47 protein-coding genes (2 of these 47 only partly in view) are annotated in these 57,671 nt (G+C 64.5%); 40 read left to right on the top strand and 7 right to left on the bottom strand.

The window, feature by feature from the left end; translation table 11 throughout:
• From ppc to SKZ59_RS09140, 12 genes are all read left to right on the top strand, one after another.
• Positions 1-2,065, top strand: partial view of a phosphoenolpyruvate carboxylase gene (gene ppc / locus SKZ59_RS09085; RefSeq protein WP_319991466.1) — the 3' portion only. Its footprint begins 689 nt before the window's first position; the window shows 2,065 of its 2,754 coding nt (coding positions 690-2,754); the start codon falls outside the window, past its left edge; its stop codon occupies positions 2,063-2,065.
• 110 nt (positions 2,066-2,175) lie between these two features.
• Complete coding sequence (gap, locus tag SKZ59_RS09090) at positions 2,176-3,186, top strand: type I glyceraldehyde-3-phosphate dehydrogenase (RefSeq protein WP_034755750.1); 1,011 nt, start codon at positions 2,176-2,178, stop codon at positions 3,184-3,186.
• Between the two features lie 86 nt (positions 3,187-3,272).
• Positions 3,273-4,733 (top strand): pyruvate kinase, encoded by a 1,461-nt coding sequence (gene pyk, locus SKZ59_RS09095; RefSeq protein ID WP_080698726.1) that lies wholly within the window; start codon positions 3,273-3,275, stop codon positions 4,731-4,733.
• Between the two features lie 112 nt (positions 4,734-4,845).
• Complete coding sequence (locus tag SKZ59_RS09100) at positions 4,846-5,016, top strand: hypothetical protein (protein ID WP_319991467.1); 171 nt, start codon at positions 4,846-4,848, stop codon at positions 5,014-5,016.
• A gap of 60 nt (positions 5,017-5,076) precedes the next feature.
• Positions 5,077-5,559 carry a DUF3617 domain-containing protein gene (locus tag SKZ59_RS09105; protein ID WP_319991468.1) on the top strand — a complete coding sequence of 161 codons (483 nt, stop codon included), beginning with the start codon at positions 5,077-5,079 and terminating at the stop codon, positions 5,557-5,559.
• Between the two features lie 68 nt (positions 5,560-5,627).
• Complete coding sequence (locus SKZ59_RS09110) at positions 5,628-6,200, top strand: sigma-70 family RNA polymerase sigma factor (protein WP_083292641.1); 573 nt, start codon at positions 5,628-5,630, stop codon at positions 6,198-6,200.
• Positions 6,197-7,174, top strand: coding sequence for a FecR domain-containing protein (locus SKZ59_RS09115; RefSeq protein ID WP_319991469.1), 978 nt, complete (start codon positions 6,197-6,199; stop codon positions 7,172-7,174). The genes SKZ59_RS09110 and SKZ59_RS09115 overlap by 4 nt, the downstream gene beginning before the upstream one ends.
• A gap of 365 nt (positions 7,175-7,539) precedes the next feature.
• Positions 7,540-9,999 carry a TonB-dependent siderophore receptor gene (locus SKZ59_RS09120; protein WP_319991470.1) on the top strand — a complete coding sequence of 820 codons (2,460 nt, stop codon included), beginning with the start codon at positions 7,540-7,542 and terminating at the stop codon, positions 9,997-9,999.
• A gap of 74 nt (positions 10,000-10,073) precedes the next feature.
• Entirely contained in the window at positions 10,074-10,442 is a 369-nt protein-coding gene (locus SKZ59_RS09125) for a hypothetical protein (protein ID WP_070302650.1), read from the top strand.
• A 16-nt stretch (positions 10,443-10,458) separates the two neighbouring features.
• A complete protein-coding gene (locus SKZ59_RS09130) occupies positions 10,459-10,917 on the top strand; it encodes a GNAT family N-acetyltransferase (RefSeq protein ID WP_319991471.1) in 459 nt (152 codons plus the stop codon).
• 346 nt (positions 10,918-11,263) lie between these two features.
• Positions 11,264-14,971, top strand: coding sequence for a PAS domain S-box protein (locus SKZ59_RS09135; RefSeq protein ID WP_319991472.1), 3,708 nt, complete (start codon positions 11,264-11,266; stop codon positions 14,969-14,971).
• Positions 14,972-14,984: 13 nt separating this feature from the next.
• The gene (locus tag SKZ59_RS09140; RefSeq protein WP_319991473.1) at positions 14,985-15,980 is read left to right on the top strand and encodes an HD domain-containing phosphohydrolase; all 996 of its coding nucleotides are present in this window, start codon (positions 14,985-14,987) and stop codon (positions 15,978-15,980) included.
• A 717-nt stretch (positions 15,981-16,697) separates the two neighbouring features.
• Here the strand turns inward: SKZ59_RS09140 and SKZ59_RS09145 are convergent.
• The gene (locus tag SKZ59_RS09145) at positions 16,698-18,572 is read right to left on the bottom strand and encodes an esterase/lipase family protein (RefSeq protein WP_319991474.1); all 1,875 of its coding nucleotides are present in this window, start codon (positions 18,570-18,572) and stop codon (positions 16,698-16,700) included.
• A 1-nt stretch (position 18,573) separates the two neighbouring features.
• Positions 18,574-19,350, bottom strand: a complete 777-nt coding sequence (locus SKZ59_RS09150) for a DUF481 domain-containing protein (RefSeq protein ID WP_319991475.1) — start codon at positions 19,348-19,350, stop codon at positions 18,574-18,576.
• 245 nt (positions 19,351-19,595) lie between these two features.
• Here SKZ59_RS09150 and SKZ59_RS09155 point away from each other — a divergent pair, with 245 nt between their 5' ends.
• The 16 genes from SKZ59_RS09155 to SKZ59_RS09230 all read left to right on the top strand — a co-directional run bounded on the left by SKZ59_RS09155 (position 19,596) and on the right by SKZ59_RS09230 (position 39,213).
• The gene (locus tag SKZ59_RS09155; protein ID WP_034755791.1) at positions 19,596-20,282 is read left to right on the top strand and encodes a winged helix-turn-helix domain-containing protein; all 687 of its coding nucleotides are present in this window, start codon (positions 19,596-19,598) and stop codon (positions 20,280-20,282) included.
• Entirely contained in the window at positions 20,275-21,639 is a 1,365-nt protein-coding gene (locus tag SKZ59_RS09160; RefSeq protein ID WP_413774537.1) for a sensor histidine kinase, read from the top strand. Before SKZ59_RS09155 ends, SKZ59_RS09160 begins: the two co-directional genes overlap by 8 nt.
• A 217-nt stretch (positions 21,640-21,856) precedes the next feature.
• Entirely contained in the window at positions 21,857-22,942 is a 1,086-nt protein-coding gene (locus SKZ59_RS09165) for an acyltransferase family protein (RefSeq protein WP_219328717.1), read from the top strand.
• A gap of 179 nt (positions 22,943-23,121) precedes the next feature.
• On the top strand, positions 23,122-24,024 hold the full coding sequence (locus SKZ59_RS09170) for a VirK/YbjX family protein (protein ID WP_319991477.1): 903 nt from the start codon (positions 23,122-23,124) through the stop codon (positions 24,022-24,024).
• A 111-nt stretch (positions 24,025-24,135) separates the two neighbouring features.
• The gene (hemB, locus tag SKZ59_RS09175; protein WP_035819309.1) at positions 24,136-25,110 is read left to right on the top strand and encodes a porphobilinogen synthase; all 975 of its coding nucleotides are present in this window, start codon (positions 24,136-24,138) and stop codon (positions 25,108-25,110) included.
• 108 nt (positions 25,111-25,218) lie between these two features.
• Positions 25,219-26,562 (top strand): MBL fold metallo-hydrolase, encoded by a 1,344-nt coding sequence (locus SKZ59_RS09180; RefSeq protein ID WP_319991478.1) that lies wholly within the window; start codon positions 25,219-25,221, stop codon positions 26,560-26,562.
• A 56-nt stretch (positions 26,563-26,618) separates the two neighbouring features.
• Positions 26,619-27,140, top strand: a complete 522-nt coding sequence (msrA, locus tag SKZ59_RS09185; RefSeq protein WP_319991479.1) for a peptide-methionine (S)-S-oxide reductase MsrA — start codon at positions 26,619-26,621, stop codon at positions 27,138-27,140.
• Positions 27,141-27,150: 10 nt separating this feature from the next.
• On the top strand, positions 27,151-27,966 hold the full coding sequence (locus SKZ59_RS09190) for a helix-turn-helix transcriptional regulator (protein ID WP_319991480.1): 816 nt from the start codon (positions 27,151-27,153) through the stop codon (positions 27,964-27,966).
• A 175-nt stretch (positions 27,967-28,141) separates the two neighbouring features.
• Positions 28,142-29,482, top strand: a complete 1,341-nt coding sequence (locus SKZ59_RS09195; protein ID WP_319991481.1) for an MFS transporter — start codon at positions 28,142-28,144, stop codon at positions 29,480-29,482.
• A gap of 16 nt (positions 29,483-29,498) precedes the next feature.
• Positions 29,499-31,271: an FAD-dependent oxidoreductase gene (locus SKZ59_RS09200; protein ID WP_083292639.1), complete on the top strand. Its 1,773-nt coding sequence runs from the start codon at positions 29,499-29,501 to the stop codon at positions 31,269-31,271.
• Positions 31,268-31,453: a hypothetical protein gene (locus SKZ59_RS09205; RefSeq protein ID WP_219328709.1), complete on the top strand. Its 186-nt coding sequence runs from the start codon at positions 31,268-31,270 to the stop codon at positions 31,451-31,453. Before SKZ59_RS09200 ends, SKZ59_RS09205 begins: the two co-directional genes overlap by 4 nt.
• The gene (gene hmgA / locus SKZ59_RS09210; RefSeq protein WP_319991482.1) at positions 31,450-32,754 is read left to right on the top strand and encodes a homogentisate 1,2-dioxygenase; all 1,305 of its coding nucleotides are present in this window, start codon (positions 31,450-31,452) and stop codon (positions 32,752-32,754) included. The genes SKZ59_RS09205 and hmgA overlap by 4 nt, the downstream gene beginning before the upstream one ends.
• 174 nt (positions 32,755-32,928) lie before the next feature.
• Complete coding sequence (locus SKZ59_RS09215; RefSeq protein ID WP_413774538.1) at positions 32,929-34,122, top strand: sigma-54 interaction domain-containing protein; 1,194 nt, start codon at positions 32,929-32,931, stop codon at positions 34,120-34,122.
• A 234-nt stretch (positions 34,123-34,356) separates the two neighbouring features.
• Entirely contained in the window at positions 34,357-35,436 is a 1,080-nt protein-coding gene (locus SKZ59_RS09220) for an LLM class flavin-dependent oxidoreductase (protein WP_319991483.1), read from the top strand.
• Between the two features lie 28 nt (positions 35,437-35,464).
• A complete protein-coding gene (locus tag SKZ59_RS09225; protein WP_319991484.1) occupies positions 35,465-36,619 on the top strand; it encodes an LLM class flavin-dependent oxidoreductase in 1,155 nt (384 codons plus the stop codon).
• A gap of 221 nt (positions 36,620-36,840) precedes the next feature.
• On the top strand, positions 36,841-39,213 hold the full coding sequence (locus SKZ59_RS09230; RefSeq protein WP_319991485.1) for a TonB-dependent receptor: 2,373 nt from the start codon (positions 36,841-36,843) through the stop codon (positions 39,211-39,213).
• A 120-nt stretch (positions 39,214-39,333) separates the two neighbouring features.
• Here SKZ59_RS09230 and SKZ59_RS09235 read toward each other — a convergent pair whose 3' ends face one another.
• Positions 39,334-40,386, bottom strand: coding sequence for an ABC transporter substrate-binding protein (locus SKZ59_RS09235; protein ID WP_319991486.1), 1,053 nt, complete (start codon positions 40,384-40,386; stop codon positions 39,334-39,336).
• 225 nt (positions 40,387-40,611) lie between these two features.
• Here SKZ59_RS09235 and SKZ59_RS09240 point away from each other — a divergent pair, with 225 nt between their 5' ends.
• From SKZ59_RS09240 to SKZ59_RS09275, 8 genes are read left to right on the top strand one after another with little or no spacing between them, the layout of a single operon-like run.
• Positions 40,612-41,361, top strand: a complete 750-nt coding sequence (locus SKZ59_RS09240) for a class II aldolase/adducin family protein (RefSeq protein ID WP_319991487.1) — start codon at positions 40,612-40,614, stop codon at positions 41,359-41,361.
• Between the two features lie 22 nt (positions 41,362-41,383).
• Positions 41,384-42,457 carry an ABC transporter substrate-binding protein gene (locus SKZ59_RS09245; protein ID WP_319991488.1) on the top strand — a complete coding sequence of 358 codons (1,074 nt, stop codon included), beginning with the start codon at positions 41,384-41,386 and terminating at the stop codon, positions 42,455-42,457.
• Positions 42,454-43,290, top strand: a complete 837-nt coding sequence (locus tag SKZ59_RS09250) for an ABC transporter permease (protein ID WP_319991489.1) — start codon at positions 42,454-42,456, stop codon at positions 43,288-43,290. Before SKZ59_RS09245 ends, SKZ59_RS09250 begins: the two co-directional genes overlap by 4 nt.
• The gene (locus tag SKZ59_RS09255; RefSeq protein ID WP_319991490.1) at positions 43,287-44,051 is read left to right on the top strand and encodes an ABC transporter permease; all 765 of its coding nucleotides are present in this window, start codon (positions 43,287-43,289) and stop codon (positions 44,049-44,051) included. The genes SKZ59_RS09250 and SKZ59_RS09255 overlap by 4 nt, the downstream gene beginning before the upstream one ends.
• On the top strand, positions 44,044-45,309 hold the full coding sequence (locus tag SKZ59_RS09260; protein WP_319991491.1) for an MFS transporter: 1,266 nt from the start codon (positions 44,044-44,046) through the stop codon (positions 45,307-45,309). The genes SKZ59_RS09255 and SKZ59_RS09260 overlap by 8 nt, the downstream gene beginning before the upstream one ends.
• Positions 45,306-46,187, top strand: coding sequence for an ABC transporter ATP-binding protein (locus SKZ59_RS09265; protein ID WP_319991492.1), 882 nt, complete (start codon positions 45,306-45,308; stop codon positions 46,185-46,187). The genes SKZ59_RS09260 and SKZ59_RS09265 overlap by 4 nt, the downstream gene beginning before the upstream one ends.
• A gap of 39 nt (positions 46,188-46,226) precedes the next feature.
• Positions 46,227-47,282 carry an ABC transporter substrate-binding protein gene (locus tag SKZ59_RS09270; protein WP_319991493.1) on the top strand — a complete coding sequence of 352 codons (1,056 nt, stop codon included), beginning with the start codon at positions 46,227-46,229 and terminating at the stop codon, positions 47,280-47,282.
• 48 nt (positions 47,283-47,330) lie between these two features.
• Positions 47,331-48,413: an ABC transporter substrate-binding protein gene (locus tag SKZ59_RS09275; RefSeq protein WP_319991494.1), complete on the top strand. Its 1,083-nt coding sequence runs from the start codon at positions 47,331-47,333 to the stop codon at positions 48,411-48,413.
• A gap of 19 nt (positions 48,414-48,432) precedes the next feature.
• Here SKZ59_RS09275 and SKZ59_RS09280 read toward each other — a convergent pair whose 3' ends face one another.
• On the bottom strand, positions 48,433-48,555 hold the full coding sequence (locus SKZ59_RS09280) for a hypothetical protein (RefSeq protein ID WP_256267169.1): 123 nt from the start codon (positions 48,553-48,555) through the stop codon (positions 48,433-48,435).
• 161 nt (positions 48,556-48,716) lie between these two features.
• On the opposite strand from SKZ59_RS09280, the gene SKZ59_RS09285 reads away from it, so the two are divergent.
• Together SKZ59_RS09285 and SKZ59_RS09290 are read left to right on the top strand one after the other, a co-directional pair.
• Positions 48,717-51,410: a polysaccharide deacetylase family protein gene (locus tag SKZ59_RS09285; RefSeq protein ID WP_319991495.1), complete on the top strand. Its 2,694-nt coding sequence runs from the start codon at positions 48,717-48,719 to the stop codon at positions 51,408-51,410.
• Positions 51,411-51,791 carry an immunity 22 family protein gene (locus SKZ59_RS09290; RefSeq protein WP_319991496.1) on the top strand — a complete coding sequence of 127 codons (381 nt, stop codon included), beginning with the start codon at positions 51,411-51,413 and terminating at the stop codon, positions 51,789-51,791.
• On the opposite strand, the gene SKZ59_RS09295 is transcribed toward SKZ59_RS09290, so the two are convergent.
• Positions 51,776-52,999: a response regulator gene (locus SKZ59_RS09295; protein WP_319991497.1), complete on the bottom strand. Its 1,224-nt coding sequence runs from the start codon at positions 52,997-52,999 to the stop codon at positions 51,776-51,778. The genes SKZ59_RS09290 and SKZ59_RS09295 overlap by 16 nt on opposite strands.
• Before the next feature lie 110 nt (positions 53,000-53,109).
• Here SKZ59_RS09295 and SKZ59_RS09300 point away from each other — a divergent pair, with 110 nt between their 5' ends.
• Positions 53,110-55,188: a TonB-dependent receptor gene (locus tag SKZ59_RS09300; RefSeq protein WP_319991498.1), complete on the top strand. Its 2,079-nt coding sequence runs from the start codon at positions 53,110-53,112 to the stop codon at positions 55,186-55,188.
• Positions 55,189-55,206: 18 nt separating this feature from the next.
• Positions 55,207-55,752 (top strand): RNA 2'-phosphotransferase, encoded by a 546-nt coding sequence (locus SKZ59_RS09305; protein ID WP_319991499.1) that lies wholly within the window; start codon positions 55,207-55,209, stop codon positions 55,750-55,752.
• Here the strand turns inward: SKZ59_RS09305 and SKZ59_RS09310 are convergent, their stop codons facing one another.
• Together SKZ59_RS09310 and SKZ59_RS09315 are read right to left on the bottom strand one after the other, a co-directional pair.
• Positions 55,753-56,967, bottom strand: coding sequence for a PepSY-associated TM helix domain-containing protein (locus tag SKZ59_RS09310; RefSeq protein WP_319991500.1), 1,215 nt, complete (start codon positions 56,965-56,967; stop codon positions 55,753-55,755).
• On the bottom strand, positions 56,967-57,671 hold the 3' end of the coding sequence (locus tag SKZ59_RS09315) for a TonB-dependent siderophore receptor (protein ID WP_319991501.1). 1,758 nt of this gene lie beyond the right edge of the window; only the last 705 of its 2,463 coding nucleotides appear in the window; its start codon lies off the right edge, out of view; the stop codon is at positions 56,967-56,969. Before SKZ59_RS09315 ends, SKZ59_RS09310 begins: the two co-directional genes overlap by 1 nt.

A 57,671-nucleotide genomic window follows, 5' to 3' on the forward strand; every position in this document is an offset into this window, starting at 1 on the left:
GCTGGAAACGATGCTGGCCCAGCGCGATGCCCGTTGGGAAGATGCAGAATTGCCGAATTTCATGAAGGTCGGCAGCTGGATAGGCGGCGACCGCGACGGCAACCCCTTCGTCACGGCCGACATCCTGCGCAGCACCCTGCAAACGCAGGCCGACAAGGTGCTCGACTTTTACCTCGGCGAATTGCGCAAGCTCGCTTCGCAACTGTCCCTGGCGCAAATATTGAACGCCTGCAGCGAGCCTCTGCGCGCGCTGGCCGAACGCTCGGCCGATGCCTCGCCGCACCGCGTCGACGAACCATACCGCCGTGCCCTGCATGGCATCCATGCGCGTCTGGAAAACACGCGCGTCGTGCTTTCCGGCAAGGGCAAGCAAGCCGACGGCGTGCAGCCTTACGCCGCGGCTGTTGAACTACTGGCCGACCTGGACGTGGTCCAGCATTCGCTTGTCAGTAATGGCTTGCGCGCGCTGGCACGCGGCCGCTTGCGCCAGCTGCGCCGCGCGGTCAAGGTCTTCGGTTTTTCGCTGGCGCCGCTGGACTTGCGCCAGAATTCCGACGTGCATGAGCGTGTCGTGGGCGAACTGTTCGCGGGCGCCCAGCCGGGTCTCGTCTACCTGGACCTGGACGAAGAGCAGCGCATCAGCCTGCTGCTGGCCGAACTGGAATCGCCACGCCTGCTGACGTCGCCATATGCGCAGTACTCGGAAGAAACGACTTCCGAACTCGACATCTTCCGCGCCGTGCGCGAAGCCCACGTCAAATACGGCAAGGAGTCGGTGCCGAACTGCATCATCTCGAAGGCGGCCAGCGTGTCGGACTTGCTGGAAGTGGCCTTGCTGCTGAAAGAAGTGGGCTTGCTGCGCCAGGACAGCCGCGAAGCGGACGTCAACATCATTCCCCTGTTTGAAACTATCGACGACTTGCGCGCCGGGCCCGCCATCATGGCGCGCGCGTTCGGCTTGCCGTTCTACCGCGGCTTGCTTGCCTCGCGCGCGGACCAGCAGGAAGTCATGCTTGGCTATTCGGACAGCAACAAGGACGGCGGCTTTTTGACGTCCGGCTGGGAACTCTACAAGGCCGAGATCGAGCTGGTGACCGTCTTCAAGGAATATCAGATCAAGCTGCGCCTGTTCCACGGCCGCGGTGGTTCCGTGGGACGCGGCGGTGGACCCAGCTATGAAGCCATCCTGGCCCAGCCTGCCGGCGCCGTGCAGGGACAGATCCGGCTGACGGAGCAGGGCGAAGTCATCACAGCCAAGTATGCGAACCCGGAAGTGGGGCGCCGCAACCTGGAAGTGCTGGTGGCCGCCACCATCCAGTCGACTCTGCTGCCGCAGGCCCAGCTGCAACCGAAGGCTTCGGCCGGCGCGGGCCACCTGGCTGCGATGGAAGAGCTGTCCGGCACGGCCCTGAACGCCTACCGCGACCTCGTCTACGGCACGGATGGATTTGAACAGTATTTCTGGGAATCGACGGTGATTGCCGAGATTGCCGCACTGAACATCGGCAGCCGTCCCGCTTCGCGCAAGAAATCCACGTCCATCGAGGATTTGCGCGCCATTCCGTGGGTCTTGAGCTGGGCGCAATGCCGTTTGATGCTGCCGGGCTGGTTCGGTTTCGGTTCCGCCGTGCAAGCCTACCTGGCCGCCCATCCCGCCGATGGCGCGGACGTGCTGCGCGGCATGTACACGGACTGGCCATTCTTCACGTCCTTGCTGTCGAACATGGATATGGTCCTGGCCAAGAGCGACATCGCCATTGCCGGCAAGTATGCGGAACTGGTCAAGGACAAGGCCTTGCGCGACGCCATCTTCACGCGCATACGCGCCGAGTACGCGGCCACCCTGGACGCCTTGAAACTGATCACGGGCCAGGAAGAGTTACAGCAAGCCAATCCGCTGATGCAGCGTTCGATACGCAACCGTTTCCCCTATATCGACCCGCTCAATCACGTGCAGGTGGAGCTGCTGCAGCGTTTCCGTGAGGGCAAGCAGGATGCTGCGGCGCGCACGGGCATCCATTTGTCGATCAATGGGATTGCGGCGGGCTTGCGTAACAGCGGTTAATTTTTAGGGCAGAGCCGCCGAAAATCCGGGGTCAGACCCGCCGGGTCTGACCCCAGCAGTTGCACTTTGGGTGGCTTTACGAACTCAGAAGAAAACATCAAGGAGACAGCATGACCATCAAAGTTGCCATCAATGGCTATGGCCGCATCGGCCGCAACGTCTTGCGCGCGTTTTATGAAGGCGGCAAGCAGCAGGATATCGAGATCGTCGCCATCAACGACCTGGGCGATGCCAAGTCGAATGCGCATTTGACGCGCTACGACACGGTGCACGGCAAGTTTCCCGGCGTCGTCACCATCGACGGCGACAATATGCTCGTCAATGGCGACCGCATCCGCGTCTTCGCGCAGCGCGACCCAGCCCTGATTCCGTGGGGCGAGCTCGGCGTCGACGTGGTACTCGAATGCACGGGTTTCTTCACGACCAAGGAAAAAGCGTCGGCCCACCTGAAGGGCGGGGCGAAAAAAGTCATCATTTCCGCGCCGGGCGGCAAGGATGTGGACGCGACCATCGTGTTCGGCGTCAACCAGCAGGTGCTGAAAGCCACGGATACGGTCATCTCGAATGCCTCGTGCACGACGAATTGCCTGGCGCCGCTGGTAAAGCCACTGAACGACGCCATCGGCATCGAATCGGGCCTGATGACCACCGTGCACGCCTACACGAACGACCAGGTGCTGTCCGACGTGATGCATGAAGACTTGCGCCGCGCCCGCTCGGCCACGCATTCGATGATTCCCACCAAGACGGGCGCCGCTGCCGCCGTCGGCCTGGTCTTGCCGGAACTCAATGGCAAGCTCGATGGTTTCGCCATCCGCGTGCCGACGATTAACGTCTCGCTGGTCGACCTGTCGTTCATCGCCAAGCGCGATACGACGGTGGAAGAGGTGAATGCCCTGCTGAAAACGGCGTCGGAAGGCGCGCTGAAGGGCATCCTGACGTACCAGACGGAACCGCTTGTTTCCATCGATTTCAACCATAACCCGGCCTCGTCGAATTTCGATTCGACCTTGACCAAGGTTTCGGGCCGCCTCGTGAAAGTGTCGTCGTGGTACGACAACGAGTGGGGCTTCTCGAACCGCATGCTCGACACGACGGTCGCCCTGATGGCGGCCAAGTAAGAACGTAGTACCGCTGATCCAGCGCACCAGGACGGCCGGCCCACAAGGCTGGCCCTTGTAGCAACTTATTTTAGAAAGCAGCAACCATGACCATGCAAGTACAGCAACGCGCCACCAAGATCGTTTCCACCATCGGCCCCGCTTCGAACGATATCGATACCCTGGTCCGCATGTTCAAGGCCGGCGTCGACGTCGTGCGCCTGAACTTTTCGCATGGCAAGGCGCAAGACCATATCGACCGCGCCCGCATGGTGCGCGAAGCGGCAGCCCTGTGCGGCCGCGAAGTGGCCATCATGGCCGACTTGCAAGGCCCGAAAATTCGCGTCGGCAAGTTTGAAGAAGGCAAGATTTTCCTGGAAAACGGCGCCAAGTTCATCCTCGACGCGAAATGGGGCGAGAACGGCGAACTGGGCAACATCGAGCGCTGTGGCCTCGATTACAAGGAATTGCCGCGTGACTTGCGCACGGCCGACGTGCTGCTGCTCAACGATGGCCTCATCGTACTGACGGTCGACAAAGTCGTCGGCAGCGAAATCCATACGACCGTCAAGATCGGCGGGGAGTTGTCGAACAACAAGGGCATCAACCGCCAGGGCGGCGGCTTGTCGGCACCGGCCCTGACGGCGAAAGACATGGAAGACGTGAAAACGGCGATGAGCTTCCAGGCCGATTACGTGGCCGTGTCTTTCCCGAAAAACGCCACCGACATGGTCATGGCGCGCCAGCTGGCCAATATCGCCGGCGAAGCGTGGGATCACAAGCCGATGATGATCGCCAAGATCGAGCGCGCGGAAGCCATTCCTGCCTTGCAAGAAATTCTCGACGCGTCCGACGGTATCATGGTGGCGCGTGGCGACCTGGCCGTGGAAGTGGGCAATGCGGCCGTGCCGGCCTTGCAAAAGCGCATGATCAAGATGGCGCGCGCGTCGAACAAGCTGGCCATCACGGCCACACAGATGATGGAATCGATGATCGTCAACGCCGTGCCGACCCGCGCGGAAGTGTCCGACGTGGCGAATGCCGTGCTTGACGGCACGGACGCCGTCATGACGTCGGCGGAAACGGCCTCGGGCCGCTACCCGATCGAGACGGTGGAAGCGATGGCCGCCATCTGCCTGGATGCGGAAAAGTGGGACACCTGCAAGCTGGATGCCGATTTCCTCAACGCCACGTTCTCGCGCATCGACCAGTCGATCGCTTATGGCGCCCTGTTTACGGCCCACCATCTGCGCGTAAAGGCCATCGCTACCCTGACGGAATCGGGCTCCACGGCACTGTGGATGAGCCGCTGCAACATCGACATCCCCATCGTGGCGCTGACCCCGAGCGTGGGCACGCGCCGCAAGCTGGCCCTGTACCGCAACGTCAGTACCCTGGAACTGACGTCCGGCACGGACCGCGACAAGGTCTTGCAGCAGGCGGAAGATTTGCTGGTCGAACATAAAGTCGTGGCCAAAGGCGATACCGTCGTGCTGACCTGGGGCGAGCCGATGGGCAAGGTCGGCGGCACGAACGCGCTGAAAATCATGAAGATCGGCCAGCACTGATCGTATTACGACCCTATCCACCGCAAGGCAGATGCCCAATCTGCCATTGCGGTGGCCGCATTTCCGTGTCAGCATGGTTTTCCTGCCTTCCAGGGCGCCTCCGGAGTTCATGATGACCGAGTACCTGCCTGCCTTGATCTGGTCGCTGTCTGCCTTCGCCTGCCTCTTCATTGCCAAACGCCGCGCCTTACGAATAACGGCCATCCGTGCCATCCTGGTGACTTTCCTGGGTCCGTTTGCCATTCCCTTCGCGCTGGCGGCAAAGCCCGAGATGTACGGCTAAGCGTGTGGCCTGCGCGCATTCCTCTTTGCTATATTCAAACTTTTAGCTAGAGGAATGCCCATGAAGCGCAGCGCCACCTTGCTCCTGATGACTATTTTCCCCCTGTGCGCGGCCACGTTCGCTTCGGCGGCCGAGCCTGCGCAGCGCTTGCAGCGCGCCACGGGGCTGTGGAAGGTGACGCCTGCCACCTCGCCATTTTCCTGGGAAATCTGCGTTGACCACGCGCGCGACCGCCTGATCGACGACGACCTGTGGTCCGGCTTCGAGCAGGAATGCAAGATCGAGTCGCAAAGCCGTCAGGGCGACAGCTACCAATTCGCGTCCAGCTGCCCGGACGCCAGGTTGGCCGGCACCTTCAAGGGAGGCCTGGCCAAGGCATATACCCTGAGCGCCGACACCACCGTGCAAGTCAATGGCAAGAGCGAGGTGCAGCGCACGGAATTGGCTGCCGTGTTCCAGGGCGCTTGTCCGGCGGGGCTGGCGGCGGGCGCGAAGAAAATGCGCGGCGGCATGGTGATGAAGAGCTTGTATACCGACCGCTAGAAGAGCGCAGCCACGCTGAAACAACAGTTTCCAGGGATAGGCGGGCGCCGGCATTGACGCCGGAGGCAATGATTTGTGATAATGAGAATTATTATCAATTAGCCGCGCCTTGCCTTGCGCGCATCGGAGTCCCAGTGAACATTGCGCAGTCCAGCGAGTCGATAGCCGGCATCTACAGCAGCCACCACGGCTGGCTGATGCGCTGGCTGCGCGCCAAGCTGCAGTGCGCCGACCATGCGGCCGACCTGGCGCACGATACCTTCGTGCGCCTGCTGATGGCGCCGCCGGAGAACCGGCAAAGTTTGCGCGAACCGCGCGCCTACCTGACCACCGTGGCGCAGCGCCTGCTGATCGACCATTACCGGCGCCTGTCGCTGGAGCAGGCGTGGCTGGAAACCCTGGCGCAGCAACCTGAATTGCTGATGCAATCGCCGGAAGAGCGGCTGCTCGTGCGTGAAGCTCTGCAGCGCATTGATGCCATGCTCGACGGCTTGCCGCCGCTCGTGCGCAGCGCCTTCCTGCTGGCCCATGTCGACGGCCTCGGCTACGGAGAAATCGCCAGGCGCCTGGCCGTGAGCGAGCGCAGCATCAAGCGCTATATGGTGCAGGCCTTCGAGCGCTGCATCCTGCTGATCCTGTGAGCGCCAGCACGACCGCCATCGATCCCCGCGCGGCGCGGACGGCGGCGCAATGGCTGGTGCGCCTGCACGGGGGCGCCTTGACGCCAAGCGAGCAACTGGCGTTCCAGGCCTGGCGCGCCAGCGATCCCGCGCATGAAACGGCGTGGCAGCGGGCCGAGCTGGTGTGCAGCACCCTGGCCAGCGTGCCGCCCGCATTACGCCAGACGGCGGACGCGGCGCCGCAGTCGCCGCAGCGGCGCGCCGTGCTTTACGGCCTGGCCGGGCTGATCGCGGCCGGACCTGTCCTGTGGCTGACCAGCCAGTCGGCGCCGTGGCAAGCGTGGCGCGCCACCATCCGCACGGCCAGGGGTGAAATCCGCCACATGACATTACCCGATGGCACGCAACTGGTGCTCAATACGGACACGGCCATCGACGTGCGTTTTGACGGCGCGGCGCGGCTGGTGGACTTGCATGCCGGGGAAATCCACGTCGCCACGGCGCACGACGCAGCCGTGCCCGCGCGCCCCTTCCTCGTGCGCAGCAGCAATGGCGCCGTGCGCGCGCTGGGCACGCACTTCAGCGTACGCCACCTTGGCAGCGTGCTGGCGCCACGCACGCAGGTCAGCGTCAGCGAGGGTGCCGTCGAGATCGCGCCATCGCAAGCGCCCGACGCCTCGCGCAGGATCGATGCGGGCCGGCAGGGCAGTTTCGATGACCGTGCCGTTTCTGCCTTGACGCCGCTGGCGCCGCACGCTGCCGGCTGGCTGCAAGGCGTGCTGATCGCCGAACGCATGCCGCTGGGCGAACTGCTGGAACAGGTGGCGCGTTACCGTTACGGCGTGCTGCGTTGCGATCCCGCGCTGGCGGCCATGCCCGTGGACGGCATCTTCCAGTTGAGCGACCCCGACAACATCCTGCTGTTGCTGCAGCGCTCCTTGCCGATCCGGCTGGCGTACCGCACGCGCTACTGGATCATTGTCGAGGCGGTTTGAGCTAGCCCGCAGGACTTAAGCCGACAGGCAATACCGGCTGGCCTTGTCGGCTTACGCGCGGCTGCGCCCCGCTAAGCCGACCTACGGTTTGTGCGGATATGGGCAGCTTGGCGTGCTTGTGTAGGTCGGCTTAGCCCGCAGGGCGTAAGCCGGCAGGCAATGTCGACCGGCCTTGTCGGCTTACGCGCGGCTGCGCCCCGCTAAGCCGACCTACGATGTTCCGCCAATCCGACGCGCGCCGCTTATTTGCATTTCTCTTGTCCCTTTTTCCGGATTGCTTCGTCATACAAGGTAGAGAACGAACAATCCGAACCATCGAAAGGGTCCACATGGCTTTGCAGTACCGTAACTTTACCGCAGCACGCATGACGCTCCATCCCACCACCGGCGCCGTGCGCGCCGCGCTGGTCCTGTTGCTTGCCGTGGGCGCGGCCGGCGCCGTCTTGCCGCACATGGCGGTGGCGGCCGAGTCCAGCCCAGCCGCCACCGTGCGCGAGTACAGCGTTCCCGCCGGCAGCCTGCGCGATGCGTTACCCGCGTTTGCCATCGCCGCGGGGATCAACCTGTCCACCCAGGGCGTGGCGCTCGACGGGCTGGCCACGTCGGGTTTGCAAGGCCGCCATGTGGTTACGGCCGGCCTGCAAAAACTGCTGCAGGGCAGCGGCCTGGAAGCGATAGACGGTGGCAATGGCAATTACCTGCTGCGCAAGATCAATATCACTACGGCCGATGGCGGCTTGGCCAGCATGCCCGCCGTTGTCGTCAGCGCCGAGGCGGACCGTGCCACGGAAGGCACGGGTTTATATACGTCGAGGAATATGTCGACGGCCACGGGGCTGAATTTGTCGCAGCGCCACACGCCGCAAACGGTCAGCGTCATTTCGCGCCAGCAAATGGAAGATTTCGATCTGACCACCTTGCAGGACGTGGCGCGTGCCACGCCCGGCATCTATGGCAAGACGCAAGGCGTGTCCGACCAGGAAACCACGTATTTCGCGCGCGGCTTTGCCTTGAGCCACGTCAACGTCGATGGCTTGCCGCTGGACGTCACGGGTTTTAACGAGCGCAACGTCTCGGCCGACATGCTGATGTACGACAGGGTGGAAGTGGTGCGCGGCGCCACGGGCTTGATGGAAGGGGCGGGCGCGCCGTCGGGCAGCATCAACATGATACGCAAGCGCCCCACGGCCACGCCCTTGCTGAACGCTTCCGTTCACCTGGGCAGCTGGAAGGACAAGCAATTGACGACGGACGCCAGCAATGCGCTGAATGCGTCGGGCAGCGTGCGCGGCAGGGTGGCGGCCAGCTGGCGCGACAGCGACAGTTTTGTCGATGTGGTCAACAACAAGAACAGCACCGTGTATGCGATCGTCGAGGCGGACCTGACGCCGTCGACCACGGCCGGTATCGGCTTTTCGCGCCAGCACAGCCGCACGGACGGCGTGTTTGTCGGCTTGCCGACCTTGCTTGACGGCCGTCACATGGATTTGCCCCGGTCGACCTTCCTGAACAATGCCGACTCGTTCCAGAAACGCGACAATAACGTCGTCTTCGCCGACCTGGAAACGCGGCTCGACAAGGGCTGGCGCAGCCGCTTCGCCATCACGCGCATCGACGCCTCGTCCAGCACGCGCAATACCACCAACAGCCGCATCGATGGCGAAATATACAAGCTGAGCCAGTCGGAAACGGGCTGGAAGTACAACACGGAGCAAGTGGTGGCCGACTGGCGCCTGAGCGGCCCCGTCACCTGGTTCGGCCGCAAGCACGACGTGATCGTCGGCGCCAGCTACCGCCACGACGATTCGGACGCGGGCCAGAGCTGGGAAGGCGCTGCCACGCGCGTGATCGATATCCGCCAGTGGAATCCCTACGCCTACCCGATGCGCGGCGCGGCGTTCGAGCCCTACAACTGGGGCCGCAAGACGGACGAGAAGGGCATTTATGCGGCCGGCAACTTCAGCCTGGCCGATCCGCTGCGCCTGGTGCTGGGCGGGCGCTTCGGCTGGTATGCGCAGGATGTGACTGGCTGGTATGCCACCAATCCCGCCTGGCGCCGCGGCCTGACGGAAAACGCGAAATTCACGCCGTACGCAGGCCTCGTCTACGACCTGGACCGGCATCACTCCGTGTATGCGAGCGGCACGCAGATTTTCGAGCCGCAAAGTTCGCTGGACGTGCGCGGCAACACCTTGCCGCCGTTGAGCGGCACCAACCTGGAGGTGGGTGTCAAGGGCGAGTATTTCGGCGGCAGGCTCAATGCCAGCGGCGCGCTGTTCCGTATCAAGCAGAATAATCGCGCCATGGCCGATGAGCTCAATTGCCCCACGGGCGGCGCCATCTACTGCGCCCGCGCGGCCGGGCAGGTGCGGAGCGAAGGCGTCGATCTGCAATTGTCGGGCTCGCCATTGCCGGGCTGGCAGATATCTGGCGGCTACACCTATGTGCTGGCCAAGTACACCAAGGACAGCGAGGCGGCGAATATCGGCCAGCGCATCGCCACGGACGAACCGAAGCAGCTGTTCAAGTTGATGACGAACGTCCAGCTGGGCGGCAGTCTGGCGCAATGGAATGTGGGCGCCTCCGTCTACGCGCAAGACAAGATTGAGCGCCGTGACGCGGCTTACCTTACGCGGCAGGGCGGCTACGCCATCGTCGGGCTGACGGCCGGTTACCGCATCAGCGAGCAGCTGCAGCTGCGCCTGAATATCGACAACGTGCTGGACCGCCGCTATTACCAGGCGCTTGGCTATGCGTGGTCGGGCGGGCTGGAGCGTTACGGCGCGCCGCGCAGCGTGCTGCTGTCCTTGCACTACAAGATGTAGCCGTTGCGCCAGCAGAGCGCGTCCCTTGCGGCGCCTCTGCTACACTGCCGCCGTCTTTATCTTTTCACTTTGCCATGACCGCTACTCCTGTCCTCACACCCCTGAAAAGCGCTTTCCAGCAATCGCGCACCGAGAATAACATCGAGCTGATCCTGCCCGAACTGCTGGCCGCGCAATTGCACGTCGTTATCGGCGGGCAGAGCGAGCAGATCGACCTGTTCCTCGTGCCGTCGCCCAATCCCGAACGCCAGTGCGTGACGGTAGCGGAAGACCTGGCCTTCCTGGCCGGCATCGCGTTTCCGAAGATTCCCGTGACGGGCGCGCAATTGGTCGCCTCGATTCCCGCCGAGATCGAAATCGTCATCCTGCACGGCGATGGCGCCAATTACCTGACGCGCGAGCAACTGGCATGGTTCCGCCGCATGCTGGGGCAGAACGCCTGAGCGCAATGAAAATAGCATGACCGGCATCGCTGCCTTGATTCTGCGTCCCGTATGCGCGGCCAACGCCGAGGCCGTCATCGGGCTGCCGCTGCATGCGGCGCAACGCGATTTTATTGCCAGCAATGCCGAGTCGCTGGCGCTGGCCGCCAGCCACGCCAACATGCACCCGCGCGCCATCTATGCCGGCGACGAACTGATCGGCTTTGCCATGTATGCGCTGCCGGGCAGTGCGGGGCGGCAGGATACGCACGTGCTGTACCGCCTGATGATCGCGGCGCCGTGGCAGGGGCAGGGATTTGCCCGCGCCGCCCTGGCCCTGCTGCTGGCCGAGATGCGCGCGCGCGGCGCGGGCAGGGTGGTGCTCTACTACGTGCCCGCCAACGTGCGCGCCCGGCAACTGTATGCGCAGGCCGGTTTCGTCGAGATGGGACTCGACGGCGATGGCGAGATGATGGCCGAGCGCCTGCTTTCCTGAGCCTGTCGCATCGCGGCCGCAGAATAGTTTTCTTTTGGCAACTATATTGCTGAAGTCCTATGAATATTTTCGCAAAGCAACTATACTCATGGCTCTTTAAAAAATCATCGTCACGCTGGCGGCCAGACATCCGCGCCAGAGTTCGTACGCATTTCGCCTGTTCTCTCTGAACGGGCACCTTTCCCCCGCGCGGCAGGCGCGGGCGTGATGACCGAGCCTTGCCCTGGTCGACTGCTACCGTTGTCATTTCCGCTGTATTGCCGCTTTAGTAAAAAGCCTGGCGACGGCGCGCGGTCTGCCGTCATGTTTTGCGACGTTAGGTTTCACTCTCTTATGCCACGACAGTATGTTTAGTTCCATCTTTGCCGTATCGACCGATACCATGCAGTACATCTATGGCACGCACAATGCGTGGCTGGTGCTGTTTTCCATCGGTATCGCCATCTTTGCCTCGTTCATGGCCTTGCAGATCGCCGGCATGGCGCGCAGCAGCGAGCGCGGCTTTCAGCGCCAGACGGCCATCATTACGGGCGCCATCGCGCTGGGCGGCGGCATCTGGTCGATGCACTTCATCGGCATGCTGGCCTTCGACATCTGCACGCGGGTGTCCTTCGACCCTGGCCTGACCCTGCTGTCGATGCTGCCCGGCATGGCCGCTTCGTGGGTGGCGCTGCACTTGCTGGCGCGTCCGAGCATCAACTGGCGGCAACTGGTGGTGGGTGGCGTGCTCGTCGGCGTGGGCATCGGCTCCATGCATTACAGCGGCATGGCCGCCATGCAGACGTCGCTGGCCCTGCGCTACGAACCCTGGCTGTTCGCCCTGTCGCTGCTGGTGGCCGTCACCTTGGCCATGCTGGCGCTGTGGGTACGCTTCGGCCTGAGCGCCATGCGCCAGCGCCTTAGCCCCTTGACCTCCTTGCTGCTCAGCAGCGTGGTGATGGGCCTGGCCATTTCCGGCATGCACTACACAGGCATGCTGGCCGCGCGTTTTTCCGGCACGCCCACGGCAGGCGAGAACACGATTACGGTGCAAGCTTCGTTCGTGGCCCTGGCCGTGGCCCTGATCACCGTCACCCTGACCGTCTTCGTGGCGGCCGCGAACGGCTTGCTGCGCTACCGCCAGCTGTTGCGCCACGCCAGTGTCAGCGAATCGCGCCTGCGCGCCATCGTCGATACGGCGGCCGATGGCTTGATCACCATCGATGGCCAAGGCAAGGTGCGCTCCTTCAATCCCGCCGCAGAAAGCCTGTTCGGCTGGCGCGAAGCGGAAATCGTGGGGCGCGACGCCAGCGTGCTGCTGCAGCCGGCCGACGCGGCCGAATACGAAGGCTATCTGCGCGACTACCTGGAAACGGGCGCCTCGCGCATCCTCGACAGCGGACGCGAACTCGATGGCCGCCACAAGGATGGCGCCGTGCTGCCCATGCGCGTGGCGATCGGCAAGATCGATACGCCGGGCCAGCCCCTGTTCGTGGCGTTTGTCACGGACATGCGCTCGTCGCGCAGCATGGAGCAGGCGCTCAAGGACAGCGAGCGCCAGTACCGCACCCTGATCCGCAATATCCCAGGCGTGTCCTTCCACTGCAGCTTCGCGCCCGAATGGAAGATGATCTTCATCAGCGACGCCGTCTTCAACCTGACGGGCTGGCTGCCGCAGGACTTCGCCGAAGGGCGGGTCAGGCTGTTCGACCTCGTGCATCCAGACGACCGCCAGCGCGTCAACGACACCTGCGTGCAGGCGGCCGGCGAACGGCGCGATTTCGAGAACGTCTACCGCATGATCCACCGCGACGGGCGCGAGCGCTGGGTGCGCGAAAGCAGCGGCCCCGTGCTCGATAACGACGGCGTGGTGCGCTGGATCGACGGCGTCATCCTCGATATCACGGAAAGCGAATTGCGCAACGCGGAATACGAGGGCAAGGTGACGGCGATCTCGCGTGCGACGGCCGTCGCGGAGTTCGACCTGCAGGGACGCATCCTGGCGGCCAACCAGAACTTCCTCGACCTGGTCGGCTACCAGCTCGACGACGTGCTGGGCCTGCACCACAGCATCTTCTGCGAGCCGGGCTATGTGATCTCGCCCGACTACAGCGCGTTCTGGCAGCAACTGGCGCAGGGTGAATTCAATACGGGCGAGTACAAGCGCATCGGCAAGCATGGCAAGGAAGTGTGGATACAGGCTTCGTACAACCCGATCTTCAACACGGACGGCAAGCCGTTCAAGGTGGTCAAGCTGGCCACCGACGTGAGCGAGCGGCGCGCCATGCAGGAAAACCTGCGCGCGGCGAAAGACCGCGCCGAGCTGGCCGCCGAATCGAAGACCAGTTTCCTGGCCAACATGAGCCATGAAATCCGCACGCCGATGAACGCCATCATCGGCTTTACGGAAGTGCTGCTGGGGACCGCCCTGGACAGCCTGCAGCGCCGCCACCTGGGCACGGTGCGCCAGTCGGCCCGTTCGCTGCTCGAACTGCTGAACGACATCCTCGACATGGCCAAGCTGGAAAAGGGCGCGACCGAGCTGGAACTGGTGGACTTTTCGCTGCCGGACCTCGTCGACCACGTGGCAGCGTCCCTGCGCATCACGGCGCATGCGCGCGACCTCGTGCTGCATGTCGATGTCGATCCCGGCATGGGCCAGTTCTTCCTGGGCGACGCGCGCCGGGTGCAGCAGGTGCTGACGAATTTGATCGGCAACGCCGTCAAGTTCACGGAAGTGGGCCATGTGCGCGTGGCCGTCGGCATGCAGGGCGAGCAGGTGCATATCGCCGTGCACGACACGGGCATCGGCATCCCGGCCGACCGCCTGGACAAGATCTTCGCGCCCTTTACGCAAGCCGATTCCTCGATGAGCCGCCGCTTTGGCGGCACGGGCCTGGGCACGACGATTTCGCTGCAGCTGGTCGAGCTGATGGGGGGCACCATCACGGTGGAAAGCACCCTGGGCGTGGGCAGCGTGTTCCACGTGCTGCTGCCGCTGGCGCCGGGCAAGGCCGTGTCGCGCCGCAGCGAGCAGCCCGTGGTGGCCTTGCCGCCGCTGCGCATCCTGGCGGCCGACGACGTGCCGCAGAACGTCGAGCTGCTCCTGATCAGCCTGGGCGCGGCCGGCCACCAGGTGATCGCCGCCAGCGATGGCGAGAGCGCCGTGCGCGAGTTCAGCAAGGGCAGCTTCGATGTCGTCCTGATGGACGTGCAGATGCCGCGCATGGATGGCCTGGAAGCGACGCGTCTGATCCGTGTGTACGAGCGCGAGCAGGGTTTGAAGGCGACGCCCATCATCGCCCTGACGGCCAGCGTGCTGGAACAGGACCGGCGCGCGGCGCAGACGGCAGGCATGAACGGTTTTGCTTCGAAGCCGCTGGAAATGCACAAGCTGACGGCGGAAATCGCCCGCCTGCTCGATATCGCCGTGTCCATGCCGCCGCCGGCGGCCGGCGCGGCGGCGCGTGCGGCCGCCGGCCAGGTCGACTGGCAGCGCGGCATCGCCCTGTGGGGCGGCCGCGAAGCTTTGCAGCGGGCGATTGGCCGCTTCGTGCAGGCCAATGGCGACTGCGCCGCCATGCTGGCGGCCGAACTGGAACGCGGCGGCAGCAGCGTGGCCGGCCATTTGCTGCACCGTATCAAGGGCGCTGCGGGCAACCTGTGCCTGGTGCAGGTCGAAAGCCTGCTGGGCCGCATCGAACAGGCGATCGCGCGCCAGCTGCCGGCGACCGAATTGCTGGTGCAGCTGGCCGCCTCCTTCATGGCGCTGGCCGGCGAACTGGAAGAATCGGGCATGCCGGCCGTGGCAGTGGGTACGCCGGCTGCCGGCGCGCCACTCGATGCCGACGCCGCTGGCGCCTTGCTGCGGCAAGCCATCGCCAGCCTGGAAGGCGGGCAGCTCGACGACGCCCTGATGGCGCAGATCGCGGCCATGCTGGCGCCGCACGGCCAGCAGCAGCGACTGCAGGCGCTGGCCAGCGCCATCGACGACTTTGAATTTGCGCGCGCCGCGGGCGTGCTGCGCCAACTGCTGGCGTGGCTGGAAACGCCTATGCTTGCCGACCTTTCCTGATATTGGGCTTACGATGACCTTACACGAAGACAAACCGATCCTGCTGCTGGTCGACGATGAAGCGACGAATCTGCAGGTGCTGCGCCAGATCCTGCAGGACGATTACCGCCTGCTGTACGCCAAGGATGGCGAGAAGGCGCTGGAGCTGGCGCAGAACAACCCCGTCGAACTGATCCTGCTCGACATCATGATGCCCGCGATGACAGGCTATGAAGTGTGCCGCCAATTGAAAGCCATGCCGGCGACGGCGCCCATTCCCGTCATCTTCGTCACCGCCCTGTGCGACGTGAAGGATGAGGCGGACGGTTTTGACGCGGGCGCCGTCGATTACATCACCAAGCCGGTCAGCCCGCCCATCGTGCGCGCCCGCGTGCGCACGCACCTGTCGCTGGTGGACGCCGAGGAATTGCGCCGCTCGCGCCTGCAGGTGATCCAGACCCTGGGCCAGGCCGCCGAATACAAGGATAACGAGACGGGCATGCACGTCATCCGCATGAGCTATTACGCGCGCCAGCTGGCGCTCGCGGCCGGCTACAGCGCGGGCAGGGCGGAAGACCTATTGAATGCGGCGCCCATGCACGACGTGGGCAAGATCGGCATCCCCGACGCCATCCTGCAAAAGCCGGGCAAGCTCGATGCGGACGAATGGCAAGTCATGCGCCGCCACGCGGAAATCGGCGCGGCCATCATCGGCGAGCACGCGAGCGGTTTGCTGAAAATGGCGCGCACCATCGCCCTGACGCACCACGAAAAATGGGATGGCAGCGGTTATCCGCAAGGCTTGAAGGGCGTGGAAATCCCGCACGAAGGCCGCATCGTCGCCATCGCCGACGTCTTCGACGCCCTCACCAGCGAACGCCCGTACAAGCGGGCCTGGACGATCGACGAAGCCATCGCCACCATGCAGCGCGACAGCGGCACGCACTTCGACCCGGAGCTGCTGGCGCTGTTTGTTGAACACTTGCCAGCCATGCTGGAGATTAAGGACAAGTGGCGCGAGCCGGTGTGATGCCGGGAGCGCGCCAGCCTGGCAGGTCGGATTAGCGGGGCAAAGCCCCGCGTAATCCGACAACGCTGTTGGCGCTGCCCAAAGTGAAGCTAACAACGTTGTCGGATTACGGCTTCGCCTAATCCGACCTACGGTTGCCAGCCCAGCCATGGGCACCAGTCGGGTAGGTCGCCTTAGCGCGGAGCGCGTAATCCGACATCACCATGGGCGTGGCCAATAATGTTGTCGGATTACCGCCTGCGGCCTCGGCCATGCTGGAGATCAAGGACAAGTGGCGCGAGCCGGTGTGATGCTGGCAGCACGGCAGGCTGGCAGGTCGGATTAGCGGTGCAAAGCCCCGCGTAATCCGACAACGCTGTTGGCGCTGCCCAAAGTGAAGCTGACAATGTTGTCGGATTACGGCTTCGCCTAATCCGACCTACGGTTGCCAGCCCAGCCATTGGCACCAGTCGGGTAGGTCGGCTTAGCGCGGAGCGCGTAAGCCGACATCACCATGGGCGTGGCCAATAATGTTGTCGGATTACCGCTTGCGGCCTCGGCCATGCTGGAGATCAAGGACAAGTGGCGCGAGCCGGTGTGATGCTGGCAGCACGGCAGGCTGGCAGGTCGGATTAGCGGGGCAAAGCCCCGCGTAATCCGACAACGCTGTTGGCGCTGCCCAAAGTGAAGCTGACAATGTTGTCGGATTACGGCTTCGCCTAATCCGACCTACGGTTGTTAATCCGCCAGCCGCAAAATCCGCCGTATCTCCAGAATCGCCTGCGGGCTTTCCTGCACGCTGTGCCACGAGGGGATGACTTTTTCCGACAGGGCGCCGTCGAGGTGGGCGCTGGCGTAGGGCACGACGCCGTCGCTCGATTCCGCCAGCGGCAGGTCTGGCGTGTCGTTGCCCATGATGGAGTAGTAGCGTACGTTCGGGCTGATGGGCAGGTCGGCCACCAGGCGCACGAACGGGTCCTTGTCGCTGAGGTTATCGATGCTGTTGGGGATGCGCAGCGGCTCGCTGCTGCCTGTGTCGAGCTGCGCCAGGCTGCCGGCCGCGTCGGACAACTGGTCGAGCATGGTGATGGGCAGCGTGACGAGGTTGGCGATCCAGCGCGCCACCTTGTGGTTGGCGAACGAAGTGCCGCGGTGCGGCGCGGCGATGAAGATGGCGCGGTTTACCTGCGGCATGGCCGTGAAATTCAGATAGGGGGCCAGTCCCGCACGGACTTTTTCCGCCTTCTTGCCCTTCAAATTGTATTCTTCGGTGATGGCGTCGAGCAGGGTGTTGCTGGCGTCGGAGACCATCAAACGCGCCAGCACGCCACCCATGCTGTGGCCGATCAAGACCATGTCGTTGGCCGCGTCGGCCTTGGCGGCAGGGTCGAATTGCGCCAGGGTCGCGTTCAGCGCCTTGCGGATGGCGGCGTTGTTGGCGGCCAGCGGCGCATTGCTCGGGTAGTACACCTGCCAGATCTGGTAGCGGCGGCGCAGTTGTTCGTCGCCCATCAGTTCATTCGCCACGTTGATCCACGCTTCCGGGCTGCTGGCCAGGCCGTGCAGCATGACGATGGTGCGCTTGTTCGGATCGTAGGGCTGCATCAGGTGCACCTGCGGGCGCGAGATGCCGTCGGCGCTGCCGAACAGGGTGCGCAACGCCTGCACGCCGAAGCCGGAGCGGGCCAGCCACAGGCCATAGCCGGCCGTGAAGTTGGCCGCCACGGGCAGTTCCTGTTCCGCCATGCGCGTCGATTCGCTGCGCGTCGGATCGACCAGCATCACCAGCAGCTGTTGCGTGGCCAATACCTCCTGCAGGCTGTTGCCGTCGAAGCGGATCAGCGCCGTGACGACGGGGAAACGCGTCTCCTGGTATGGCACATACTCGCCTTTCGGCGCCCGGGGCTTGGGCATGACGGCCACCAGGTCGGCGCCGAAGCCGTCGCGCCGGTACACATTGCGCAGGCCGGAAAACGACAGCGAGGTGGCCGGCAGCAGTTCGTCGGGCAGGGTGCCGTCATCGGGAAGGCGCAGGGCAGACAGTTCGCTGTCGATCTGCCAGCCGGCGACGCGGATCACATTGCCGTCGGGGCGGTATTCGCCACGGTGGCGGAACAGATTGCTGACGGCCTTTTGCACGGCATAGTTGTAGTAGTCGCGGATTTGCGTCTGGCGTTCCTCGAAGGCGCGCTGGCCCGGCGTGCGGGTTGTGTAGAACAGATAGGCATACGCGTAGCGGGCCGATTCGAGCCATGCGGCCAGCGTTTCGGCACTCGGGTGGCCGCCCTGTTTTTCTTCCGCCAGCGCGCTTTCCAGCCACAATTCGGACAGGGTCGCCAGGCGCTGTTCGTCGCTGAGCAGTTCGGAGCGGGCCAGGTCGGCGCGGCAGCTGCCCGTATTGGCTTCGCAGGCGGCGATGTCGCTGCCGATGATGCGCAGCACCTCGCTGGCCGAGGCGCTCAGTTTGCCCGTGGTGAGGATGTCGCCGCGCCGCTGCTGCAGATAGTCGGCCGGTGAAATAGAGCTGACGGTGACGGCGGCGCAGCCGCTCAGCAGCGCCGCCGCGCACAGCAGGGCGCCCAGGCGCAGGCGCCGCATCAGCGTGGCCCGCATGTCAGAACGAGTAGACCAGGGTCAGCGAGGTTTGCGTATCCGTGTTCTTCTTGTCGTCCGGCACGCGCGTGTCGTTGCGGGCGCTGAAGGCGGCCTTCATCTGCATGGTGCCGTTGATTTTCGTGCTGAGGGCTGTTTCGGCGATCGAGTGGGTGTTCGAGGTGCCCCGTTCCACGCTGACCGTCTGCGTGAACATGGCCGACTGGCTGATCTTCCACTTCATGGCGGCCGCGCCGCGCACCGTCAGGCCGTGTTCCGATTCGCCCGCGTCGTTGGTGCCGCTGAAATAGCCAGGACCGAATTCCACGTCGACGCTTTTGTCTGTCGACTGGTACCAGCGCGAGCCATGACCGACGGCCAGGGTCGAGTACTTGGTGTAGGCGCCGAACTTGTCGTTCACGTGCGAGGCCAGCATGAACAGTTTTTCATGGTCGGCCATCAGCTTGTAGGCCGCCTTGGCGGAGGCGGAAAAGCGTTCGGCCGAGCGTTCGCGCACTTTCTCGCCATCGTCATTCGTCGTTTCGTCTTCCTTGAAATAGCCGCTGAAGATGTACTGGTTGCTCCAGTCATCGAGTTCCTGGCGCGCGTCGATCTTGCCCGTGACGGAAGTGCCGACCGTGTTTCCCGAGGTAGTGATGGCGCCCAGTTCGGCGGAAGTGCTCCAGCTGCCGATGGGGATTTCATCGAACAGCATGCTTTGTTTGGTATCTGCTGCGGCGGCGCTGCCGCAAGTGATGGCCATGGCCAGCGCCAGTGCGAGAGAGTGGGTCGATTTCATGGCTGTATCGGTTTGTGGCGCGCGCCAGGCGCGCCTGATGTTCGTTAGTGGCAGTGATGGTTTGCAGGCCGCGGCAAGCCGGGAGGCGCCGATAAAAAATGCGCGCGTGGGCGCGGCCAAACATTGTCGAGGCTGTATTGTACCCGACCCTGTGATCGCGCGTCGCACGCGGCGGGGCTGGCAAGTGGCGCGCGCCTGGCGTATGCTGCGCCTATTTGCTGCCTGATCTTTACAAGGAATTCCCCGTGCGCTGCCTGGTCATTGAAGACGAAGCCGAAACTTCCCGCTATATCTGTGCCGGCCTGCGCGAGGCGGGTCACGACGTCACCGCCTGCGACAATGGCATCGACGGCATGCGCCTGGCCTGCGGCGAAGACTGGGACGCGCTGGTGCTCGACCGCCTGCTGCCCGGCGAGATCGATGGCCTGGCCATCGTCGCGCGCCTGCGCGGCATGGGCCGCAACACGCCCGTGCTGGTGCTGTCGGCCCTGTCGAGCGTCGACGAGCGCGTGCGTGGCCTGCGCAGCGGCGGCGACGATTACCTGTCGAAACCGTTCGCCATCGACGAACTGCTGGCGCGTATCGAGGCGCTGCTGCGCCGCGCCGCGCCCGTGCCCGAATCGACGCAGCTGCAGGTGGCCGACCTGGTACTCGACATGCGCACCATGCGCGTGACGCGTGCCAACCGGCAGATCGCCCTGCAGCCGCGCGAATTCCGTTTGCTCGAATACCTGATGCGCCACCAGGGCCAGTCCGTCACGCGCGCCATGCTGCTCGAAGCCGTGTGGGACTACCATTTCGACCCGCAGACGAACGTCATCGACGTGCAGGTGAGCCGCTTGCGCACCAAGGTGGACAAGGAATTTTCGCCGCCGCTGATCCACACGGTGCGCGGCGTCGGCTACACGCTGGGCGTGATCGACAGTGCGTAACTTGCACCGTTCGATCGCGGCCCGCCTGGCGCTCGGCTATGGCGTGCTGGTGGTCGTGTCGATCAGCATCGTCTGCGCCGTGTTCTATTTCGGCACCATCGGCGTGCTCGATCGCAGCGTGGACCGCAAGCTGGCCCTGCTCTCGGAGCGCCTCGCGGCGCTGTACGAACAGGGCGGCAGCAGCCGCACGACGGCGGAAATCGCCCATTTGCTGACCGACCGCACCGACAGCGACACGGAGATTTTTTTGCTGGTGGATGCCGATGGCCGCCGCGTGGCGGGCAATCTGACGTCCTGGCCCGACGTGGGCAGCCCCGTGGGCCACCTGCTGCACCGCGACGTCACGCGCGAAGGGCGCAGGGTGCCCGCGCGCATGCTGATCCGCGATCTCGATGGCGGCGCGCGCCTGTTCGTCGGGCGCGACATGGAGGAGGGCAGGTCGATCCGCGCCCTCGTGCTGCGCTCGCTGGCCTATGGCGGCGGGGCGGCCATCTTGCTCGTGGTGGCGGGAGCGTGGCTGTTCCGCCGCCAGCTCGAGGCGCGCATCGGGCAGATCCGCCGCACGGCGGGCGAAATCGAGGCGGGTGACCTGAGCCGGCGCATTCCCGTCTTCAGCGAAGATGAATTCGGCTTGCTGAGCCGCGACATCAACCGCATGCTCGACCGCATCGAACACCTGATGGAAGGCGTGCGCCACGTGTCGAACGCCATCGCGCACGACCTGCGCACGCCGCTGGGCCGCATCCGCAACAAGCTCGATGGCGCCTTGCGCCAGCAGCAGGGCGTGGCAGGCTACGAGAGCGCGGCGCAGGCGGCCATCGACGACATCGACGACCTCACGCGCGTGTTCGACAAGCTGCTGCAGATCGCCGCAGCCGAATCGGGCATGCGTCCCGAGAATTTCGACGATATCGACCTGCACCAGATCGGCGCCGATATCGTGGAAATGTACGAGGCCACGGCCGACGAGCAGGAGGTGCTGCTGGTGCAGATGTATGGCGAGGGCGTACCGGCGCGCGGCGACCGCAACCTGCTGGGCAGCGCGCTGGCCAGCCTGGTCGACAACGCCATCAAATATGCGGGGCCGGGCGCCACGGTGGAAGTGTCGGCCGGCAGCGATGAGCGCGGCTGCTGGCTGGCCGTGCGCGACAACGGCCCCGGCGTACCAAAGGAAGAACTGCCAAAACTGACGCAGCGCTTCTATCGCCTGGACAAGAGCCGCCACCTGCCTGGCAATGGCCTGGGCCTGTCCATCGTCGCGGCCATCGCGGCGCTGCACGGGGGCAGCCTGGAGATCGAGGATGCGGCGCCGGGCTTGCGGCTGCGATTCAGGCTCGCCGGACTTGCGGCCCGCTAAACCTGCTTTACCAGCTGCCAGCTTATTGAAGGCGTAATATTGTCTTATTTGCTTCTTAATAAAACATCATGATATAATTTTTACACTTTTTGTGGCAAGCCCATACGCGGCAGCTCGTGCCCGTTGCCGGCTGGTCGCATCGAGTGATCGCCATATCTGCCTGGTTCTCATTGCTGGCGCGGTGCGTCAGTTCGACAGACCGATACCCGGAGTAAATATGGCTGGTGCTGGCATGAAGAGTGGTCATTTCAGTGGCCGTATTGTTTCCCTCGATGGTTTGCGTGGCGTGGCCGCGATGCTGGTCGCCGTTTATCATCTGCCGGCCATATTCGGTTTCAAGATCACGCACGCCTACCTGGCGGTCGACTTTTTTTTCATCCTTTCCGGCTGGGTCATGGCGTATAGTTACGAAGAGCGCATCCGGCTTGGCATGCCATTCAGGGAATTTCTGCACAACCGTTTTGCCAGGCTGTATCCGCTATACGCCGTAGCGCTGTTGCTGGCTCTTGGCGCCACCCTGATCAAGAGCCGCATTGGTACCACGTCGGCAAACATCGCGTGCTTCTTGCCCAATGCACTGATGCTGCCCTGCTTGCAGGATGAGGGCCCTTCCTTCCCATTGAATGGACCAAGCTGGTCTATTTTCGTAGAGGTAGCCATCAACCTGATCTGGTTCTTCGCCGTTCGCGTGGGCATGCACACTTTGCGCTGGAAGCTCGCGCTGCACTTTTTCTCAGCGCTGATGCTTTGGGGATTCGCCGTATGGGTGAACCGCTACCTGACCGGGCATGAGTCCGATGATGTACATGAAGGATTGCTGCGTGGTCTGCTGGGATTTGCAGGTGGTTTGCTGTTGTTCCAATGCCGGATGCATGCCTGGATATTGGCCTATTTTGCGGTCCTGGCGCTTGGCGTGTTGGCATCCTTTGTCGCTGGTGGTGATACCGCAGATGTCATACCGCTGGGTCTCTTCGTGATGGGCGTAATGCCGGCGACGGTATGGCTTGCCGCCAAGCTGCGGCCTGCGATGCTCGAAGGCCGTACAGCGGCCTTTCTGGGTGACTGTTCGTATGCCATCTACCTGCTGCACGTGCCGCTGGCCATGATGCTGCAAAAGCCGCTGCGCCTGATGTTTCCGGGAACGGGCATATCGGCTTACATGATGAAGGCAGTGATTTTCACCACCATTCTGCTCTTTGTCAGCAGCATGAGTTATCGCTTGCTGGAAGTACCGGCACGGCGCTGGCTGCTGAAACGGCTCAAACGCGACGTCATGGGGCCCGCAGCGGGCTCGATCCGGTGAGGTAATTGCGCGCGAGGCGCCGAGCTGACATTACCAACTTGTAACCCCCTTCATTTTCACCTCCCCCTATCATCCGCTCTACCCGGCGTGGAGCGGCTGCCAGCGTGCAGCCGCCTGTTCCGGGCTGCCTGCGGCCGTCGCCGTGTCCCGTTCATCAGACCCGTCATAGAGCCGTTCGCATGCGTACTTTTATCGCCACCGGCGACAACGCCGCGCCACAGCAGGCGCCACTGCGCCAGCATGGCCACCGCATCAAGGCCGCGCTGGGGGCCATCGTCTTTCCCCGGCAGCGCGCGCGCTGGCAAGCGTTCATCGCCGCGACGCCGGGACTGCCGGCGCTGGCGCAAGCCCATCCCAGCCTGCTGTACAAGATCTATCGCCCCTACGCCAACCGCCATTTCGGCTGCGCGGCGCGGGTGGACCTGCTGCGCGGCCATTACCGCTTCCTGTGGCAGGCGGGCGCGCGGCCGCTGGTGGAATACGCGGCGCGGCGCGCGCTGGTACTGGCCGCCATCGAGGGCAAGGATGGCGCCACTTACCGCCTGAAATTGACGGCCATCCGCGACAGCCACCGCGAAGGGGAACTGTGCCTGCGCCTGACGCGCGACGGCGTGCCGCTGTACCTGGCCAGTTTCCTGTTCCGCCCCCAGCCTGGCGGCGCCGTCATCCAGCTGGGCGCCTTGCAGGGCTTGCGTTCCCCCGCTGGCGCGCAGGCGGTGAAAGAGGCCACGCGGGCGCTGCATGGCTGCCGGCCGAAAAACCTGATGGTGGCCGCCTTGCGCGACTTCGGTGATTTCTTCGGCTGCGGCCACCTGGAACTGGTCAGCAACGCCAACCGCATCGCGCTGAACTGGCGCCGGCGCCGCCATATCTCGTGCGACTACGACCTGGCGTGGCGTGAACTGCATGCGCAGCCCGCCAGCGACGGCAATTTCCGCCTGCCATGCGGGCCCTGCCGGATGCCGGACCTGGCCCTGGTGCCGTCGAAAAAGCGGGCGGATGCGCGCCGGCGCGGCGCCATGCTGGTGCAACTGGCGGCCGACATGCGCTGGCAAGTGGCGGCCCTGCTGCACGCGCAATGAAGGCGCGGGGCGGGTTTTTTGACCTGTGCGGGTTTTTTGCCGGGCGGTCCGGCGCAAGCGGCGCGATCGGCGTATACTTATCGGCGTTGTTAACCTGAAGCCAGTCACCCCATGCCAGCACAATTCCCCACTTCGCGCATGCGCCGCCTGCGCGCGACCCCGCAACTGCGCGAGCTGTTCCGCGAAACCGAGATCAATCCGCGCGACCTGGTCCTGCCGATCTTCGTCGACGAAGGCAGCAGCGATTTCATCGATATCAAGTCCATGCCCGGCGTGCGCCGCATTCCCGAAGCAAAGCTGGCGCAGGAAGTGGAGCGCTACGCGCGCGCCGGCCTGCGCTCCGTCATGACCTTCGGCATTTCGCACCACAAGGATAGCCACGGCACGGACACCCTGAACCCGGACGGCCTGGTGGCGCGTATGTCGCGCATCATCAAGGACGCCGTGCCGGAAATGGTGGTCATGTCCGACACCTGCTTCTGCGAATACACGGACCACGGCCATTGCGGCATCCTGCATGGCGACACGGTCGACAATGACAGCACGGTGCTGAACCTGGGCAAGCAAGCCGTCATCGCGGCCCAGGCGGGCGCCGACATCATCGCGCCATCGGCCGCCATGGATGGCCAGGTGGCGGCGATCCGCAGTGCGCTCGACGCGGCCGGTTTCCACGACACGCCCGTGATGGCGTATTCGACCAAGTTCGCCTCGGGCCTGTACGGCCCGTTCCGCGACGCGGCCGGCAGCACCCTGAAGGGCGACCGCAAGACCTACCAGATGGACCCGATGAACCGCCGCGAAGCCGTGCGCGAGTCCCTGATCGACGAAGCCGAAGGCGCCGATGCGCTGATGGTCAAACCGGCAGGCGCCTACCTGGACATCATCCGCGACCTGCGCGAAGTGACGCGCTTGCCGATCGGCGCCTACCAGGTCAGCGGAGAATACGCGATGATCAAGTTCGCCGCGCAAGCCGGTGCCATCGACGAGCGCCGCGTGGTGCAGGAAACCCTGGGCGCCATCAAGCGCGCGGGCGCGGACATGATCTTTACGTATTTTGCGATGGATGTGCTGAATAATCCGTACTGAGCATTCCCGGCGTTTTTCTCACCCCGAAAGCAAATTCCGGGGTCAGACCCGGCGGGTCTGACCCCAGCATTTACGCTGTTGGGGTTCTTTCTGCATTCCCCGCCTCCCATGCCCCTGAAAATCTCCCGCATCCTGCACGCCGGCTATGTCTTCGAATGTGAAGGCACGGCCATCGCCTTCGATCCCATCGTCGAAAATCCGTTCAGCCGCAACTGCCACGCGTTTCCGCCCGTGCGCTTCGACCTCGATGCCGTGCGCCGGCTGCGCTGGGATGCCGTCTTCATCTCGCACTTCCACGACGACCATTGCTCGCTCGACAGCCTCGATGTGCTCGACCGCGCGACGCCCATTTACCTGTACTGCGTCTTCGACGAACTGTTCGCCATGATCCGCGCGCTGGGGTTTACGCAGGTGCGGCGCCTGCACGTCGACGTGCCGGTGCGGGTGGGTGCCATCGAGGTGATCCCGCGTCGAGCGCTGGACGACGATGTCGACTCGCTGTTCCAGGTGCGCGCGGAAGGGCTGAACGTGCTCAATGTCGTCGATTCCTGGATCGGCCCCGAGACTTTGGCACAGTTGGCCGCCTTTGCGCCGTGGGACATGGTGCTGTGGCCATTCCAGACCATGCGCGAAATCGCCGTCATCGCGCCATCGCAGGCGCAGCCTGGCCCCGTCGAACTTCCCGACGACTGGGTGCCGCAGCTGCGCGCGCTGGCGCCCCGGTACATCGTGCCCAGCTCTTGCCAGTTCGTGCAGGAAGACTGGTCCTGGTACAACCATGCGATGTTCCCGATTACCTATCGCCGCTTTGCCGATGAAATCGGCGCCGCGCTGCCCGAGGCGCACATCTTCCGCCTTGATCCGTCCACCTCGGTGCTGCTCGACGCGCACGGCGTGACGCCAGCCACGCCGCTGCCCTGGGTCATCCCCGCGGGGCCGCAAGACGTGGATTTCGACTACCGCCCCGAGGCGCCGCCGCCCGCCACGGCGGACATCGCGCGCCGTTTCGCGCCCTTGAGCGATGCCGACGCAGCGCTGGTATTCGATTTCTGCCGCCACGGTTTGCTTGAACGCTACCGTGACATGGAACTGCCCGAGGACAGCTACTTCCAGCAACCGCGTTTGTGGCGATTGTCGCTGTACGGCCATAACGGTGCGGCCACCGTCCTGCATTACCGCACGCACGGCGACTTGATTGACCTCGTGCCGGACACGGGCGAGGCCCCCGGCTGGACGACCGAGGTGCCGCTGGTGAAATGCCATGCGGCGCTGGTACTCGGTGAATCGCTGACGTCGATGTACATGCGCATCAACGATGGTCCTTTCGATGCCGAGGCGCGGGCGGAGCTGGACGAGGCCGACATCGTCGACGACCCGCTGATCCGCTGCCTGTTCAACGACGCCATCGGCGCCTACCAGGCGGCGCAGCTCAAGCGCTTGCTGGCCCGCTGAAGAAAGTTGCGCGACAGGGTAAGATAGCTGCTTCTGACTAGAACGGGAAAGACACCATGGCACAAGACAATGCACAAGGCAATGAAACGGCAATCCTGGCCGGCGGCTGCTTCTGGGGCGTGCAAGACTTGCTGCGCCGTTATCCGGGCGTGATCGCCACGCGCGTGGGCTACAGCGGCGGCGACGTGGCCAACGCCACTTACCGCAACCATGGAACGCATGCGGAAGCGATCGAGATCATCTTCGACCCGGCCACCATCAGCTACCGCAAGATCCTGGAATTCTTCTTCCAGATCCACGACCCCAGCACGGAAAACCGCCAGGGCAACGACCGCGGCACGAGTTACCGTTCAGCCATCTATTACACGAACGACGAGCAGAAAAAGGTAGCCGAAGACACCATCCGCGACGTCGACGCCTCCGGCCTGTGGCCCGGCAAGGTGGTGACGGAAGTGGCGCCGGCCGGCCCGTTCTGGGAGGCGGAACCCGAGCACCAGGATTATCTGCAGCGCTTGCCGCACGGCTACACCTGCCATTACATCCGGCCGGACTGGGTGTTGCCGCAGCGCGGGCAGTAAGGAAGCAGATATGCGTTACTGGCGCGTCGAGCGGCGGCAGGCGGAAGGGCAGCTGGACTTCGGGCGTACCCTGGAGCTGATGGCTGCCCTCGGCCATGCCGACGTGAATGCCGTCGCCGGGGCCATCCTGAAAACGGTCAGCACGGTCGCGCCGATTGCCCAGTGCACGATCTTTGCCTATGAATTCGGCAACCGGCCACGCACTGTCGCCGTGGCCGACCGGCGCGGCGGACGGTTCCTGCAAGATATTGCCGACAGCTACGCGCGCCATTACTACGCGCTCGATGGAAACCAGCGCGTGATCGCGCCGGCGCCGGGGCGGAAAATCGATCCCGCCATCGTGCTGCACCAGCAGGCCAGCGACGAGATCGACCATCCCGGCTACCGCTCCGCCTGCTATCAAAAACCGAATGTCTCGGATCGCTTATCCCTGCTGGTGCAGCCGGCCGGCGATATCTGGCTATCCGTCAATTTCTACCGCGACAGCAGCCAGGGCCAGTTCCAGCCCGGTGAAGTGGCGGGCATCGAAATCCTGTCACCGCTGTTTGCCCATGCCGTCAAGCATCACTACAGCCTGAACGGCCAGAATACGCAAGGCGTCGCGCCCATGATGCTGGCAAGGCTGCGCCAGCATTGTCCCGCCTTGAGCAAGCGCGAACTGGATGTGCTGCGCTGCGTGCTCGAAGGCCTCACGGCCGTGGAAATCGCCGAGATCATGGGCGTGCAGCCGTCCAGCGTGACGACTTACCAGAAGCGCGCCTATAAACGCCTGGGCATTTCCAGCCAGCGCCAGTTGTTCGCCCTGTGCATGGCGCCAGCGCCTTAGTACTTTTGGCGTAGCAATGGCTCCGCCTTTCTGACTGTTTTAGCCGCAAAATGTCCCCAAAATGGGGACAGCCGCCGGCATCGCCGTCTGCATACTGTGTTTCAAGCCGGGATCACCCGGCCGCTCTCACCCAAGAACAATAACAAGGGGAGGGCGACACCTTATGGAGACAAGCATGACCATCGCCAAAGCGGCCACCCCCGCCACTGCGCCCGTCCCTGACGCGGCCGCCGTCCAACTGGAACAGCAGGTGATGCGCAAGGTATCGCGCCACCTGCTGGGATTTCTGTTCCTGCTGTTCGTGTTTTCCTTTCTTGACCGCATCAATATCGGCTTTGCCGGCCTGACCATGATGCAGGACCTGGGCCTGTCCGGCACCCAGTTCGGCTTTGCCACCACCCTGTTTTACATCGCCTATATCGCGTGCAGCATCCCCAGCAACATCGTGCTGGCGCGCATCGGCGCGCGTAAATGGATAGGCAGCATGATGATCGCGTGGGGGCTGGCCTCGACGGCGACCCTGTTCGCCAGCGGCCCGGCCAGCCTGTATGCGCTGCGCTTTTTAGTGGGCGTGACGGAGGCGGGCTTTCTGCCCGGCATGCTGCTGTACCTGACGTACTGGTTTCCCAGTGCCTACCGGGCGCGCGCCAATGCCCTGTTCATGATCGCCATGCCCGTGACGGCCGCCATCGGTTCGGCCTTGTCGGGCCTGATCCTGGGCCTCGATGGGCACTGGGGCTTGAAGGGCTGGCAATGGCTGTTCTTGCTCGAAGGCATGCCATCCGTGTTCCTGGGGCTGGCCGTGTATGGTTACCTCGACGACTCGCCCAACAAGGCAAACTGGCTGAGCAAGCTGGAACAGCAGGTGCTGGCGCGCATGCTGGCGGCCGAGCACAAGCCGGTGGCGTCCCAGCAGAAGACTTCGGTTCTGACCGAAATGCTGTCGCCCACGGTATTGAAATTCGGCGTCGCCTATTTTTGCCTGGTGAATACTCTGGCGATGGTGGCCGTGTGGACGCCGCTGATCGTGAAAAGTTTTAACAGCAATGCCAGCAACACGCAGATCGGTCTGCTGGCCGCCATTCCGCAAGTATGCACCGTCATCGGCATGATTGCCTGGGGCCGCCGCTCGGACCGCTTGCAGGAACGCCGCTGGCACATCGTCTGGCCCATGCTGCTGTCGGCCGCCGGCTGGCTCTTCACCGCGTATTCGGCCAATCCCATCGTGCAGCTGCTGGGCGTATGCATGGCATCGACGGGCGCGTACACGGCCATGTCTGTCTTCTGGACCACGCCGGACCGTGCCCTGAGCCTGGGTGCGCGCGCCATCGGCATCGCCGTCATCAATGCCACGGGCAATATCGGCTCGGCCCTGAACCCCGTCGTCGTGGGCTGGCTGAAGGATTTCACGCACAGCTTTGCCACGGGCTTGCTGTACGCCAGCGTGCTGCTGGTGGCGGGTGCTGCCATCGTGCTGACCCTGCCCATCGCGCGTGGCGGCAAAGAACAATCTTGATTGAAGAGGACCTATCATGAGCGACACGTTCCACCCTTATCCCCATGTGCCGAAGGTGTACCCACCCGGCAAACCGGCCGGTGCCGCCACGCAGCACGTCCCGGTGCTGATCGTCGGCGGCGGCCCCGTGGGCCTGGCCACGGCCCTGGGCCTGGCCCGCCACGGCGTACGCAGCGTGCTGATCGAAGCGGACGATGGCGTCTGCACGGGCAGCCGCGCCATCTGCATCTCGCGGCGCAGCCTGGAAATCATCGAACGCCTGGGCGCGCTCGACGGCTTTATCAGCAAAGGATTGCCGTGGGCCGGTGGGCGCAGTTTTTACCGCGACGAGGAAGTGCTGCACTTCACGATGCCGCAAGACGCGAACCAGAAGCTGCCGCCCATGGTCAACCTGGCGCAATACCATATCGAGCAATTCCTGCTCGATGCGGCCGAACGCCAGCCGGAGCTGATCGACATCCGCTGGCAAACGCGGGTCACTGGCGTGGATCGGCGCGCCGATGGCGCCACGGTCACGGTGGCCACGCCCGACGACACTTACCGGATTGACACGGACTGGCTGGTGGCGGCCGATGGCGGGCGCAGCGTCGTGCGCGAGGCGCTGGGCTTGAAATTGCAGGGCACCAGCTATGAAGGGCGCTATGTGATCGTCGATATCCACCTGAAGAGCGAGCGCCCGACGGAACGTCTCGCGTATTTCGACCCGCCGTCGAATCCCGGTTCCACCGTGCTGGTGCACAAGCAGCCCGACGATATCTGGCGCATCGACTATCAATTGCGCGATGACGAGGATGCGCAGGCGGCCGTGCTGCTGGAAAACGTGGCGCCCCGCGTAGACAGCTTGCTGGCCATGATGGGGGAGACACAGCCGTGGCATCCCGTGTGGATCACCATCTATAGAGCCAACGCATTGACGCTGGAAAAATACCGGCACGGCCCCGTGCTGTTCGCTGGCGATGCGGCCCATCTGGTGCCCATCTTCGGCGTGCGCGGAGCGAACTCGGGTATCGACGATGCGGACAACCTGGCCTGGAAGCTCGCGTACGTGGTCAAGGGCCAGGCGCCGCAGGCCTTGCTCGACAGCTATTCGGACGAGCGCGTGTACGCCGCCCATGAAAACCTGCGCCACGGCACCAAAAGCACGGAATTCATGGCGCCGCCCACGTTCGCCTTCGATCTCATGCGCACGGCCGTGCTGGGCCTGGCGGGCAAGCACGCGCACGTGCGCTCGCTGATCAACCCGCGCCAGACGAGCGCCATCGCGTATGCGCAGTCGGCCTTGAATGCGCCAGATAGCGCGACGTTTGCCGCCGGCCCCGCGCCGGGCACAGTCTTGCCCGAGTGTCCGCTGGCGCTGCTGCACAACGGCGGGCAAAAAGCGGGGTATATTACCGATCTGGTGAACCGCACTGATGGCGATTTCACGGGGCTGTACTTCAGCGACGATGGCTGCGTGCCTGCGGAACTGCTGGCGCTGGGCGACATTTTGCCGCTGACTGTCGTGGCGATCACCCGCAGTGGCGCGCAAGAGGGTGCCTGGGACCACACGGCCCAGGTATTCCCGCTGTTCGATGCGAAGCCAGGCAGTTTTTACCTTGTGCGCCCGGATGGCCATGTACTGGGGCGCTGGCGGCAAGTGCAGGCGGAGCAGGTGGCGGCAGCGCTGGCTAAATCCGGGGTCAGTCCCTTCGGGAGCGGTACGCGCCCCATTGGGGCGTGCACCCCCGCCGGGTCTGACCCCAGCACTTTGCGCAGCGGGTCAGTAAAAGTTATTAAGGAGATAGCATGACCGACATCGAACTGGACAATCTTTACACCGAGCTATGCCACACCATGGGTGGCCTGGGCGAACAGCGCTCACCCCTGTTCCTGGCACGCTTTGCCTTGCTGGCCATGGGCGCCATCGGCAATGCCGACGTGGTGCAAGGCTTGCTGCGCGACGCGGCCGATGGCCTGGCGGAGCCGGCATGATAGGCGCCGGCTACCAGAGCGGCTTCGGCAACGAATTTGCCACGGAAGCCATCGCCGGCGCCTTGCCACAGGGGCAGAATTCGCCGCAGCGGGCACCACTGGGCCTGTACGCGGAGCAATTGTCGGGCACGGCCTTCACGGCGCCGCGCGCGCAGAACCGGCGCTCGTGGCTGTACCGCATCCGTCCCGCCAGCCAGCATCCGCCATTCACCTTGGTGGAAAACACCCGCATCGTCAGCGATTTCCATGCGATGCCGCCCACGCCACCGAACCAGCTGCGCTGGGATCCGCTGCCGCTGCCCGACAGCGCGACGCCAACGGACTTCATCGACGGCTGGCAAACGATGGCCGGCAATGGCAGCGCCGAAACGATGAGCGGCTGCGCCATCCACGTGTATGCGGCCAACCGTTCCATGCAGCGCTTTTTCTATTCGGCCGATGGCGAATTGCTGGTCGTGCCGCAGGAAGGCCGGCTGGCCATCGCCACGGAACTGGGCTTGATCGAGCTGGAACCGCAGGAAATCGCCGTGATCCCGCGCGGCGTGCGCTTCCGCGTGACCCTGCCCGACGGCGCGGCGCGCGGCTATGTCTGCGAAAACTTTGGCACGGCCTTCCGGCTGCCGGACATGGGCCCCATCGGCTCGAACGGCCTGGCCAACAGCCGCGACTTCCTCACGCCGCACGCGGCCTACGAAGACATCGATGGCGAGTGCGAACTGGTGGCCAAGTTCGGCGGCCATCTGTGGCGCACGATCCTCGACCATTCGCCGCTGGACGTGGTGGCCTGGCATGGCAATTACGCGCCCTACAAATACGATTTGCGCCGCTTTAATGTCATCGGCTCGATCAGCTACGACCATCCGGACCCGTCGATCTTCCTCGTGCTGCAGGCACCGAGCGAAAATCCGCTGCTGGGCGCCATCGATTTCGCCATCTTTCCGCCCCGCTGGCTGGCGGCCGAACATACGTTCCGGCCGCCCTGGTTCCACCGCAACGTGGCCAGCGAATTCATGGGACTGATCCATGGCGTGTACGACGCCAAGGCGGCCGGTTTCGTGCCGGGCGGCGCCAGCCTGCACAACTGTATGTCCGGCCATGGCCCCGATGCGCAGACGTTCGAAAAAGCATCGCATAGCGACACGTCGGCGCCCGTGAAGGTGGCCGACACCATGGCCTTCATGTTCGAGACGCGCACCATCCTCAAGCCGACGCCATTCGCCTTGAACGGCGAACTGCTGCAGAATGACTATTTCGAGTGCTGGCAAGGCTTGCGCAAGCATTTCGATCCGGACCAGGCATAGTCAAACGGCGGTCAAGCGGCCCGCGCCAGCGTGTGCGGGTTGCCGGGCAGGCCACATTGCCTGCGCCTTTGCCGCAGCAAGGTTCGGGTCCACGCCCCGCATATGCAAAATTCGGATAAGCTAGCGCGGCACCATTCGTTCACGCCTGCGGATGGAGCGCGGTATAGTCGGCTCATGGAACTCTTAGCCCACAATTTCAGCAGCGATTTCGCGCGCAGCGCCCACCTTGCCCGTGGCGCCGGCGATGACGGCGACAGCGAGGCGCTGGTCGCCTTCCGCGACCCGCAGCAAATGAGCTTGCTGGTGCGCGCCACGGCCTTTGTCTTTGCCGATCCCCGTTCGCGCCAGTTGCACGAACTGATCGAACGTATCGCCCCCAGCGAGGCGACGGTGCTGATCACGGGCGAAACGGGAACGGGAAAAGAACTGATCGCGCGCCACGTGCACGGCTTGAGCGGGCGCGCCGAACAGACCTTTGTGGCGATCAACTGCGGCGCGTTTTCCGAAACCCTCGTCGAGAGCGAGCTGTTTGGTTATGAAAAAGGCGCGTTTACGGGCGCGCAGCAGGGCAAGCCTGGCTGGTTCGAGACGGCCAGCGGCGGCACCCTGTTCCTCGATGAAATCGGCGACTTGCCGCTGGCGATGCAGGTCAAGCTGCTGCGCGTGCTGCAGGAGCGCGAAGTGGTGCGCCTGGGCGCGCGGCGCGCCATCCCCATCGACGTGCGCCTGATCGCGGCCACCAACGTGGACCTGGCCGAAGCCGTGCGGGCGGGGCGCTTCCGCGAAGACCTGTATTACCGGCTGCAGGTGATCGGCCTGCCGCTACGTCCCTTGCGCGAGCGTCCGGGTGACATCATGCCGCTGACGCGCCATTTTATGGCCATCTATGCGCAGCGATTGCATCTGGGCGAGGTGGAACTGGGCCCCGATGCGCAGCAGGCCTTGCTCGCTTATCCATGGCCGGGCAATATCCGCGAACTGGAAAATGTCATCCACCGCGCGCTGCTCGTCTGCCGTAGCGGCGTCGTGCGGGACGAGGACTTGAGTTTGTCGGGCTGGCACCGCGCGCCTGCCGCCGCACCTGTCTCTGCGCCTGTTCCAGATGCGTGGGCCGGCGGCGCCGATATCGCGTATGCGGCCCATGGCGCGGCCGGCCAGGACGACTTGTTGGCCGCCGAGCGCTTTGCCCGCGCCTGGCAAGCCTTGCTCGACTCGGGCGAAGCCGTGAAGTTCGAAGCCATGCAGCAGGAACTGGTGCGCGCCGCGTGGGAGCGCAACGAGCGCAACCAGGTACGCACGGCCAGGCATTTGAACCTGAGCCGCAACATCCTGCGCACCTTTTTGAAAAAGGCGGGCGCCATCGACTAGGCGCTCGATGGACTTCCCGGAGCCGGACCCGCAGCGATGCGGCTCCGGCTTTTTTCATGGCTGCTGCGCGCGCAACACATTGCTGCCGTGGCTGCAGCCGGTTGCTGCCTAAGCAGCAGTTTCGGGCGCCGATGGGTAGCCAGCGCATGGCATGTTTTCTGCGAGGAGGGAAGGGCAGATCGCTACGCACGATGCGCCGCGACCTTTTCTTCGACCCACGACAGGAGTCCATGCATGACCATCGAATTTATCTGGCAATTGCCCACCAGCGGCGATGGCCGTTACGCGGCGCCCGGCATTTCTCGCCGGGGCGAGCGGGCCGCTGGCGCGCCCAGCCCCTTGCAGGCCGGCGTGAGCGACCCGCGCGGCGCGCGCCCGCCCTTCAATTATTTCGACTACCTGCACCAGATCGCCCGCGCGGCCAACCTTTCCGGCTTCAACGGCATCCAGATACGCCACGATACGCAGGGCGATGAAAGCTGGATCGTCGCAGGGTATTTGGCCCGCAGCACGCGCCACCTGAAACTGATCGCCGAATTCGACGCGGCCTGGGGTTCGGCCGTGTATGCGGCGAAGAATGCCGTTAGCTTCCAGCGCTTTACGGGCGGGCGCCTTGCCTGGCAGATCGGTCACGGCGGCGATGCGGCAGCGCGCCGGCGCCAGGGCGATACCGTGCCGGACGCCGATATTCTGCCCCGCATCGATGAATTCATCACGGTGGCGCGCGGCGTGCAGGACACTTCGCCGTTCAGTTTCAAGGGCAAGTTCTTCGAGGTGCAGGACGGCGGCTTCAAGGGGCCGCTGGCGAACCACCCCGTTAACTCCATCTATTTGACCGGTGAGTCGTCGGAGGCGCTGGCCCTGTCGGCGCGCCAGGCCGACGTGCACGTGTTCGATGCGGCGCCCGTGGAGGCCCTGCAGCCTTCCATCGCCAGTCTGCAAGCGCAGGCGCGCCAGCTGGGCCGCACGGTGGCGGCAGGCGTGCGCATCGACGTGCTGGCCCGCGAAACGTCCGACGAAGCACTGCGCGATGCGCGCCGCTACCGCAGTGGCGCGGGGCTGCCCGACGATAGTGCGTTTGATGGCGGCACCGCTGCCTTCTGGCCCGGCTTTGCGCAAGCGCAGACGGGCGCCCACGGCGCCCTGGTCGGCAGCTACGAGCAGGTCAGCGCCGCGCTTGAAGCGTATGCGCAGGCGGGGGTCTCCAGCTTTGTGCTGGCAGCCATCCCCCATTTCGAGGAAGCCTACCGCATCGGTGAACACGTGCTGCCCCGCGTGCGGGCGGCGTTGTACACGCAACGGCAAGCGGCCTGAATCCCCTAATTTGAAGGAGTACCACTACATGGCAATCGATTTTTTCTGGCGCATGCCCACGCATGGCGAACCGAGTTCGCACCGCGCCCGCACGCCGTTTCGCGGCGACTGGTTTCCCGGCAATGACAACCTGCGCCAGGCTGGCCTCGGTGGAGGCGGCGCCGACGGTTTTACGTATATCGACTATCTGGCGGAAATCGCCCGCGCGGCCGAGCTGTCGGGCTTTCAGGGCGGCCTGATTCCTTCGTTTCCCATGACGGACGAACCGTGGGCCATCTCCGCGCTGCTGGCGCGCGAGACGAGCACCTTCCGCTTCATGATCCCGTTCCAGCCCGGCTTCTTGAATCCCGTGGTGGCCGCGCGCATGACGGCCAGCCTGCAGCGGGCCACGGGCGGACGTGCCCTGTACAACGTGATCACGGGCGGCGGCGGTCCGGCGCAGCTGTGGTGGGGCGATTCTGCCGGCCACGACGACCGCTACACGCGCACGACGGAATTCCTTGACGTGGTGCGCGGCGTGTGGCGCGGCGGGCCGTTTTCATACCAGGGCAAGTTCTACCAGGTGGAAGACGCGGGCCTGGCCACGCCGCTGTCGGAGCAGGATTTCCCCGAGATTTATTTTTCCGGCTCATCCGACGCGGCCCTCGGTTCCGCTTCCAAGCATGCCGATTACTACCTGACGTGGCTGGAACCGTTCGAGCAGCTGCGCGAGAAATTCGCCCGCGTGCATGAAAAGACGGCGCTCTTGGGCCGCAAGATCAAATGCGCCGTGCGCGTCGACATCGTGGCCCGCGCCACGGAAGAAGAAGCGTGGGACGAAGTGCGCAAGGGTTTTGACGCCGTGGACCCCGCCACCCTGCGCCAGTTCCTCGGCGCCGATGGCGGCGATTCCGTGGGCGCGGCGCGCCAGCGGGGCAACCGCCCGACGACCCTGAACAGCTATAAGGACTTGATCACGGCGCCGAACATCTGGTCCGGCTTCAACTTGCTGCGCGGCGGGCAGACGCAGGGCATCGTCGGCAGCTACCAGCAGGTGGCCGAACGCCTCGACGAACTGGTGCAGCTGGGTGCCGACGCCTTCATCCTGGCCAGCACGCCGCACCTGGAAGAAGCGTACCGGGTGGGCGAGGAAGTGCTGCCGCTCGTGCGCGGACACACGTCGGCACTCTTGCGCGCTGCCTGATCCTTTCCCTGTTGGCGCGACAGCAGCGTCACCGCCTGCTGTCGCGCAGGCAGCACGCGGCAGCGCCGCTGCTGCCAAATCAACAGCACTATCATGATGATAGTCTTCCTTTGAAATCAATCACTTGAGCACGATTTTGCTGCGCTGCGGCAGCGGGCATGCGCCTTGCAATACAGGTCATCACCATCTCGCGTTTTGACTTTACTCAAGGATAATTACCCATGCGCCGTTCGACTGCCCCCGCCGCCGTTTCTTCTTTCCCCTTTCATTTGACGCCGGTGCGCCGCGCGCTGCGCTCGGCCTTCGCCATCGGCGGCCTGATGCTCGCTTCCAGCATGGCCCATGCCGAAGCGCCCGGCGCCGATGCCATTGCCGCGGCCGACGCGAACGGCGGGGGCGAGGGCGCCTCCCTGCAATCGGTGACGGTGACGGCGCAAAAGCGCGAGGAATCGGCGCAAAAAGTGCCGAGCGCGATCACGGTATTGGGCGGCAAGGAGCTGCTCGACACGGGCATCGGCCGCTCGGCCAGCGAAATCCTCAATTATGTGCCGAACGCTTCTGCCGGCACGCAGCAGCATGGCCGTCCGCGCTGGTGGATACGCGGCGTCGGCGCGGGCCAGCAGCAGATCGATTTCCCGAACCCCGTCGGCTTTTACCTCGACGACGTCTACATCAGCAATTCCAGCGCTACGGGTTTTCCCCTGTTCGACCTGGACCGGGTGGAAGTGCTGCGCGGCCCGCAAGGCACCTTGTGGGGCAAGAACACGACGGGCGGCGCCATCAACGTCATTTCGCGCAAGCCTTCGTTCAAGTCCAGTGGCTACGCCAAGCTTGACTACAGCAGCTACGACACCAAGCTGGCCGAAGGCGCCATTGGCGGCGCGCTGGTCGACGAGGTGCTGGCGGGGCGTTTGTCTTTCCACACGGAGCAGCAGGACAAGGGCCGCTTCCACAACCAGTTTACGGGCGAGCGCGATGGAAAACTCAAGGACAGCGCCATTCGCGGCCAGCTCAAGGCCCTGATCGGGCGCGACCTGACGGCGAACCTGAACCTGCATTACCGCGACTACACGACCAAGGGCGCCACCACGACGGTGGCCAGCTATGGCGCCAATGGCGTCTACCGCAATGGCTACATCCCCAGCACCAATCCCGATGACGTGAGCACGAACGCACCGGCCGACAGCGACGTGAAACAGGGCGGCGCGCAGCTGAACCTGGAATATGCGCTGGGCGAGCTGACACTGACGTCGATCACCGGCTATGAAAATTTCAGGAACGAAGCGACGGGCGACAGCGACAACACGCCGCTGGAAGTGGGCCGCAGCCGCTCGAAGGCCAGCAGCCGGCAAGTGTCGCAGGAGCTGCGCCTGACGTCGCCGCAAAACGGCGCCGTGAGCTGGGTGGCGGGCCTGTTCTACTTCAATGAAAAGATCGATTCCGATTCGGCCGGCGCGCGCCTGCCCAACGGCACCGTGCCGGCGCTGGCGGGCAGCACGCAGCCTGTCGGCTACAACCGCACCATCTACCGGCACAAGGCGCGCAGCGCGGCCATCTTCGGCAGCACGACCGTCAACTTCAGCGAACAGTTCCTGTCCACTTTCGGCCTGCGCTGGACGACGGAAACCAAGGACCTCGATTTGCAGCGCGTGCAGGCCGCATCGAACACGGTGACGTTTGGCGATGCGGCCAACTGGTGGAACACGGTCCGGGGCGGCAACTACGCGGCCGCCTCGGTGGCCAACAATAACTTCACGTCGAACCCGTCCACCACGTGGAATGCGCTCACGTATGACGTGACACCTGAATACCGTTTCAGCCGCACCTTGCGCGGCTATCTGAAATATGCGCATGGCATCAAGTCGGGCGGCTACAACACGAGCGCCACGGACGTGCGGGCACTGAACACGGTCAAGCCGGAAACCCTGAACTCGTTCGAGGCGGGCATCAAGTCGGAATGGCTGGACGGGCGTTTGAATTTCAACGCCAACGTTTTTCACTATGACTACAAGAACGTGCAGGTCAATATCACGGGCGTGTACAACGGCGACCCCACGCAAAGCGTCAATTACCTGCAGAACGTGCGCAAGGCCCACGTGAATGGCGCGGAATTCGAGATCGAGGCGCAGCCGACGGACAATCTGCACATCAACGCCAATGTCGGCCTGCTGCGCACGGAATTCGACGATTTCGCCATCCAGAACAATGGCGGCGACCGCTCCGGCAATGAATTCGTGCGCTCGCCCCACGTGACGGCCTTGCTGGCGGCCGATTACCGCTACCCGCTGGGCAATGGCGCGCAGCTGGTCTTCAGCGGCGACGTGCGCTACACGTCCAAGCAATACTATTATGTCGACCCGCAAAACGCCGCGCGCGACCTGCTGAACCAGGGCGGCTTCGCGCTGGCCAATGCGCGCCTGTCGTACGTGCTCCCGGGCGGCAAGCACCGGATCACGGCATATGCGAACAACCTGGCCGACAAGGTCTACCGCAACCACACCTTGACCAGCTTCGTGCCGGGCGCCGTCAACGGCGACACCGTCATCATCGGCCAGGGCCGCACGGTGGGGGCGTCCTACACGATCCAGTTCTGATGGCGATTGATTGATGTGAAGGCCGGCAAACTCGCCGGCCATTTTTTTGATCAGGTAGGCCGGCCTGGCGCAGCGGTAGGTCGGCTTAGCGCAGCGTAAGCCGACAACACCACTACCGCATCAAGCCGCCACCCGCAACAACGCCTCCAGCCGCCGCTGCGCTTCCTCCAGCGGCCGCCGGTCGATCCAACTCTCGATATCCACGTCGCGGTCAAGAAAACCGTGCTGCAGCTGAAAATCCTTTTGCTGGCGGAACAGCGCTACCTTGTCGTCGGACAGGTCGGGCGCCAGGGCCAGGTGAAAACCGTCGCGGTAGGCTTCGGCCACGGCGTCGGCGCCGGCCCGCGTTTCGCCCTGCAGGATGGCCAGCACGTCGGCCTGGTGGCTGCGGGCCCAGTGCGCGGCGCGCAACGTCTGCATCAAAAAGCGCACGACCAGTTCGAAATGCTGCTCCAGCATCGTTTCATGCACGGTGATTGGGCGCGGCGTACCGTTGTTCACGCGGAAGCGCCGGTCGGGCAGGGCGTCGATGTCGATCCCCACTTCCAGTCCCGCCGCGCGGGCCGCTTCGGCCGCCGCCGCGCCTTTTACGTAGACGGCGTCGACTTCGCCGCGCAGCAGCGGCGCGATGCCTTGCCACAGTCCCGCGCCCAGATTGGCCGATGCCTGGGCGTCGGCTCCCACTTCCACCAGCCGTACATCATCGAGCGTGAGGCCGGCCGACGCCAGCACGCCCTTGTAGCCGGCCAGGCTCATGCCACGTGCGATGCTGCGTCCGCGCCGGTTTTCGCGCAAGTCCTCGGCGCGGAACGCTGGCAGCGCCAGGCGCTTGCCCTGCAGCTGCGCTGGCGTCGTGATGCCGGAACCGGGGCGCACGAGGATGGCTTGCCACTCATCGATCCACGTCAGGCCGATCAGGCGCGTGGGCGCCCCTTGCGCGCGCGCGGGCAGGGCCAGCAGGTTGCCGCCTTCGCGCACGAGCGTGGACAAGCCGTGGTCGTAATGGTGGCGCGCCAGTTCGCCCCCCACTTCCTGCAGGGTTTTCAGGGCGATGCCGTCGCGGGCGAATTCCTCGTCCAGCCAGCCTAGTTTGTAGGCCAGGCCCGTCGCCGTGGGCACGGGGCAGCGGGTGAACCAGACGGTATCGACGGCGGGAGATGGTGCGGTAGTCATGGGATTCCTTGGTGGTGGGTGGAGCCTTGAGCCGTGCAGGAAACGTGCCCGCGCCGCTTGCTGGCTTGCCGACAGCGCGCTTCCACAACGCTGCTGCCACGCCAGCAGCCGCTGTTGCGCAGGCAGCAGCGCTTCACCATTTTCGCGGCCCCGGCGCTGGCACGCGTCTTGCGAAAGTAGAGGCATGACTGACCCGTATTCCAACCCAACCAAATGGAGCATGACATGACGGACGTGGCACAAGCGGAAGCACAACAAGTACAGGCGCAGGAGTTGACGGCGGCGGAACTGGCCTTCGTCGAGCAGGTGCGGCGCGACGCGCAGATCGCCTTCGACGGCTTGCGCGAGACGGGCAGCCTGACGGCCAACGGCACGGTGGGCTTTGTCGAGCGCACCCCTGGCGGCGACAAGGTCGTGGTGGTCAACGATCCGGGCCCGTTCCGCCGCGGCCAGCCCCTGAAGGCGGCCGTGCTGGCGCTCGATGGCACGGTGATCGTGGGTGACGCGAACAACGGCGGCGCGCGTTACTTAAAACTGTTCCGCGAACGGCCCGAGGTCACGTCTATCTCGCACGTCCACTCGCCGTCCTTGGGCGCGTGGGCGCAGACGCACCGCACGTTGCCGATCCGCTACGTGCCCGTGCAGCGCTTTCAGCTGATCCGCGAAATTCCCATCTATATCGACCGCCGCCAGCCGGAAGTCGATTTCATCCTCGGCGAAATCGCGCGCAATACGCATGCCACCGCCATCCTGGAGGCGAACGGCGGCGCCACCGTGTGGGGCAAGCAGGGCTTGCTGAAGCTGGCTGAATTCATCCTGCTGCTGGAAGAGGGCGCGCAGATACAGATCGCGGCCGAAGCCATCGGCGGTTCGCGCGATTTCGGTCCCGGCGTGCTGCTGCAGCAATGGAAGATGAGCAAGCTGATCGACACGGCGCGCGCCTTGTCGTTATTGCCTGCCACCGACCTCGTGTAACCCTTTCAAGAACAGGCCCACGATGTCATTGCAATTCTTACGTTTGAACTGGCGCAAAGTACTCGCTACCGCCGTGGCGGCCAGCCTGCTGGCGCCAACGATCGCGGCGGCGGCCGCGCCGCTGCCGGCCGCCGTGCGCATCGCCGTCGTGGCCCGCACGGCGCTGTCCGGCAAGACCGTGTTTGCCGGCTCGGCCGCCCAGGTGGCATCCCAAGGCTGGCTGGCGGCCGAGCTGGGCAAGCTGGGCGTGAAGCTGGAATGGGTGCCCGTCACGACCAATTCCGTGGCGACGCAAGTCAACGAAGCGTTTGCCAACCATTCGATCGACCTGGCCCAGTATGGCGATCTGCCATCGATTATCGCCAATGCCTCGGGCTTGCAGACGCGGCTGATCTTGCCCGGCGGCAGCGCCAATAACACCTATCTGGTGGTGCCGAACGGCTCCACGGCCAAATCGATCAAGGATTTGAAGGGCAAGAAGATCGCCCTGCACCGTGGCCGGCCGTGGGAATATCCGTTCGCGCGCCTGCTGGAAGCGAACGGCATGAGCTTGCGTGACGTGAAAATCCTCAACCTCAATCCCCAGGCGGGCGCGGCGGCCGTGGCGACCGGTGGCGCGGATGCCTTCTTTACCCTCAGCGACGCCTTTTTGCTCGAGGATAAAAAGGTCGGAAAGATCATCTGGTCCAGCAAGGCGCCGCCGCAGGACTGGAAGATGCGCGCCGAACTGTGGGCCGACAGCGGTTTCCTGCAACGCTATCCGCAGCTGGCCCAGCTCGTGGTGACGGCCTATGTGCGCGAGCACCACCGGGCCGCCGGCGCGGGCGGCGAAGACGAGTACGTGCGCACCGAGGCGGCTGCGGGCCAGGTAGAAAGCGTCGTGCGGCGCGAACTGGCGGGCGACCATACGCCGTGGCAGGCGCGCTGGTCGCCGTTGTTTACGGCCAGCCTGCGCCAGCATTACGTGGGCGAGGCGGCGTATGCGAAGAGCGCGGGCCTGATAGCGCGGCCCCTGCAAGTGGACAGCCTGTTCGCGCCTCAGTTCGTCAACCAGGCGCTGGCGCAGCTGAAATTGCAAACTTACTGGGCGCCATGACTTCCTTGACTATCGCCTTGCCGCGCGCCCCTGCGCCAGCGCGTGCGGCTTCTGTTACCCGGCTGCAGCGCTTCGTGCGCTCGCCCTGGTCCGTGTGGGCCTCGCCGCTGGCCTTGCTGCTGCTGTGGACGGCGGCCACCACCTTAGAATGGATGCCCGCGCACATCTTGATGTCGCCATGGCAAGTGCTGCTGACGGCCCGCGACCTGGCCGAGAGCGGAGAATTGGGCCAGCACCTGGCCATCAGCCTGTTCCGCCTGCTGGCCGGCTTCGGCCTGGGCGCCAGCGCGGGCCTGGCGTTTGGCGTCTTGCTGGGCCTGTCGCCGGGCTTGCGCAGCTATGTCGACCCGACCTTCAATGTCTTGCGCCAGCTGCCCACAGTGGCCTTGATTCCCCTGTTTATCTTGCTGTTCGGTATAGGCGAGAGCTTCAAGGTGTTTATCGTCGCCAAGGCCAGTTTCTTTATCGTCGCGCTGGCCGTGCATGACGCCATCCGCAACCTGTCTGCGCGCTATTTTGAAGTGGCGCAAGTGTATTGCTTCTCGCGCTGGCAGCGCATCCGCCTGATCGTCTTGCCCGCCATCGTGCCAGCCGCGCTGACGGGCATGCGCATCGCCCTGTCGCGCTCGTGGATGGTGCTGGTGGGCGCGGAATTGCTGGCCGCCGACAGTGGCCTGGGCCAGATGATGGAAATGGGCCGGCAAATGTTCCGCCTCGACGTGGTAATGGTGGGCGTGGTGCTGACGGGCGTGATCGGCTTTGGCCTGGACCGGCTCTGCCACGCGCTGGAAGCACGGCTGATGCGCTGGAAACGGAATGGAGAATCTGCATGAAGCAGCGTTTGGTACTGATCATCAAGGGCGCGCTGTTGCCGCTGGCCTTGCTGGGCGCCTGGCAATGGGCCTCAGGACAGGGTGCGGCGGCCGCCTACATCTTCGTGTCGCTGGGCGACCTGGCGCACAGCTTGCGCGATCTGGTCTTGACGGGCGAACTGTGGGTGCATTTGCGCGCCAGCCTGGGCAGGACGTTGGCCGGCCTGCTGCTGGGCGGCAGCACCGGCATCGTCACGGGCGCGCTGATGGCGCAGTCACCGCTGGCGGACCGGCTGATCGGCCCGCTGTTCCACAGCATCCGCCAAGTCCCGCTGCTGGGCCTGATCCCCCTGCTGGGCTTGTGGGTGGGCAATGGCGATGGCGCCAAGCTGCTGGTGATCGCCATCGCCGCCTTCTATCCTACCGTGCTCAACACGTATGCGGGCATGCGGCAGGTGGAAGGGCGCCTGCGCGAAGTGGGGCAGGTGCTGACCCTGACGCGCTGGCAGACCCTGCGCCAGATTTTGCTGCCGGGCGCCATGCCGGCCATCGTCACGGGCGTCACGCATGCGCTGGCGTTCGCCTGGCTCGCTTGCCTGGGCGGCGAACTGCTGTTTGCGGCCGGCCCCGGCATGGGTTCCTTGCTGCTCAATGGCGAAGTGTCGGGTCGTATGGACGTCGTCTTGCTGGCCGTGCTCGTGATCGCGCTGCTGGCGCAAGCGATGAACGTGGCGTTTGCGCGTCTCGCGCGTTTGCTGGTGAAGGGACGCAGCAGTGAGTGAATCGCTGCCATTCCAGCCAGACGCGGCCGCCAGCGCCCGCGAAGGGGAGCTGCGCGCCTTCTTGCTGCGCTTTATCGGCCTGACCCTGCTGTCGGGCGTGACCATCGGCATGAACAAGGTGCTGGCTACCTTGCTGGGCTTGCACCTGCACGTGAGCAATTTCCAGCTGGCCGTGATCAGCAGCGCGGAAACCCTGGCCATGGCGCTCGGTACCATTCCGGCCGGCTATATCTTGTCGCGCGGTAATCCCAAGCATTTGTATGCGGGCGTGAGCCTGAGCCTGGCGCTGGCTTTTTGCGTGTTGCCGTGGCTGCCAGGCTGGCAATGGGTGGCCCTGCTGATGTTTCTGGTGGGCCTGTGCATTTCCCTGCGCATTGTTGCCATGAGTACCGTGTTTCTCGTGCGCTTGCCGGAACTGGGCCAGGGCAAGGCGGGCTGGTACAAGGGGACCTTGATCCTCGGCATGCAATTTCTGGGCCCCCTGTGCGGCAATTACCTGATCGCGCAGCTGGGCCTGAAGGCGGGCTTTCTGATTTCCGCCCTGATGTTCGCCATCCTGGCCGTGCTGGGCTGGCAAGTGTTGCCTGACAATACAGCACCGCGCAAGCAGGAGGGGCATGTTGCCGTACCCGGCGCGGCCAGCCTGCGCGAACTGCTGCGCCTGCCCGTCGTGCGCGTGACGTACCTGTTTGAAATCCTCGCCAGCTTCACGGCGTCCAGCGTGGGTGTGTTTTCCATCTTGCTGGCCATCCGCGTGCTGCATTGGCCTGCGCATCACTCCGTCTGGCTGATGGCCGTGCAGGGACTCAGCTGCGTGCTGGTGCTGCTGTTCCTGGGGCGCTTCGTGCTGGCCAGCCGCTACCGCGAACAACTGTATGGCGGCGCGCACCTGGCCATCATGGCCGCCTTGCTGATCCTCGGCCTGTGGCCGAACAGCATCGCCTACCTGGCTGCCTCCGTGCTGCTGGGACTGGGGCTGGGTGTGAATAACCTCGTCAACACGGACAATATCGCCCGCGCGCCCGTCGACAAGGCCAGGGTCTCGGCCCATCTGACCCTGTTCGGCATGGTGGGCGGCACGGCTGGCGCGCTGGCGGCGGGCCGCCTGGCCGACCTGACGGGGCTGCGCAATGTGTTCCTGATCTGGCTGGCTCCGTGGCTGGCCGCCTGGCTGGTTTTCCACGGCAGTCGCTGGCTGCGCCGGGCGCCGTCCGCCGCCATTCCTTCCCTCGCCCCCACCGCAGAGAGTGCGCCATGAATGATTTCGTTTCCCCTTCGGCCTTGTCGCCGCAACAGCAGCACCTGAGCGGCGGCTTGCAAGTGCAGCACGTGAGCAAGTCGTTTTCGCTGAAAGGCGCGCCGCTGCCCGTGCTCGACGATATTTCGCTCACCATTGCGCCAGGCGAATTCGTCGCCATCGTGGGCGCGTCCGGCTGCGGCAAATCCACCTTGCTGCGCCTGCTGGCGGGCCTGGACACCGATTACACGGGCTTGCTGCTGCACGATGGCGTGCCGATCCGTGGCACGGACTTGCACCGGGGCCTCGTGTTCCAGGACCACCGCCTGTTTCCCTGGCTGACGGTGCAGCAGAACGTGGCCGTGGCCTTCAGCAATACCAAGGTGCCGCCGGCCGAGCGCGCATCGCGCGTGGCGGCGGAAATCACGCGCGTGGGCCTCGATGGCTATGCGGATGCCTATCCGCATCAATTGTCGGGCGGCATGTCGCAACGGGCCGCCATTGCCCGCGCCCTCGTGGGGCGGCCCGACGTGCTGCTGCTCGACGAACCGCTCGGTGCGCTCGACGCGCTGACCCGTTTGCGCTTGCAGCAGGAACTGCGCCGATTGTGGCAAGACGAAGGCATCACCATGGTCATGGTCACGCATGACATCGATGAAGCCGTCTACCTGGCCGACCGTATCGTCGTGCTCGACGCGCGTCCCGGCAAGGTGCGCCGGGTGCAGGAGGTGCCGCTGGCCCACCCGCGCCAGCGCGGCTCGCCCGGTTTTGTGTCCATCCGCGATGGCCTGCATGCGGATTTCAGCGACCTCGACGAATCGCATGCGCCTGTGGAGCAGGAAGAACACCCCAGCAGCTTGTGGGATGGCAATGAATGGGCGCGCAGGATGGCGCTGTAGTTTCCTTTTTGACCGGTCCACCCACTCTGGAGATACACCATGAGCAATGACACTCTCGACACCCTGTGGTACACGCGCTGCCCCGTTCCGACCGGCCTGGGGATAGCCCTGCAGCAAGGCTGGCTGGAAGAAGCGTTGCGCGCCGACGGCACCAGCTTGCGCTCCTTGCGCGAATCGGACCAGGAAGCCGTGCGCGAATCGCATTTTGACCATACCTTGCAAAATTCCGTGCGTCACGGTGGCAACATTCCCGCCCTGTGGGCGCGCGCGGCGGGACGCGAGACGCGCGTGATCGGACTGTCGTGGTCGGACGAGACGCAGCTGATCTTGACCCTGCCCGACAGCGGCATCCAGACCGTGCGCGACTTGAAGGGGCGGCGCTTCGGCTTGCCATTATGGGCCAAGGCGCAGATCGACTTTGCGCGCGCGCAAGCCTTGCGCGGGCTGGAAAACGCGCTGAGCCTGGAAGGGCTGGCTGTGTCCGACGTGGAACTGGTCGATTATGTGGTCAACACCGGCCAGAGCGAAGCGGCGCCGGAGAAAAGTGCGGCAACGAATCTGTTCAGCGGTACGCGGCGCGGCGGCCAAAGCCCCGAACTGCTGGGGCTGCTGCGGGGCGAGGTGGACGCCATCTTCCTGAAAGGCGCGTCTGCCGCGCAGCTGGCGCAGCAATTCGGCTTGCACACGGTGATCGACACGGGCATCCATCCGGAACCCTTGATCCGCGCCAACAACGGCACGCCGCGCACCTTGAGCGTCGATGCGCACCTGCTCGACAGGCATTTCAATTCCGCCGTGACCCTGGTCGACCAGGTGTTGCGGGCTGAAGCGTGGGCGCGCGGTCACGCGGACGAGACGCGGCGTTTCCTCGCGCGCGAATCGAATGCCAGCGAGCACTGGGTGCAAGTGGCGTATGGCAAAGATGCCCATCTGCGCCTGGATACGGACCTGGCGGAAACGTCGATCACGGGCTTGCAGGATTTCAGCGACTTTTTGTTCCGCTGGAATTTCTTGCACAGCAAGGTCGACGTGCGCGCCTGGATCGATCCCCGTCCTTTCGAAGCGGCGCTGGCGCAGACGCGCCGGGCGGCTTGAGCGGGAAGCACGTCAACAGTGGCCATGTTCGATGATGAGGAGAATGCGATGCGGCGACGCACGGTGATGGGCGGGCTGGCCTTGCTGCCCCTGGCGGGGCAGGCGGTGTCGGCGGTGTCGGCGGTGTCGGCGGTGTCGGCAGCGGAAGGGGCGGGGGCGCCGCCAGCGGCCCTGCGCATCGCCTCGACGGGTTTTGCGGAAAACGGCAAGGCGGAGCTGGGCGGCATCGCTTACCGGGTACAGCAGGAAGGGTGGCTGGCGCGGGAACTGAAGCAACGGGGCGTGCGGCTGGAATGGCTGCCCGTCACCGGCGACACGGGCGCGACCATGAACGAGGCGTTCGCCAGCGGCCGCATCGACATGGCAGCATATGGTGACTTGCCATCCGTCATCCTCAACGCGGGCGGCGTGCGCACGCAGGTGATCGTGCCGGCGGGGCGGGGCACGGACCAGTTCCTGCTGGTGCCCAGCGGTTCGCGCGCCACGTCCCTGGCCGAGCTGAAGGGCAAGCGCATCAGCGTGCACCGGGGCCGGCCGTGGGAACTGGGCTTGCGCCAGCTGATCGCCGACCAGCGCATGTCGCCCACGGATTTTCGTTTGATCAATATGGATTTGAAGCCTGGCACGGCCGCGCTGGCCACGGGCGCCGTCGACGCCTTGTTCATGATCAATGGCTATCCGCTGGAAGACAAGGGCATCGGCCGCATCATCTGGTCCAGCAAGGGGCTGCCGGAACGCAAGATGCGGGCGGAACTGTGGGCGCGGCGCGACTTTACGCAAGCCCATCCCGACATCGCCGAACTGGTGGCCACGGCCTGGCTGCGGGCCCAGCACTGGGCGGCGCTCGATGGCAACCGCGAAGCGATCATCAAGGATGGCACGCGCAACGGCACGCCCGACAGTGTGGTGCGGCGCAGCTATGACGATCCGGGCTTGCAGTGGAAAGAGCGCTGGTCGCCCCTGTACGACGACGCCGTCTACCGCCATTACCGCCGGGTGCTGGCGTTTGCGCAGGAACAAAAGCTGATCCGCCAGCCTTTGACGGCGGAGGAATTGCTGGAACCGCGTTTTGTCGCGGCAGGCTTGAAAAAGCTGGGGCTGGCCAATTACTGGGAGCCGGCCAAGGTGTAGTGCTAGGTTGGGGCGTGGCTCAGTGCGGCAAGCACACGCGCCCGGCCACATTGACCACGTCGTCGCCCGCATGCGCGCGCAGTTGCAGCAGCATCAGGGCCACGCCCAGCATCAGCGCCGCGGCGCAGAGTTTCTTGTGCATCGTCTTTTCCGTTTTCACTATCTATGGAGGTGCTCAGCGATATTATTGCCGAAATTCACCGTGCGGGCTGAGCAAGTGCCGGACGTGCTTTACAATTATGCATCGTGCGCATCCGCGCCATCCGAATTCTATGCATAGTATGTGAAGGGAATGACAAGCCTGTGACTTCCAAGCCGATCAAGATCGCCGCCACCGTCGTCGTGGCTCTCGCCGCTGGGGCCGGCATTTATACGTACACCCGTCCCGCAGCCACCGCCACGCCAGGCGCCCCGGCCTCGGGCAGCCCGGCCGCCGCGCCCCAGTCCACTGTCGATACGGCCGCCGTGGCCAGCCAGTTCCGCGACTTGCTGGGCAATTTCCGCAAGATTATCGTGCTGCTGGCCGACGAGCAAAGCTTGCCCGAAGGCGCGCGCGACGAAGCCCGCAAAGTGGGGCAGGCGCTGTTCCATGAAAACCAGGAACGCATCGCCAAGCTCGATGCGGCGCTCGACCAGCTGACGGCGCCCACCAATCCGGGCCGCTTCGAGGCGCTCGACAGCCTGTTGACGTATATTGAGTCCGATCCCGGCCTGTACGACGCGGACCGCCTGGCGTTCCGCGAACTGCTGCAAAGCATGCTGGCCGACGTGGCCAAGGATTCGTCCTTGCCGGCGATCAAGCTGCACAAGCGTATTTCCGAAGACATGGACGCGCTGGGCGAGATCGAGCGCAACTACGAGAAGGAAATTCGGCAAATCTTCGGCAACCTGGGCCAGCGCGCCATCGAGCTCAAGCGCGAACGGTGGGATGATTACGTGGCGCAGCTGAACAAGCTCTACAGCCGCGAACAGATCCTCAAAGAAAACGGCATCGTCGTGCCGTATGCGGTGCCGCCGGCAGGTTCTGTGCCCGAAGCCAAGCCCGTGCCAAAAAAAGACGAGGCGGAAATCTTTGGCCTCGGTTTGCCGAAGAAAACCATCGTGCTGACCTTTGACGACGGCCCGCACCGCCGCTATACGGAAGAAATCAGCGCCATTTTGAAACAATATGGCGTGCCCGCCGTGTTCTTCAACGTGGGCCGCAATCTCGGTTCGCTCGATGCGGACGGTCACGCCAAGCTGAACGCGGGCGCGGAAGTGAGCCGCAAGCTGATGAAAGAGGGCTATGCCGTGGGCAACCACAGTTTCAGCCACGCACAGTTATCCAAGCAGACTGGCGACAAGCTGAAAGGCGAAATCCTCGGCACCGACACTTTATTGAAAGCCATCAGCCCCGAGCGGGCCGCGCTGTTCCGCTTTCCGTATGGCGCGCGCAACAGCGAAGGCATGGCCGCGCTGGCCGATGCGCATTTGAAATCCGTGATGTGGAATATCGATTCCCTGGACTGGGCCGATCCCGTGCCTAGTTCCATCACGAACCGGGTGCTGGCGTCCGTCGACAAGGCGGGACGCGGCATCATCTTGTTCCACGACATCCACGAACGCACGGTCAAAGCCTTGCCGGCCGTGCTCGACAAGCTGATCGCCGAAGGCTATCAATTCGCAGGTTGGGATGGCACGAGTTTCCAGGTAGCGAAAAGCTCGGCGCCCGCGCCGGAAAAAGTGCCCGTCACCACCGGTTACGCCAATTCCTGGGCCGTCGTGATCGGCATCGACGATTATGCGAAATGGCCGAAATTGCAATATGCGGTGCGTGACGCGCAAGGCATCCGCGAAACCTTGATCGAGAAATTTGCGTTCGCGCCCGAGCGTGTCGTCACCCTGAAAAATGGCGAAGCGACGCGCAACAACATCTTGGCCGCCTTCCATGACAAGCTGGCCCATGGCGGCGTGCAAAAGAATGACCGTATCTTCGTCTTCTTCGCCGGCCACGGCGCCACGCGCAAGTTGAGCTCGGGGCGCGACCTCGGCTATATCGTGCCCGTCGATTCCGACCCGGCGCAGTTCGCCACGGATGCGATCCCGATGACGGAAATCCAGAATATCGCGGAAAGCCTCACGGCCAAGCATGCGTTCTTCGTCATGGACGCCTGCTATAGCGGCCTGGGCCTGACGCGCGGCGCCGGTTCCAGTTCCTTCCTGCGCGACAACGCCAAGCGCATCGGCCGGCAAATGCTGACGGCCGGCGGCGGCGACCAGCTGGTGGCCGATGGCGGGCCGAACGGCCACTCCGTGTTCACGTGGACCCTGCTGCAAGGTTTGGCGGGCAAGGGCGACCTGAACGGCGACGGCCTGATCACGGCGACGGAACTGGCGGCCTACGTGGCGCCGGCCGTGTCCAGCGTGTCAAACCAGACGCCCGCGTTTGGCAGCTTGCCGGGATCGGAAGGGGGCGACTTCGTCTTTGAACTGCCAGGCGAGACGGAATTCCTCAGCCCGAACACGACACAGCTGTCGACGGAAGCCATCGCCCTGAACAGCAAGCTCGACGCCAAGCCGGCGGCGGCCAGCGTGACGGTCAAGGATTTGCAAGGCGGCGAACAGAAGATCGTCACGCCGGGCGCCGTGCCGAGCTCGACGCGTCAGCTGGCGCAGCGGGCCAACGACCGCGGCTTGCAGCTGTACAAGGAGAAACAGTATGCGGCGGCGGAAGCGCAATTTACGGAAGCGCTGAAATTGCGTCCCGATTTCGCGCTGGCGGCCAACAACCTGGGCTTTGTTTTCTACAAGCAGGAAAAATACCGCGAAGCGGCCCGCTGGTTTGAAAACACGGTCAAGATGGACCCTTCGCGCGCCATCGCCTATCTGAATCTGGGCGACGCGTATGCCAAGGCCGGCGATGCGGCCAAGGCGAAAGCCGCCTATAAAACCTATCTGGAACTGGCGCCGACGGCTGCCACGGCGCCGGCCGTGCGGCAAAAGATGGAGAAGCTGTAGTTGGCCAATACTTTGCCTATCGTCCACGTGTTTGCCTGCAGCGGCCGTTTCCCCAGCTGGGAAGCGCTGCAGGCCTACCTGTCGCCCACGTACACGGAAGATGGCGATGCCGTGCCATCGCCATTCATCCTGGAAACGGGCCTCACGTGTTACGAGCCGGCCTCTTTTGAAAGCGCCATGCTGGCGTCGCCAGTGCCGCTGGCGCAGTTGCTCGATGGCGTGTCGTACCCCGACAGCTGGCTGGCGCAGGCGTGCGCGGACGCGGATGGGCAAGGCATGCTGGCCGACACGGCCGTCTGCGTGTTTGCGCCAAACCAGCTGGCGCACCCGCAGCGCAGTTCGCTCCATTACGTGGGCAGCTATGCCTACGCCGGCGGCTGAGCACCATCTTCGCGCTGCTCATGCAGTAGCTTGTTGATTGCCGCCAGCAGGCTGGTGCCCGACGTGGTGATGAAACGGGCACCGGCCGCCTGCGCTTCCGTGCCGTAGCTGGCGACCGTATCCTTGCTGCAATACACGACGATGGGCAGTTCCGGCAAGGTCTGGCGCACTTCGCGCACCGTGCGCACGCCCGCATCCTTGATGCGCCGGCGGTTTTCCACCCTTGCCATGTCCGTGATCAGCAGCGCATACGGTTTCTGTTGCAGCATGGCCAGTGCCTGCCGCGTCGACACGGCCTGGTCCACCTTGATGTTTTCCCTTTCCAGCTGTTCCACCAGCAAGGTATTGTTGCGCGGATGGTCGTCCAGCCACAGCACCAGGCTGGACGGCTTTTGCGCCGTCGGCACGCCGGCCAGGGCCGTGACTGGCGCGCCGCCATCGGGCGGGTAGGCCAGCAGCAGCTGCGTGACGGCTTCCTGCATGTCGTCGAGCGACTTTTGCTGCAAGCGGCTCAGTTCCGTCACCTCGATTTCCTTGCCGCTCTCCAGGCGCACGGATTCGTTCTTGACCATGCTGTCGGCCCGCTTGATCATGATGGACAGGTAGATGCGTGTAAGCAGGTAGCCGATCAGGAAACCATGCACGGAAAAGAACAGCATGATGCCGCCCACCACCGCCATTGCCGTGGCCGTATCCGTGGCCAGGCTGGGCGCGATAAAGGCGGCCATGCTGCGTGCGCTGCCGGGCAGGCTTTTGAGTTCGATCAAGCCCACGCCGACGATGATTTTCGTCAGCCAGTCCGACACTTCCACCAGATTCGAATTGATTTCCATGGGCGTGGGCGTGCCCAGGAACAGCGTATTGCTGGGGGCGGCGGCCGCCGTGTCGTTCCCTGCTGCCGGTGGTTCGTCGGTGGGACGGCTCTTGCCATTGTTCCGCTCGTCGGGCGGGGCGGCGCTGACGGTGCCCGATGGCAGGCTGCGCGGGATGCCGAACAAAAAGCCCAGCAGCATGCCGCTGACGCAAAAGCCCAGGCTCCACAGCAGGGCCGGCACGGCCTGGTAGTAGGGCGGCAGCAGGGCGCCCGCCATCACAGCCAGCAAGCCTGCCAGCAGGATGAACAACAGGATGTAGGGCAACACATCGCGTTTGCGCACGGCCGCGGCGGCGGTTTTCGTTGCCTTGCCGGCACTGTCGCTCAGTTCCACGGTCGCTCCTTGAAAAATGCTGAATCCAAACAAGCAGCCGGCCGCGTATATATCCGGTAGGCTAGACCAAGCCCTGGACCCATACTGACATCATAAAAACTGGAGACGCGATGCGATTGAGAAAACGCAAACTGGTAGCAGCTTGTGCGCTGGCATTGCTGGGCTTGGGGCGCCAGGCGGCGGCCCAGGCCCAGTCCGAGGCGGCTCCAGTTGCCGATGAAGCACGCACCGTGCGCGTGGCGGGCCACTATGACAACGCCGTCGGCACGTCGGATGCGGCCAGCCAGGGCGTCATCACTACTGAGTTGATTGTCAACCGGCCCGCTTTGCGCACGGGCGAATTGCTGGAATTCGTGCCCGGGCTGATCGTCACCCAGCACAGCGGCGACGGCAAGGCCAACCAGTATTTCTTGCGCGGTTTTAACCTCGACCATGGCACGGATTTCGCCACTTACGTCGACGGCATGCCCGTCAATATGCGCACGCATGCGCACGGGCAAGGCTATTCCGACCTCAATTTCCTCATTCCCGAGCTGGTGCAGCGCATCGATTACAAGAAGGGGCCGTATTTCGCCGGTGAAGGCGATTTCGCCTCGGCAGGCAGCGCCCGCATCCGTCTGGCCGACAAATTGCCGCAGGGCCAGGCCAGCGTCTCCGTCGGCCAGCACGGTTATGTGCGCGGCGTCGTCGCCGATTCGTTCTCTGCCGGGCCAGGCACCTTGCTGGTCGGCCTGGAAGTGCACCGCAACAACGGTCCCTGGGACGTGCCGGAGCGCGTGCGTAAATACAGCGGCGTGCTGCGCTACAGCCAGGGCACGCAAGACGACGGCTTCAGCGTGACGGGCATGGCCTATAAAAACAGCTGGAACGCCACTGACCAGGTGCCGCTGCGCGCCGTCGAGTCCGGCCAGATCGGCCGTTTTGGCAGCCTGGCGCCCAGCGATGGCGGCGACACCTCGCGCTACAGCCTGTCTTACGCGATGCGCAAGCGCACGGACAACCGGCTGTTCGAGCTCGACGCCTACCTGATCCGCTCGCAGCTGGAACTCAACAGCGACTTCACGTATTTCCTTGCCAATCCGCAACAGGGCGACCAGTTCCAGCAAAGCGAGCGGCGCACGGTGGCCGGCGTGAACGCCAGCGAAAGCTGGACCATGGAGCTGTTCGGTCTTCCCCTGCGCAACAAGCTGGGCGTGCAGGCGCGTTTTGACTGGCTGTCGCCCGTAGGCTTGTACAACACGGTGGAGCGCGTGCGGCAGAGCACGGTGCGCGAAGACCGGGTGCGCGAAAGCAGCATCGGTCTCTACGGCGAAAACACGGTGCAATGGCTGCCGTGGCTGCGCTCCGTGGCGGGCGTGCGCTATGACGCTTACCGTTTCAAAGTGGACAGCAGCATAGACGGCAACAGTGGCGCGGCGAACGATCACGTGGTGTCGCCGAAGCTGTCCTTGATACTTGGGCCGTGGAGCAAGACGGAATTTTTCGTCAACTACGGCAAGGGATTCCACAGCAACGATGCGCGCGGCACGACGCAGACGCGCTTGCCCGACGGCACGCCATCCACGCCCGTCACGCCGCTGGTGCCGACGAAAGGCATGGAACTGGGTGCGCGCACGGAATGGCTGCCGGGCCTGCAAAGTTCGCTGGCCCTGTGGCGCCTCGATATCGCGTCGGAATTGCTGTTCGTCGGCGACGCGGGCGAAACGGAGGCGAGCCGCGCCAGCCGCCGCCACGGCATCGAATGGAACAACCATTATATTGCCGCACCGTGGCTGCTGTTCGACCTGGACCTGGCCGCTTCGCGCTCGCGCTACACGGAAAACGACCCCGCCGGCAACTATATACCCGGTTCGATCGACAAGGTGGCGTCGTTCGGCGTGACCATGACGGACCAGGGGCCTTGGTCGGGCGCCTTCCAGCTACGTTACTTCGGCCCTCGTCCCCTGATCGAGGACAACAGCGTGCGCTCGGCCTCGACCACCCTTGCGTATGCAAGAGTGGCTTACCAGCTCAACCGCAAGACGCGCGTCTCGCTCGACGTATTCAACCTCTTCGACAAGCGCGCCAGCGACATCGATTATTACTATGCGTCGCGCCTGCCTGGGGAAGCAGCGGAAGGGGTGAATGACCGGCATTTCCATCCGGTGGAGCCGCGCTCCGTGCGCCTGAACTTGTCATATGCGTTCTGATAACGGTAGACTGGGAGCATGACAGATAACTTGGTACAAACCAGCAAATTCCTTTCCCTCATACTGCGTCACGCCCCCGAAAAAATCGGCCTCGCGCTCGATCCCCAAGGCTGGGCCGATATCGGCCAGTTGCTGGCGCTGGCAAACCAGCATGGGCGCCGCATTTCCCGTGAACAATTGGATGACGTGGTGGCGCGCGACAGCAAGACGCGCTACGCCATCAGTGCCGACGGCTTGCGCATCCGTGCCAACCAGGGCCATTCGCTGGCGGCCGTCGATATCGGCTTGCCGGCGTCCACGCCGCCCGCCGTGCTGTTCCACGGCACGGCCAGCCGCTTTGTCGACGCGATCCGCGCCGGCGGTTTGCTGGCGGCATCGCGCAACCACGTGCACCTGTCCAGCAACCGCGAAACGGCCGTGGCGGTCGGTGCGCGCCACGGCAAGCCCGTCGTGCTGACGGTGGATGCGGCCACCATGCGGGCGCAGGGCTACGTGTTTTACGTGTCCGACAATGGCGTGTGGCTGACACAGGCCGTGCCGGTGGCCTTCCTCGGCTTCCCCTGATTAATGGCTTAGCGCTTTGGCCCTGGCTTGCCCCTGGCGCTTGCGGCGCCAGATCAGCACGCCCGTCACGCTCAGGCCCGCCACCAGCACGCCCATGGCGCAAATGAACAGTTTGAAAGGCCAGCCCCACATCGAGGCCATGTGCAGGGCGCTGATCCAGCTGCGGATGGTGTCGCCGCTGGCTGCGCCCGTGGGTAGCCAGGTGGCCAGCTGCCGGCCGCTGGCCGCGTCGAAAAAGACGGTGGTCAGGCCCTTGTGGGCGCGCACGTCGCGGCTGCTGCGCACGTTGTAGCTGTACACGCCCAGCGCGCGTTCGTAGGCCAGCGCGTTTTCCTCGATGATGGTGAATGCGTGCTGGCGCGCCAGCGCGTCCATCAACTGGCGGCCCTGCGCGCGCGCGGCCGGCCAGTCCAGCTGCGGTCCCGGCGACGGCGTGTGCCGCGCGACGATTTCCTCCGCACCCTGGTGGGCAAACAGCGGATGCATGACGGCCGCATAGGCGCCGTACAGGTTGAAGGCGACGCCGCTCCACGCAAACACCAGCAGCATGGCCCACAGCCACAGGCCGCCCGCGCGGTGCAGGTCGAACACCAGTTTATAGCTGCCGCCGTTGCGGCGCAGCAGCCATGACGGGCGCCAGCGCAGCAGCCACGGTTTGCTGCCCGGCGAGCGTTTTTTCAGGCGCGCGGGGAAAGTCAGGGCGGCGCCGATGAAGCAGTCGACCGTCCAGATGATGGCGATCAGGCCGAACATCAGCAAGCCCGTGTCGCCCAGCGCCAGCGCGTAATGCAGGCGTTCGATGAAGGGCAGCAGATTGATGGCGCCCTCGCTGATTTCGCCCCAGCGCCGCTGGCCCAGCACGGCCCCCGTGTAGGGATCGACGAACACTTCGTCGCTGGCCAGCGGCGCATTGCCGGACTGGCGCAGGTAGAACACCATACTGTGGCCTTGTGGCGCGGACAGCGGCGCGTAGCTGACCTGCGCCTGGGGAAAGCGTGCGGCGATCATCTCGCGCAGCAGCAGGGCGTCGAGCGGCGCCGCACCAGGCGTGGGCGGCGCCACGCGGAAGACGGCGGGCAGCATGGCCGCCTCCAGTTCATCCTTCCACGCCAGTGCGCTGCCCGTGACGCCGGTCACGATGAGGAAGCCGGCCATCAGCAGGCCGGCATAGCGGTGCAGCGCCGCCAGGACGGGGCGCATGTGCAGCGATGGCATCAGAAGCGGTACATGGCGCTGACGTTGGCCGTGCGTTCGGCATTGCGGTAGCACAGGTTGGGCAGGTAGCCGCAGTCATACAGGGTCTGCTTGTTCAGTACATTGTTGACGTTGAGGGCAAATTGCCACGGCCCGCGCGACACGCCCAGCGCCGCATCCCACTGCGTGATGCCGCCATTGCGGATGTTCAGGTTTTCGCCATCGGAGTTCGAGCGCATGGCGCCGAGAAAACGCATGCCCAGCGCCGCATACGCGGGCAGGCTGCCGGCCAGCGTGAACGATTGGCGGGCCCAGGCCGAGGCGCTATGGCGCGGCGCGCCCGCTTGCTGCAAACCCAGGTCTCCATTGTTGCTCTTTGTGACCTCCGTATCGAGGTAGGTGTATTGGGCGATCAGGCTCAGACGGCTGGCGAACTCCGTGCGCGCTTCCAGTTCGACGCCGCGCGACTTGACCTGGCCCGTCTGCAGCAGGAAACCCGGATTGCCGATGTCGGACGTGGAGACATTGTCGCGCACCAGGTCGAACACGGCTGCCGTATAGCTGGCGCGCTGGCCTACGGGTTCGTAGCGGACTCCGGCTTCAAACTGCTTGCCGCGCGACGGTTTCAAGGCGCCGCCGCCCATCGCCGTGCCCAGTTCGGGCGAGAATGAACTGGCATAGCTGACATACGGGGCCCAGCCGCCATCGAACAGGTAGACGGCGCC

Source organism: Janthinobacterium sp. GMG2 (assembly GCF_033949445.1).
GTDB classification, from domain to species: domain Bacteria; phylum Pseudomonadota; class Gammaproteobacteria; order Burkholderiales; family Burkholderiaceae_D; genus Janthinobacterium; species Janthinobacterium aestuarii.

What these genes read in the sequence shown, in the direction of transcription:
- SKZ59_RS09195 (WP_319991481.1), top strand. Translation starts at nt 28,142, where the DNA reads ATGACCATCGCCAAAGCGGCCACCCCCGCCACTGCGCCCGTCCCTGAC.
- SKZ59_RS09265 (WP_319991492.1), top strand. Translation starts at nt 45,306, where the DNA reads ATGAATGATTTCGTTTCCCCTTCGGCCTTGTCGCCGCAACAGCAGCAC.
- SKZ59_RS09170 (WP_319991477.1), top strand. Translation starts at nt 23,122, where the DNA reads ATGCGTACTTTTATCGCCACCGGCGACAACGCCGCGCCACAGCAGGCG.
- pyk (WP_080698726.1), top strand. Translation starts at nt 3,273, where the DNA reads ATGACCATGCAAGTACAGCAACGCGCCACCAAGATCGTTTCCACCATC.
- SKZ59_RS09225 (WP_319991484.1), top strand. Translation starts at nt 35,465, where the DNA reads ATGGCAATCGATTTTTTCTGGCGCATGCCCACGCATGGCGAACCGAGT.
- SKZ59_RS09250 (WP_319991489.1), top strand. Translation starts at nt 42,454, where the DNA reads ATGACTTCCTTGACTATCGCCTTGCCGCGCGCCCCTGCGCCAGCGCGT.
- SKZ59_RS09105 (WP_319991468.1), top strand. Translation starts at nt 5,077, where the DNA reads ATGAAGCGCAGCGCCACCTTGCTCCTGATGACTATTTTCCCCCTGTGC.
- SKZ59_RS09145 (WP_319991474.1), bottom strand. Translation starts at nt 18,572, where the DNA reads ATGCGGGCCACGCTGATGCGGCGCCTGCGCCTGGGCGCCCTGCTGTGC.
- SKZ59_RS09205 (WP_219328709.1), top strand. Translation starts at nt 31,268, where the DNA reads ATGACCGACATCGAACTGGACAATCTTTACACCGAGCTATGCCACACC.
- SKZ59_RS09245 (WP_319991488.1), top strand. Translation starts at nt 41,384, where the DNA reads ATGTCATTGCAATTCTTACGTTTGAACTGGCGCAAAGTACTCGCTACC.
- hmgA (WP_319991482.1), top strand. Translation starts at nt 31,450, where the DNA reads ATGATAGGCGCCGGCTACCAGAGCGGCTTCGGCAACGAATTTGCCACG.
- hemB (WP_035819309.1), top strand. Translation starts at nt 24,136, where the DNA reads ATGCCAGCACAATTCCCCACTTCGCGCATGCGCCGCCTGCGCGCGACC.
- SKZ59_RS09270 (WP_319991493.1), top strand. Translation starts at nt 46,227, where the DNA reads ATGAGCAATGACACTCTCGACACCCTGTGGTACACGCGCTGCCCCGTT.
- SKZ59_RS09110 (WP_083292641.1), top strand. Translation starts at nt 5,628, where the DNA reads ATGATTTGTGATAATGAGAATTATTATCAATTAGCCGCGCCTTGCCTT.
- SKZ59_RS09220 (WP_319991483.1), top strand. Translation starts at nt 34,357, where the DNA reads ATGACCATCGAATTTATCTGGCAATTGCCCACCAGCGGCGATGGCCGT.
- SKZ59_RS09120 (WP_319991470.1), top strand. Translation starts at nt 7,540, where the DNA reads ATGACGCTCCATCCCACCACCGGCGCCGTGCGCGCCGCGCTGGTCCTG.
- SKZ59_RS09190 (WP_319991480.1), top strand. Translation starts at nt 27,151, where the DNA reads ATGCGTTACTGGCGCGTCGAGCGGCGGCAGGCGGAAGGGCAGCTGGAC.
- SKZ59_RS09275 (WP_319991494.1), top strand. Translation starts at nt 47,331, where the DNA reads ATGCGGCGACGCACGGTGATGGGCGGGCTGGCCTTGCTGCCCCTGGCG.
- SKZ59_RS09300 (WP_319991498.1), top strand. Translation starts at nt 53,110, where the DNA reads ATGCGATTGAGAAAACGCAAACTGGTAGCAGCTTGTGCGCTGGCATTG.
- SKZ59_RS09255 (WP_319991490.1), top strand. Translation starts at nt 43,287, where the DNA reads ATGAAGCAGCGTTTGGTACTGATCATCAAGGGCGCGCTGTTGCCGCTG.
- gap (WP_034755750.1), top strand. Translation starts at nt 2,176, where the DNA reads ATGACCATCAAAGTTGCCATCAATGGCTATGGCCGCATCGGCCGCAAC.
- SKZ59_RS09280 (WP_256267169.1), bottom strand. Translation starts at nt 48,555, where the DNA reads ATGCACAAGAAACTCTGCGCCGCGGCGCTGATGCTGGGCGTGGCCCTG.
- SKZ59_RS09215 (WP_413774538.1), top strand. Translation starts at nt 32,929, where the DNA reads ATGGAACTCTTAGCCCACAATTTCAGCAGCGATTTCGCGCGCAGCGCC.
- SKZ59_RS09180 (WP_319991478.1), top strand. Translation starts at nt 25,219, where the DNA reads ATGCCCCTGAAAATCTCCCGCATCCTGCACGCCGGCTATGTCTTCGAA.
- msrA (WP_319991479.1), top strand. Translation starts at nt 26,619, where the DNA reads ATGGCACAAGACAATGCACAAGGCAATGAAACGGCAATCCTGGCCGGC.
- SKZ59_RS09230 (WP_319991485.1), top strand. Translation starts at nt 36,841, where the DNA reads ATGCGCCGTTCGACTGCCCCCGCCGCCGTTTCTTCTTTCCCCTTTCAT.
- SKZ59_RS09150 (WP_319991475.1), bottom strand. Translation starts at nt 19,350, where the DNA reads ATGAAATCGACCCACTCTCTCGCACTGGCGCTGGCCATGGCCATCACT.
- SKZ59_RS09310 (WP_319991500.1), bottom strand. Translation starts at nt 56,967, where the DNA reads ATGCCATCGCTGCACATGCGCCCCGTCCTGGCGGCGCTGCACCGCTAT.
- SKZ59_RS09125 (WP_070302650.1), top strand. Translation starts at nt 10,074, where the DNA reads ATGACCGCTACTCCTGTCCTCACACCCCTGAAAAGCGCTTTCCAGCAA.
- SKZ59_RS09305 (WP_319991499.1), top strand. Translation starts at nt 55,207, where the DNA reads ATGACAGATAACTTGGTACAAACCAGCAAATTCCTTTCCCTCATACTG.
- SKZ59_RS09130 (WP_319991471.1), top strand. Translation starts at nt 10,459, where the DNA reads ATGACCGGCATCGCTGCCTTGATTCTGCGTCCCGTATGCGCGGCCAAC.
- SKZ59_RS09235 (WP_319991486.1), bottom strand. Translation starts at nt 40,386, where the DNA reads ATGACTACCGCACCATCTCCCGCCGTCGATACCGTCTGGTTCACCCGC.
- SKZ59_RS09140 (WP_319991473.1), top strand. Translation starts at nt 14,985, where the DNA reads ATGACCTTACACGAAGACAAACCGATCCTGCTGCTGGTCGACGATGAA.
- SKZ59_RS09240 (WP_319991487.1), top strand. Translation starts at nt 40,612, where the DNA reads ATGACGGACGTGGCACAAGCGGAAGCACAACAAGTACAGGCGCAGGAG.
- SKZ59_RS09200 (WP_083292639.1), top strand. Translation starts at nt 29,499, where the DNA reads ATGAGCGACACGTTCCACCCTTATCCCCATGTGCCGAAGGTGTACCCA.
- SKZ59_RS09165 (WP_219328717.1), top strand. Translation starts at nt 21,857, where the DNA reads ATGGCTGGTGCTGGCATGAAGAGTGGTCATTTCAGTGGCCGTATTGTT.
- SKZ59_RS09100 (WP_319991467.1), top strand. Translation starts at nt 4,846, where the DNA reads ATGACCGAGTACCTGCCTGCCTTGATCTGGTCGCTGTCTGCCTTCGCC.
- SKZ59_RS09135 (WP_319991472.1), top strand. Translation starts at nt 11,264, where the DNA reads ATGTTTAGTTCCATCTTTGCCGTATCGACCGATACCATGCAGTACATC.